Source organism: Oceanobacillus sp. MO10714A, from assembly GCF_037072045.1.
Lineage (GTDB): Bacteria > Bacillota > Bacilli > Bacillales > Amphibacillaceae > Oceanobacillus > Oceanobacillus indicireducens.
Map to the genome: position 1 here is coordinate 230687 of NZ_JAXHDC010000002.1, position 48356 is coordinate 279042.

The window sequence follows — 48356 nt, forward strand, 5'->3', positions numbered from 1 at the left end:
TATAACCGAGTATTTGGTTATTATATTGAAGTTACGAAAGCGAATTTACATCTTTTACCAGAAGGACGATATGAACGAAAGCAAACGTTAACGAATGCCGAACGGTTCATCACGCCAGAACTAAAAGAAAAAGAGACAATTATTCTTGAAGCAGAAGATAAAAGTATCGAACTGGAGCATGATTTATTCGTTGAAATTAGAGATAAAATGAAAAATCATATTCCACTCTTCCAAGAACTTGCTGAGCATATCAGTCAGATTGATGTGCTTCAGTCCTTTGCTACAGTCAGTGAGGCAAATAATTACACAAGACCGCGCTTTGTGAGAGAGAATTTATCGATTAAAAATGGCCGCCACCCAGTTGTTGAGCAAGTAATGACAGAGGGGACATTTGTGCCGAATGACGTTCAACTGGATAACGAAAATAGTATTCTATTAATTACCGGTCCGAACATGTCAGGTAAGAGCACGTATATGCGGCAACTCGCTCTAACGGTAATTATGGCTCAAATCGGATGTTTTGTACCGTGTGAGGAAGCTGATTTGCTCCTATTCGATCAGATTTTTACGCGGATTGGTGCTGCTGATGATCTTGTTTCTGGTCAAAGTACATTTATGGTGGAGATGCTTGAAGCAAATCATGCTTTGGCAAAAGCGACCGATCGCAGTTTAATCCTACTGGATGAAATAGGCAGAGGAACGAGTACATATGATGGCATGGCACTTGCCCAAGCGATTGTAGAGTACATTCATCATAATATAGAAGCAAAAACATTGTTTTCCACACATTATCATGAATTAACTGCGATGGAAGAGACCCTTCCACGGTTGAAGAATATTCATGTCCGCGCGGAAGAATATGAGGGCAATGTTGTATTTCTTCACCAGATTAAGGAAGGTTCGGCAGACCAAAGTTACGGAATTCAAGTTGCCAAGCTCGCTGGACTTCCAGATGCATTAATTGAACGGGCGACGGCGATTCTTACAGAATTGGAAGAGGGTGCTGAACATGAACCGGTCACAGAAAGAATGGAAGCTGGTCAACTCTCCTTCTTTATTGAAGAAAATTCACCTGAGAAAGAAAATAAGCTCACAAAAAAAGAGCAGCAAGTAATCGATGACTTAGGACAGTTAAACTTATTTGAAATGACGCCAATGGAAGCAATGAATGCATTATATCAACTCCAAAAAAAGCTAAAATAACGGACGGCTTGAAGTTAGAAAGGATGTTTCTATGAAAATAAAACAGATGCCTACCGAACTGGCGAATAAAATTGCAGCAGGAGAAGTTGTCGAACGTCCTGCATCTGTTGTGAAGGAGTTGGTGGAAAATAGTATTGATGCGGGTAGTACCTCGATAAAAATAGAACTTGATGAAGCAGGAATTACCCGAATTAAAGTGACGGACAATGGGGATGGAATGACCGCGGCTGATAGCGAGCGGGCATTTCTCGCCCACGCGACAAGCAAGATCAGTAATGAGACAGACTTATTCCATGTCCGTACCCTCGGATTCCGTGGCGAGGCGCTTGCAAGTATTGCTGCTGTCAGCAAACTAACTCTCAAAACATCTACAGGAGAAGAAGCTGGTACTATTTTATCCATTGAAGGCGGTGAGATTGTAGAAAGAAATAAAAGTGATGCGAGAAAGGGTACAGAGATAACTGTCGAGCAACTATTTTACAATACTCCAGCCCGATTGAAATATATGAAAAGCCTTCATACGGAATTAGGCCATATTACTGATTTATTAAACCGACTCGCTCTATCTTATCCGGAAATTCGCTTTGAGGCGATTCATAATGGAAGAACGTTATTTAAAACTTCTGGAAGCGGTGATTTGTTGCAAGTCATTGCTCAAGTGTATGGCATGTCGGTAGCGCGCAAGATGCTTCCAGTTCACCATGAATCGCTTGATTATGAAATTACAGGGTATATCGCCCGGCCGGAAGTGACTCGTGCTTCACGTAATTTCATATCGACGATTATCAATGGCCGTTATATTAAGAATTATCCATTGGCTAAAGCAGTTATGGATGGGTATCATACAATGCTTACCATTGGAAAGTATCCACTCGTCGTTCTGAAAATAAACATGGATCCAATTTTAGTGGACGTGAACGTTCATCCAACGAAACTGGAGGTACGGTTTAGTAAGGATAAAGAACTTTATGAATCTGTGAAAGAAACAATCCGAACAGCACTTAGACAAGAGACTTTAATACCGGAAATCGAATATAAACAACCGAAAGAAAAACAGCAATCAATCCAAGAACAATTCACCTTTTCGGCACCTATGGAAGAGGAAGTGAACAAGCAATCGGTTAGAGAAGAAACCATTATTAAAGAACCGACAAGAGAAATACAGCCACCGGTCATGAAAGAGTCGATTCAGCAACAGGATGAAACGATCCCGGTGCCAGATCCTGAACCAGAATATTTAGAACCGGTACAGGAAGAGGCAGTAGAGGCACCTAAAGAAGACCGGATTCCATTGATTTATCCGATTGGTCAGCTGCATGGCACGTACATTCTCGCACAGAATGAAGAAGGCTTTTATATGATTGACCAGCATGCTGCCCAGGAGCGAATCAAATATGAGTTTTTTAGGGATAAACTTGGGAAACCGAGTACGGACTCCCAACAACTGCTCCTCCCTTTAACTTTTGAATTTTCGAACCAAGAGGCATTGTTTATCGAAGCATATAAAGAGGACTTGGAAAAGGTCGGGCTCTTTTTTGAACCGTTTGGGGAGAAAACGTATATCATTCGTTCCTGTCCGAGTTGGTTTCCAAAGGGATTTGAGGAAGAAGTCGTTCGTGATATTATCGAGCAGATTATGAAAGATGATAAAATTAATATCGCGCATATCCGTGAGGAAGCGGCAATTATGATGGCCTGTAAACGATCGATTAAAGCAAATCACCATCTGACGATAGATGATATGTTCCAACTAATTGAAGACTTGAGATCGACAACAGATCCGTTTACTTGTCCTCATGGACGACCGATCATTATCCATTTTTCCAGCTATGAGCTTGAGAAGATGTTTAAGCGGAGCATGTAAAGGTATAAACTCACTTCGCAGCCTAAAAACATTCAGCTATCCCTTGCTATAATTAGTACTTAGGCTTATGGACACGACTCTAAAAGTTTGTTCCATTTCCCAATGATGCCTTTTTAAAAGTAACCGAAAGACACTACGGATTACCTTCACTCGGCACAAGTGTCTTGATCATTCTCATTTTTAGCGTCCTAGTTCTACCTGCCGTTCAGTTGCCCGGCGGACCTCCAGGTGGAAGATGCATTTACGCTAAATAAAAGGGATCACCTAAAAAAATTCTTCAAAGACAGCGAGCTGTTGATGAGGCTGATTTACTTTCCTGTTTTGAGGTGTGAAAGTTTTAGGGTATAACAAACACCTGAATGGAGTAAACTAGTAAGAAAAAATACATGAGGTGAAAAGCTTTGGATAACCAGTCGTTAATAAACTTTTTGAACCAATTACTATCCAATCACTTTATTCTGTATGTGAAGCTCCATCGTTACCATTGGTACGTTAAAGGGAAGAATTTTTTCCAGCTCCATGAACATTTTGAAGGGCTCTACAATCGTTCAGCAGACCAGCTTGATGAAGTTGCTGAACGAATCATTATGATCGGTGGCCAGCCGCTCGCGACCATGAGTATGTATTTGAAGCAAGGCACGCTTGAAGAAGCGAACGCGGATGATACAGAGGCGGAAATGATTACCCAATTAATTCATGATTTTGAGAAAATCGCTAATGAAATAAGAGAGACCGGTCTTGTATTAACAGCAGAATTCGCGGATGAACCGACGAATGATTTGCTTATTGAACAATTGGCATCATTCGAGAAAGAACTATGGATGCTCAGGAGCTATCAGGAAGAGAAATAACAATCTATAATAATCTAGGGGTAATACGATGAAAAAAACAGTCATAGCCGTTGTTGGTCCAACAGCTGTTGGGAAAACAGCTCTCAGTATTTATCTTGCCAAACAACTGCAAGGTGAAATCATCAGCGGTGACTCGATGCAAGTGTACAAAGGGATGGATATCGGTACGGCTAAAATCCGTAAAGAAGAAATGGCAGGAATCCCTCATCATCTGCTTGATATGTTAGAGCCGACGGAAGAATATTCGGCAGCAGCATACAAAGCTGATGTGGAAAACAGAATCGAAGAAATTACCGCAAGAGGCCGCCTGCCTATAATTGTGGGCGGTAGCGGCCTATACATACAGGCTGCTTTATTTGATTATAATTTCCCTGACATCCCTCGGGATGAATTCAGGACTAAAAAGTTAGAAAATGAAGCAAGAGAAGAAGGGATTAACCAGATTTACCGCCGTCTTGAGGAGGTCGATCCCGATCAGGCAAGAAAAATTCACCCAAACAACCATCGTCGCGTTATTCGTGCGCTGGAAATATATGAAACTACCGGGAAAACCAAAACGGAATGGGAAAGTGAGCAAAAAAAAGAACCGAAGTACAATACATTGTTTATCGGGCTTGAAATGGAAAGAGCAACACTTTATGAACAAATTAATGCCCGCGTGGATATGATGATGGAAGAAGGCCTGCTTGAAGAAGTTACGGCTCTCTATCATGCGGGTTACACAAATACCAAGGCAATGAAAGCGATTGGCTATAAAGAATTTATCCCGTATTTAGAAGGTAAAGAGGATCTCGATGAAGCAATCGAGAAATTGAAACAAAATTCAAGACGCTATGCAAAAAGGCAATTTACCTGGTTTAAAAACCAATTGCCAGTAGAGTGGTTTTCAATCCATCCGGAAGAAAAAGAGGAAAAGTTTACAATGATTTTGCAAAAGATAGCAGGAATATTGAAAATGAAGTAGAATTAAGATTATATAGATAGAAAAAGGGAGGAAGTACCATGGCACAAAATGTCAACATTCAAGAACATTATTTAAATCAATTAAGAAAGAATCACACTTCGGTTACTGTCTTTCTGACAAATGGATTTCAATTACGAGGGATTATCAAAGCGTTTGATAATTTTACGATTTTACTGGAAACCGACGGAAAGCAGCAACTAATTTTCAAACACGCAATTTCAACTTTTGCGCCAGTGAAAAATGTTAACTTAGAAAATGAGTAATAACGACGGATGCTATTATTGGCATCCGTTTTCTAATGAAACTTCTATCCTCCCACTTGCTGAATGAGTTTTACTTTATAGCATTCCTGTAAAAAGGAAGTTCGATTAAGTACTCTCATGTATGGGGCGACATCGAACCCGCGCACTTAGCCTGGATGGACACTACTGTCTTTGAATTTGGGCGTTTGTCACCCTTTTATGATTATTTACGTATACTGGGATGACGAAGGAGTGAGTATATGGAAACGGAAATGAGAGCGAGCCGGAATGGCCGGATCAATATTGTTTTGCAAGATACTCTATCCCAGACTGAAAGAAAGCGTTCAGCCGGTTTTAATAATCAGTTCAAACAAATAGAGGAAGCTTTTAACTCGTTTGTTGGCGTTAAACAAATTAAAACAACGATAAAACAAATTTATGCGACCGTACTTATTAACGAAAAAAGAAAGGAAGCAGGGCTTTCTTCTAACCAGCAAGTATTGCATATGTTATTTAAGGGCAATCCCGGTACAGGAAAAACAACACTTGCACGCAGACTTGCTAAATTATATGTTGACCTTGGAATCCTTTCGAAGGGACATTTTATTGAAGCGGAACGGGCCGATCTTGTTGGGGAATATATTGGACAGACGGCGCAAAAAACAAGAGCGCTAATTGAAAAAGCAATGGGGGGCATTCTCTTTATCGATGAAGCCTATTCACTTGCCCGCGGTGGAGAAAAGGACTTTGGTAAAGAGGCGATTGATACACTTGTAAAACATATGGAAGACGGTCACAAGGATTTCATTCTTATACTCGCAGGTTATCCCTCTGAAATGGGCCGATTTCTTTCGACCAATCCAGGACTGGAATCGCGGTTTCCGTTTATTCTTGATTTTCCCGATTATAAATTGGAAGAATTAATGGAAATAGCACATCAAATGGTTCGATTAAGGGAATATCAATTAACAATGGAAGCGGACAGAAAGCTAAGGGATTATTTATATCATCAATTAGCAACGAAAGGAAGACATTTCGCCAATGCCCGTTCGGTACGGAACTTGATGGAAAAGGCGATTCGGTTACAGGCATACCGACTCGTCCAGACGGAAAATTACCAACCGGAAAGGCTAATGGAAATTACCGCAGCAGATATTAAATTTGAAAATGAGTAAAAGAGAGGTAACTTATGGCAGAAAAGATTTTAGTTATCGCAGTAAGAAAGCCAGAACAATTACAGGAACGGTTTCAATCGTCACTCGATGAAATAATCTCATTGAGTAATACAGCCGGCGGGAAAGTGGAGGGGGTTTTCACGCAAAATCGCAACCACATCCATCCGGCAACCTACCTCGGTGAAGGGAAATTGAGGGAGATTAAAGATGAGGTTGAAGCAAAGGAAATCGACCTTGTTATTTCCAACGATGAATTGTCTAGCGGCCAATTAAGGAATTTAAATAATTATCTAGGAGTCCGGATTATTGATCGGAGCCAGCTGATCTTAGATATCTTTGCGCAGCGGGCTCAAACGAAAGAAGGTAAGCTGCAAGTGGAGCTTGCCCAATTGGAATATTTATTACCAAGATTACGAGGTCAGGGAATTGAATTATCCCGTCTCGGCGGTGGAATTGGGACAAGAGGTCCGGGAGAAACGCAATTAGAAACAGACCGCCGTCATATCCGGCGCAGAATCGGTGATATTAAAAATCGCCTAAAACTTGTTGTCAACCAGCGTGAGCAATACCGGAAACGCAGAAGGAATAATGCGATTTTCCAGATTGCCATTGTCGGGTATACAAATGCTGGAAAATCAACTTTATTTAATCAATTAACGGATAGTAATACACTTCAGGAAGATAAGCTTTTTGCGACACTGGATCCATTAACGAGGAGGGTCGTACTCCCCTCTGGATTTCAAGCGATAATGACCGATACGGTTGGTTTCCTTCAGGATCTTCCGACATCTCTTATTGCAGCATTCCGTTCAACATTAGAGGAAGTTGCAGAAGCTGATTTTCTTTTACATGTTATCGATGTATCCCATGTGGATTACGAACAACATATTGAAACAGTGGAAGAACTTTTACAGGAATTGGATGCAGATCAATTGCCGATGTTATATATTTATAATAAGAAAGACCTTCTAGAGGAAGATTTCATTGCTCACGAACGCCCGTATTCTCTTGTTTCTGCGTACGAAGAAGAAGATATGCAGCTCATCTTAAGGAAAATAGAAGAGATGTTAAAAGAGGTATGGGTGCCGTTCCATGTCGCGCTGGAAGCAAATGAAGGCAGACTGATGGTCCAATTGGAGCAAGAAGCAATCCTTACAGATAAGTCCTATAATGAAGCGGATAATCGCTATCATATTAAAGGATACATTCGAGAAAATCATGCATTATTAAACAGATTAAAGGAGTAATGAACAAATATGCTTTTGGACTTAATCAACCAGACAGAACAAGATATTAAAACATTGAAAGAACAAGTAAATACCGTAGTGGAGAAAAATCAGCAACGTGTGCTCGATGCTTTTATTGAAAATCGGGTAAGTGACAGCCATTTTAACTCTACAACTGGTTATGGGTATGATGATATGGGCAGGGACGCGCTTGAAGCGGTATATCGTGATGTATTCGGGACAGAAGATGCGCTCGTCCGTCCCCAACTCGTTTCCGGTACACATGCCATCTCGACCGCCTTATTTGGTGTGCTTCGATCAGGAGATGAACTCCTATATATAACAGGAAAGCCGTACGATACGCTCGAAGAAGTAGTTGGTAAAAGAGGAAATTCTCCAGGTTCATTAAAAGAGTATGCAATCGGTTATGGAGAAGTTGATTTGCAGGAGGACGGGGCTGTTGATTTTGCTGCCGTCAGTCAAAGAATCCGAGCAAATACGAAAGTAATCGGCATTCAGCGTTCAAAAGGTTATGATGACCGACCTTCTTTCACAGTGGCAGAAATTAAAGAAATGGTCGATTTTGTAAAAGAAATAAAAGATGACGTTATCGTATTTGTTGATAATTGTTACGGTGAATTTGTGGAAGAGCTGGAACCAACTCATGTAGGTGTTAATCTGATGGCAGGGTCCCTCATTAAAAATCCAGGCGGAGGAATTGTTCGCTCTGGTGGCTATATTGTGGGAGACGAACTTTTGGTCGAACAATGTGCCAACCGTTTAACTGCACCTGGACTAGGGAAAGAAAGCGGAGCGACATTAAACATGCTGCAAGAACTGTTTCAAGGATTTTTCCTCGCTCCTCATGTAGTTGGCGAAGCATTAAAGGGCGCAATATTTACATCACGATTCCTTGAATTGGCCGGGTTTACAACGACACCAGCTTACCAGAGCAAACGGACCGATTTAATCCAATCCGTCACATTCGATACAGCGGAGCAAATGATTGCATTTTGCCAGGCAATCCAAGAGAATTCCCCTGTAAATGCTTATGTGACACCATTTCCAAGTGAAATGCCAGGCTATGAAGATGAAGTCATTATGGCAGGGGGAACATTCATCCAAGGATCAAGCATTGAATTATCCGCAGATGGACCAATCCGTGCTCCGTACACGGCTTACGTTCAAGGGGGGCTTACGTATTCCCACGTAAAACTTGCTTTAACCCGGGCAGTCACAGCACTTGAGAAAAAAGGTTTTCTCCTCGTTGAATAGGGTATAGTAATATTTGGGTGGAGATTAACATCCAAACTAATAGTTGGAGGAGATTTAGTTGGGAACCGAAATTACAAAGGAAACGATCAAAGAAAAGATTAAAGAGGAAAATGTCCGCTTTATTAGACTGCAATTTACCGATATTCTTGGAACAATTAAAAATGTGGAGATACCACTCAGTCAATTGGATAAAGCGTTAAACAATAAGATGATGTTTGATGGTTCTTCAATCGAAGGGTTCGTGCGTATTGAGGAATCAGACATGTATTTATATCCGGACTTAGATTCCTTTGTTGTATTTCCTTGGACATCTGATAAAGGAAAAGTAGCCCGTTTCATCTGTGATATTTACAATGCGGATGGAACACCATTTTCGGGATGTCCCCGTTATATTTTAAAAAGAAATTTGAAACGGATGGAAGAGCTCGGATTTGATACATTTAATATCGGTACCGAACCGGAATTCTTTTTATTCAAGCTGAATGAAAAAGGTGAACCAATTCTTGAGTTGAATGATCACGGTGGTTATTTCGATCTTGCCCCGACAGATCTTGGGGAAAACTGCAGGCGGGATATTGTTCTGGAACTGGAAGAAATGGGCTTTAAAATTGAAGCATCGCACCATGAGGGTGCACCAGGACAACATGAAATTGACTTTGAATACTCGGATGCTGTTCGTCACGCGGACGATATCCAAACGTTTAAGCTTGTCGTTAAAACGGTCGCAAGAAGACATAATCTGCACGCGACATTTATGCCGAAACCACTATTTGGTGTAGACGGCTCAGGGATGCATGTCAACATGTCCCTGTTTAAAGACGGTGAAAATATGTTTTTTGATGAAGCAAGTGAACGCCAATTGACGGATATAGCTAGCCAATTTATCGCTGGGCTTCTGGAACATGCAACTAACTTCACTGCAGTGACAAACCCAATTGTAAACTCATATAAACGGCTCGTACCAGGTTACCAAGCACCTTGTTATGTAGCTTGGTCCAGTTCGAACCGGAGTCCGTTATTACGGATACCAAGTTCAAGAGGTGTGAGTACACGTGTTGAAGTAAGAAGTGTGGATCCGGCATCAAATCCATATTTGGCACTTTCTGTCTTGCTTGCTTCAGGCCTAGACGGGATCGAACATAAATTACAACCACCACAAGCAGTTGACCAGAACATTTATGCAATGACGAAAAAAGAAAGAATAGAAAATGGAGTGAAAGATTTACCAGCCACATTGAAAGAAGCGCTTGATGAGATGGAAAAAGACCCTGTCATTATTCAGGCACTAGGAAAACATCTCTATCAAAATTATGTGGAAGCAAAAGAATATGAGTGGCAAATGTTTAATAATACAGTTCATCCTTGGGAGCGCGAACAATATTTAACATCCTATTAATCTTGTAAACAAAACATCTGATCTTTGCACCGAATGCGAAGATCAGATGTTTTTTAATGAATATCTCTGTATAATCCGATTACTTTACCTAAAATACTAACCTTTTCATAAAATAATGGTTCCATTGTAGCGTTTTCTGGTTGCAAGCGAATCATTTTTTCTTCTTTAAAGAAACGCTTCACCGTTGCCTCGTCATCATCTGTCATCGCTACAACGATATCTCCATTATTAGCCGTGTTCTGCTGTTTTACAATGACCATGTCACCTTCAAGAATACCAGCTTCAATCATACTTTCACCTTCAATGACAAGGACAAATAAATTATCATCCGGGCTCGCATGTGAACTCGGCACAGGGACATACTCCTCGATATTTTCAACAGCGGTAATGGGTATTCCAGCAGTAACCTTACCGATTACTGGAGCATAACGAGCTGTATTTTTCGGAATATTCCCTTCACCGTCTTGATCTAATATTTCAATGGCCCTTGGCTTAGTCGGGTCACGACGGATAAACCCTTTTGCTTCTAATCTTTCCAAGTGTCCATGAACGGTTGAACTCGATGCAAGTCCGACAGCCACAGCGATTTCTCGAACGGATGGTGGATAACCTTTTGCATGAACTTCTTTTTTTATAAAATCTAAAATCATCTGTTGTCTTTTAGAAACTTTTGTCATCTATTTATCACCTCTTACATAGGATTTATTATTACTAGTTTACCATCGTAAGAAAGATTATGCAAACGTTCGTTCGAAAAAACTGTTGACAGGACCACTTGTTCGTGCGATAATACGTTCTAGAACAAAAGTTCTAAAAAAGTGGAGGGATTTAACTATGTTCAATAGATTATTTGCGAAGTATTCAAAAGAAGATATATTCTTTACTGTCGGTTTCATCTTAACTTTGGTATTCTTATATTTCTCTCTCATTGCCAATGCTTAATCACCCAAGAAGGAGAAATCGAATCGTGAAAGCAGTCATCTATTGTAGAGTAAGCACAGATAAAAAAGAACAGGAATCATCACTCGCTAGGCAAAAAGAAGAATTGTATGAACTAGCGACCCGACAAGGATTGGATGTCGTTACATGTATTGAAGAGCAGGTGAGTGGTTATGAGATTAATAGGGACGGTATCTTTGAAATGCTTGAACATTTTTCAAATGAGGAAGCGGAATGCCTATTAATTCAAGATGAAACGAGACTAGGTAGAGGGAATACGAAAATAGCCCTGTTTCATCAATTACAAAAGTTAAATATTTCTATATACACAGCGATTCATGATGGAGAGCTGGAATTATCAGAATCAGATTCTATGGTTTTACAGATTGTCGGTATTGTCGAGGAATACCAAAGGAAAATTCATAATTTGAAAATTAAACGTGGAATGCAACGGGCAGTAAAAGATGGATATAATCCGAGAAATAATTTAAAAAATATCGGAAAAGCACCGGGGAGAGAAAGATTGGAAGTGCCGCTTGAGGAAATTGTACGTCTTCGCGATAAAAAACTTACTTTCGGGGAAATCACAAGCACATTAAATGGCTTGGGGTATAATATTTCAAAAGCAACCGTCCACCGTCGTTATCAAGAGTATGAACAAAATAGCGACCTGCAAAATGAAAACCTTAAATGAGACAAGTTGTATTGCTTGTCTTTTTTTGTTTTATGCTTTATAAATAAATGTGAAAAACAATAATAATACTACAAATAATTACGGTTATTATTGTGCAAAGTAGGGTATTATTACATGTTAGATACAACCTGCATTAATCCTTCATGGAAACTGTAAGAGGAGGTACATATATGTTATCAAAAGAAAAACTTGCGCGGATTAACGAGCTAGCAAAAAAAGCAAAAAAATCCTCCCTAACCGATGAGGAAAAATCCGAGCAAAAACAACTCCGCGAAGAATATTTACAAAACATCCGCGGTTCATTTACAAACCAACTGAAAACCCTTAAAGTTATTGATCCAGCAGGTAATGACGTCACCCCACTAAAGGTGAAAGATATGCAAAAAAGAAATGAAAAGCACTAATTTGTTTGGGCATTCGACTTAATTCGCTTGTGAAGTTTGCACATTCATTATAGAATAGAAAATAGATACATATTATTGTGGAACTTTGAAAGGAGATAATTATGTCTAATATTGAACAACTATCGATCAATACGATCCGCACACTTTCAATTGATGCGATTGAGAAAGCCAATTCTGGCCACCCGGGTCTACCGATGGGTGCTGCACCTATGGCTTACACGCTATGGACTGATTTTATGAATCATAACCCAAAAAACTCAAAATGGTTTAATCGTGACCGTTTTGTTTTATCTGCAGGACACGGTTCTATGCTGTTATACAGCCTATTACATCTTTCGGGCTATGATGTTACAATTGATGATCTTAAAAACTTCCGTCAATGGAATTCCCGGACACCTGGACACCCGGAGGTTCTCGATACAGACGGTGTAGAAGCAACTACTGGACCACTTGGACAAGGTATTGCAATGTCTGTTGGAATGGCAATGGCAGAAGCACATCTTGCGGCAAGATTTAATAAAGAAGATGCATCCATCATCGATCATTACACATATGCACTGGTGAGTGACGGTGACTTGATGGAAGGTATTTCCCATGAAGCAGCTTCTTTAGCGGGCCACCTTGGCTTAGGTAAGCTAATTGCTCTATATGATTCGAATGATATTTCTCTAGATGGTGAACTTGATCGTTCCTTCTCAGAGGATACAGAAAGTCGTTTCAAAGCATACGGTTGGCAAGTAATTCGTGTGGAAGATGGTAATGATGTAGATGCTCTCCGTGCAGCCATTAAGGAAGCGCAAGCAAACACTGATCAACCAACATTAATCGAAGTAAAAACAATTATCGGATACGGATCACCAAACAAATCAAACTCAGCAGCATCCCACGGAGCGCCATTAGGTAAAGATGAAGTAACACTTACAAAAGAATATTACAAATGGGCTCACGAAGAATTCAACGTACCAGAAGAAGTGTACGCTGATTTCAAAGAGAAAATTCAAGATAATGGCAAGAAAGCAGAAGATGCTTGGAATGACCAATTCGCTACGTATAAAGAAAAATATCCGGAAGAAGCAGAACAATTGGAGCAAGCTATCAAAGGTGAACTCCTAGTTAATTGGGAAGAAGCGATTCCTGTATTTGAAGAAGGAAGCTCTCTTGCAACTCGTGCATCCTCTGGTGAAGTGTTAAACGCAATCGCTAAAGCAGTACCTACTTTCTTCGGTGGTAGTGCAGACTTGGCAGGTTCGAACAAAACAATGATGAACGATGAAGGTGACTTCACAAAAGCAGATTATGCAGGGCGCAACATCTGGTTTGGTGTTCGTGAACACGCAATGGGTGCTGCCTTAAACGGTATGGCACTTCATGGCGGTTTGAAAGTTTATGGCGGAACGTTCTTTGTGTTCAGTGACTACTTACGCCCATCCATTCGTCTAGCTTCGATCATGAAGACACCGGTAACATATGTGTTCACGCATGACTCGATTGCGGTAGGGGAAGATGGTCCGACTCACGAACCGGTTGAACATCTTGCTGCATTACGTGCAATGCCTGGCCTTTCCTTAATCCGTCCAGCAGATGCGAATGAAACTGCTGCAGCATGGAGACTTGCTTTAGAATCTAAAGATGAGCCGACAGCACTTGTTCTTACTAGACAGAACCTACCGACCCTTCCTGGTACAGACCAGAAAGCTTATGAAGGCGTGAAGAAGGGTGCATACATTGTAAGTCCAGCTGAGAAAGAAACAGCGGATGCTTTACTGCTAGCAACTGGTTCTGAAGTACAACTCGCTGTAGAAGCACAAAAAGCGCTGAAAGAAAAAGGAATTGACGTCTCCGTAGTAAGCATGCCATCATGGGATCGCTTTAACAAACAAGACGAAGCATATAAGAATAGTGTACTACCTAAGAATGTTACGAAGCGTCTAGGTATCGAAATGGGTGCATCCTTCGGGTGGGACCGCTACATAGGTACAGAAGGTGACATTCTTGCGATCGATCGCTTTGGTGCATCAGCCCCAGGAGATAAAGTTGTAGCAGAGTTTGGATTCACTGTTGAAAATGTCGTACAACTAACTGAAAAACTTGTTAATAACTAAGATTAGCTAGATTTTCAAAAGAAGAGCAGGCCTCTAAAACGCGAATGTTTTAGAGGCCAATTTTTTAATCGACAAAACTAGTGGGAATTTATAACAGAATATGACAGTAATCGTATCGCGGAATACGTATAATGGAATGAAAAAGGAGTGCTTTCCATGTATACGTATTCTATTTTTTCTGTTAAATCCGAGATAGCCGTACATTATTTCTATAAGACAAGTGTTCTTTTCCGTTTTTTCAAAGAGTTTAAAGAATGCCCAAGGCTTACCTATTTGCAGTTACAATATAATTATGTCATTGAACCACTCCAATTATCACTTGTGGCAGCTTACCTGCGCAGCTTAACCGATGACGTAAACATAGAAAAGAAGGATAAATACATACAGATTTTTTGGGAAGGAAAAAGTTTGACGATCTATGAGGATGGTCATCATATTGAACTAACTTGTTCATCCATTCAAGAAGCAGAGGAATTCTTCTTTCCAATCCTTCGTAATTCACCAGGATTTTATTTTGTCATAAACAATCGTTTGAATGACTATGGCTGGTTATCAGTTAAAAATAACAAATTGATCAATAATCAAATATTTTTTTCCTACCCATAATTATATTTTTTATCTATTGCAAGGTTGAATAGATGTTTATAACCAGATGAACCTCTTTAGTATAAAAGCCGTCTGAAATCGATAAATTAAAATGGATTTCAGACGGTAAATTTTCACGTAAGATTAGAGTTTTCAATGGTTTTCAACGAACAACTGCACGTGTACTTACTCTTTCTCTCCAAACTTCTCGAGAACACGGTATAAATCAGGCGCAGATCGCTCGAGCCGCGTTGGCTTGAAGTCTTGATTAACCCACATATGTTTTGTGATACCTGAAGTAATGAGTTCACCTGTAGGTTCAATAACGATTTGATTATGTGTTGTGTTGAAATTCTCTTCTGATATTTTCCGGGCCTCATAAGCAAATGTGAGTTTGATAGGTGAATAGTCAGTGATTTTTGTGTAAATCGCAATACAGTCATCGAATGTCGCCGATTGTTTATAATCGCATTCGACCCCAAGAACCGGGAGTAAGAAGCCCCTTTCTTCCACATGACTGTAGGCCACACCGTAGTGGCGCATACATTCGGTCCGAGCCATTTCAAACCAGTTGATATAGTTGCCGTGATGGACAACGCCCATTCGGTCTGTGTCTTTATAGGGTACACGATAATTTGTTTGATGCCACTTTGCTGTCAATATAAAAATCTCCTTTCTTTTTTTGATTGATTTTCCACTTTATCTTTTGATTCGCTCTTCAGCGATGTCTTGCAAACGGAACTTTTGCACTTTACCGGTACTCGTCATTGGCCAGTCTGAGGATTCTATAAACCAAACATGACGTGGAACTTTAAATTTGGCTAAGCGCTCGGCACACCAATCGGTGACGTCTTTTCGTTTTAAGGTTTCACCTTCTTTTAATTCAATGAAGGCCGCTCCGATTTCAGTTGTGATTTTATCACTGACACCGACGACCTGTACTGCTTCGACGGCTGGATGATAAGAAATCGCAATCTCTACCTCTCTTGGTGAGACAAGTTCTCCGGACACTTTAAACATTTCCTTACTTCTGCCGAGCATTTGGATATAGCCATTTTCATCAATTCTGCCGACATCGCCTGTTCTGAGCCAACCATCCTTATCAATGACTTTAGCTGTTTCTTCAGGCTTTTTATAATAACCATGCGTAACGGTAGCACCTCTAACAGCAAGCTCACCGATTTCGCCGTCTGGTAAGTCCTCACCTGTGTCGCGGTCAATCGTTTTATATTGAACACTGCTCCCATTAAACTCAGGTAAACCGCTCGCGCCATTCAGTTTAGGACGACCGACTCGGGTGGAGATGCGTTCTAAAGGATCGCCTATTTCTGTAGTTACGCCGGATGAAACCACTTCAGTTTGTCCATAACCTGTGATCATTTCAGTGACACCAAGAACGTCAAGCGCTTTTTGCCAAACTGATACGGGTGCCGCGGCCGCTCCACACCACATGGCGAACAAATTCGATAAATCGAATTCCCCGACCCTCGGATGATTTAAAACTGGCATCAACGTGGAAGGGACGCAGAGATAATCATTTGCTTGGTACTTCTCCATCAACTCTAGGGATTTAAGCGGGGAAGCCCCTAGTGCGGAAACGACTGAACCTCCGACAAAAGACATGGCACCAATCGCTTCAATAATCGCAAAACAATGATAAAACGGGAGCGGTGCAAATGTCACTCTTCCTTCCTCTATCGCCCGACTTAAGACCGTACCATACGAGCATCTGAGCAGCATATCATCCGTTAACATAACCCCTTTAGGACTGCCGGTAGAACCTGATGTATACATAATAATTGCTACTTCATCTGGGTAGCGGGACAGCTCCCAGCGTGCGTCTAGCTCTGAATCGGAAATCTTCTTTGCTCCGTTTAAAAAGTCTTCCCGGGACAGGAACTGTTCATCAATAGGTTCTGCACCCACTTTTTCAAAACTAATGACTTTCTCAAGGACGCTGTTTTCTTGAAACGTTGGTGTTGACATGAGCTCTTTAACAGCTTTTCCATGCAGTTTATCTTTGACTTTTTCCTGTAAAACTAAGTATTTGGCGTCTGATTGGGTCAAAATATATTCAACTTCCCCTTTGGTCAGCATTGAATTTATTGGAATAAATACCGCTCCGACCATCGACGCAGCAATCATGAGGGAGGGGAAGGATGCATCATTATCCATTAAAATAGCGATATGATCGCGGCGTTTGACACCAAGCTGCATAAAGCCTTTCGCATACTTGATTGCTCGTTCCCAAATATCACCGTAACGATGCTCTTCACCGTTAATATATAGAAAAGGTTTCTCAGCATAAGCTTCTGTCGCTTTTTCAAAATGTCTGGCTAACGTATCACGGGGCCAGACGGGAAAACGATTTTCTAATTTGTTTCTTCTTTCTTCAACACTTGCTAATAAAGCCTTAGACAATGACAATCTCCTCTCAATCAATGATGTATTTATTTCATTTTTTTAAAAACAAGGACGGCATTATGTCCGCCAAAACCAAATCCATTCGATAAAGCAATTTCAATATGTCCCTTGACGGCTTTGTTCGGTACATAATCTAAATCACACTCTGGATCAGGTTGATGTAAATTCATCGTTGGCGGAAAAATATTTTCGTTCATACTTTTTACTGTAATAATACTTTCTACGCCACCCGCCGCTCCGAACAAGTGGCCCGTCATTGACTTGGTAGAACTAACTTTCAACCTATAAGCATGTTCTCCAAAAACTTCTTTAATAGCAGTTGTTTCGGATACATCACCAACTGGCGTGCTCGTTCCGTGAGCATTGATGTAATCGACGTCTTCCGGTAAAATACCTGCCCGCTCAATGGCTAGCTGCATTGCCTTCTGTGCCCCGTGGGGTGCGGGATCGGTAATATGATAGGCATCGGTCGTGCTCCCATAACCGATAATTTCACCGAGAATATTAGCGCCACGCTGCTTTGCGTGTTCATATTCTTCAAGCAGCAGTACACCGGCGCCTTCAGACATGACAAAGCCGTCCCGATTGCTGTTAAATGGCTGAGAGGCTTGTTCCGGCGCATCATTTTTTGTGGACATCGCACGCATTTTTGAAAAACCTGCAAAGTAAAACGGATGGATGGTCGCCTCAGCACCGCCTGCAAGCATGACATCGGAATAGCCATGAGCAATGTTATGATAAGCTTCTCCAATCGCATGATTGCTCGTTGCACACGCAGAAGCGGAGGAGAAACTCGGTCCACGAAAACCTGTTTTTATAGCGGTTAAGCCGTTCGCCATATTAGAAATGGAGCCAGGCAGCATAAAGGGAGAGACCCGATTAGATCCTTTTTCAAGCATGGTTTTATAATTATCAAGCAAGGTTGTCAGCCCGCCGGCACCTGAACCAATATAAACGCCTGCCCGGTCTTTGTTTAACTTTTTCAAGTTTATTCCGGATTCTTCAAGCGCCTGGGTAGCGGCCGCATACGCATATTGAGTGAATAAATCATAACGTCGTGCTTCTTTTGGTTCAAGATATGTTTCACTTTGAAAATCCTCGATATAGCCGGCGATTTTTGTCTTGATATCTCGGAATTTTTCAGAATCCAATCGTTTAATCCCTGATTGACCTTGTTTTATATTTTTCCAAAGTGTGTCTGTGTCATTACCAAGTGGAGAAATCACACCTGTACCAGTAATGACTACCCGCCGTTTCATGATGATAACCTCCTTTAAAGCGCAAGTATACTTATTGTACAATGTATTTTACTTTCAGGCATGTTTTTTGAATTGGTATAGTCCAAATCCCCAGAGTATCCAAGCTGGTCATACAATTGAAAAAATTAAAAGAGGATGCGAATCAATGGTTTTAATTCCCACTTGAAATGGAATGAAAGTTCGCATACAATTAAATCGGAATGAGAACAATAGTTCTGATTGAAGGCTAGCAAAAAAGGGTTATTTTAGAGCTTAATCATCCAAATAAAAGATTATTATCTTTTTTATTTGGATGATTACAGTGGTAAAGCTACCGAGCAATATATACGTGTCTGTAGGAATGACAGTCACATCTTGGTTTACCGTTACAACTGCAAAAAGGACCGAACGTCGAAACTTGAATATCTTTTCGTTTGGCCTGGGAAGGAGATAGTGTAATGAAGGATAGAGGAAATATCAAATGGACATCAATCATGCTACCGGAGCACGCAAATTTATTAAAAGAAATGTGGGCTCGTGATGAATGGAATGAGAAACCGATCTTAGATGAACAGCTCGTAATGGAAATTAATTTAAAGCTACAACTAGCATTACATAATGAATTAACTGTTGAAGTGGAGTATTTCAAAAATCATGATTATCACAAAGTTAGAGATAAGTTATTGGCTGTTGATCCGCTCAATAATTATTTAAGATTAGAGGGTATGGAATTGCCGTTGGATGCAATTGTAGGCGTTTGGATTGATTGACAAGAGGCTGGGACATAACTATTCTAATATGAATTAAATCCGAACAAAACTGCTAACTAGCTCTGGGAATATACGGAGACTCCAGCAGGAGGAAAGGCATCGGTGAGACCCCGCAGGGCGGCAGCCCGAGGAGGCTCACCAGCCGCCTGCGGAAAGCGTAGTATATTCCCGGAGCGGTTGTTGATGCTCTTTCTTATCATTTGTTCGGATTTATAACCATACTAAGAAGTTATGTCTCAGCCTCATGTTTTTTATTTGTCCCATATTTTTAAAGTCTACCCACAAAATATCGGTCCCAATCTAGCCCCAAAAGTAGTCTCAAATTGGCTCATTAACTTGCATTATCTTGCTTTTCTATTTTTTATTTTTCTTGTTATTCTATTTAATGTTGTTGTGTTAGGGTTTCAATAGATTGATTCCATTGTTTACAAAATCGATTGTATTCTTACCCATAATTATATATACTTGTTGAAGAGAGTAACGAAGGAGGAAGGCAGACATGAGCACAATTTGGGTAGTATTAATTGCTATTGCAGCTTTAATAGCAGGTGTTGCTCTTGGGTTTTTTATTGCAAGAAAATATATGATGAACTACTTGAAAAAGAATCCGCCAATTAATGAGCAAATGCTTCGTACATTAATGATGCAAATGGGTCAAAAGCCATCACAAAAGAAAATTAATCAAATGATGCGCGCAATGAATAACCAGGTAGATAAGTAATAAAACATCATCACACGAATTCAAAACCACTTTTTCTGTTAACTTTAAACAGAAAAGAGTGGTTTTTATGTTTTTATCTATACTATTAATATAGAATAGTTTACAGAAAGGAAATGCCAAATGATAAACGACGAAAATAGTTTTCAAATACTACCTGAAAGTTTCTACAGGCGGCCAACGCTCACGCTTGCAAAAGAACTACTCGGTAAAATCCTTGTCCATGAAACAGAGGAAGGAATAAGTTCCGGAGTGATTGTGGAAACAGAGGCTTATCTCGGTGCTGTAGACCGGGCTGCACATAGTTATGGATACAGGCGAACGAAGCGAACGGAGATTATGTATCATCAGGCGGGGCTAATTTATACCTACCGAATGCATACGCATTGTCTACTTAATATCGTGAGTGGAGAAGTCGGTGAGCCGGAAGCAGTCCTAATCCGCGCTGTAGAACCATACACTGGAATAGACTTGATGAAGCAAAAACGTCCGGTCAATAAAATGCAGAATTTGACAAGCGGGCCTGGAAAGCTGACGAAAGCGCTCGGAATAACGATGCAAGCGTATGGCGAGCGAATATACAAACAACCGTTATATATCGCTGAAGGTATCACGGTTGATGACATTCTGACAGGACCGCGTATAGGAATACCGAATACAGGAGAAGCTCGTGACTTTCCCTACCGTTTTTGGGTTGCTGGTAACTCATTTGTTTCAAGATAAGCGGATGTTTGAAGTGCGAATCAAACGACAAGGTCTCTCAATTCTTATATACTAGGAGTTGGAATACGATGTAAGTGTTGTCTTTTTGTCAAAAACAAGGCCGCTACTCCCAAGACGTTTCTGGTAAAATAGGGGAACATAACAAAAATATAGGGGAGATTATATGTCAGAAATCAATATATTTCTAGCCTTTGGTGCTGGGTTTCTTTCTTTTGTTTCACCCTGTGTCCTACCTGTATATCCTGTATTTTTATCCTATATTACAGGTATGAGCATTAATGAAATTAAAGATGATAATAAAAAAATGAACCGACAAGCATTACTCCATACGATTTTCTTCCTGATCGGTTTTTCGAGTATTTTTATTGCGATTGGTTTCTCTACCTCCGCAATTTCAGCATTTTTATTGACTTATCAAGATATCATTAGACAAGTCGGTGCAATCTTAATTATTTTCTTTGGGTTGGTTATTGTCGGTGTTTTAAACTTTAAATTTCTAATGAAAAACAGACAGATTCAATTTAAAAGCCGTCCAACCGGATACATCGGTACACTATTAATCGGGATTGCGTTTTCCCTCGGCTGGACACCTTGTACGGGACCGATCTTAATGGTTGTGTTCTCCCTTGCAGCATCCAATCCAGAGCTCGGAATGATTATGATGATCGCTTATATTTTAGGATTTGCGATTCCATTCCTCGTTATGGCATTCTTTATCGGAAGGATGAATTGGATCAGGAAACACAGCATGAAAATTGTTAAAATCGGTGGCTATGTGATGGTCTTCTTCGGAGTTGCCCTGTTCTTTGATTGGATGACCGATGTGACGGCACTGCTTGCCAACTGGTTTGGTTTTTACGGTTTTTAATGCAACTATTGATGATATAATGGGGAGTAAGAATTTTTGAGAGAGTGATAAAAACATGTTTTGGGGTATTGCAAGTACGATTGGAGCCACAATGATGGCTGTCATCATGATTTTTGTTCGTTTGAAAATGGGGAAGAAGCCTGCATCCGTGAAGAAGATTATCCTACCGCCGCTATTTATGAGTACTGGCGCTCTCATGTATATCTTTCCCATATTCCAGATTAGCTGGTTCCAAGTTATCGAATCCTTTGCACTTGGAATGGTGTTCTCTATTATTCTAATTAAGTATTCGAAGTTTAAGATTCACGATGGCGAAATTTACCTCAATCCGTCAAAAGCGTTTCCGTTTATATTATTTGGACTTCTCGTCGTCCGCTTAGCATTGAAGGTATTAATCAGTGGATACATTTCACTTGGAGAGACCGGCGGAATCTTCTTCATGCTCGCATTCGGCATGATCCTTACATGGCGGATTGCTATGTTATATCAGTACCTGCAACTTAGAAAGTCAATAGCAGAGCAAAAGCACCTTGCATAGAAGCGAGGTGCTTTTTGTCTTATTTCTTATAGCTCTCTTGCCAGTTTGTGCGATAGTCATTTTTGGAGAGTTGGAATAAATGTTCATACGGTTCCACTGGGATTCCTTTCTCCTTAAGTTTTTTACGCAAGAATTTATGGTCACGTTTTGGTGTAGCAATGATATAACCTTCAATTAATGTATCTTGCGTAATCACTTCTTCCTTTTTCTTTAAGGCGACTTCACCAATTTTACTTGCAATCGTTTGGCGGGCGACATCACGGAATAGCTCGGGAACAGGGGAGACGAGTTCGTCTAGTAAAGCTTTCTCCTCATCCCTCCACATCTCTTTAGTCAAATCGACATAATGCTCTTGCCAGTCCAGAACAGATTTCCCGTCTTCCTTAGGCAAGCTTTTCAGGAACTTACGGAACATGAAGAACCCGCCAATTCCCATAAGCGAAATTAGGAGAAAACCCCATAATACAAGAATAATACTCAATAATATTCACCTATTTCTTTACTTTATGACAAAATTATTAATAATGGGATTATAAACAATTGAATAATTTATTTTTAGAATATTTTATAGTAAGATAGAAATATACTTAACATCATTATAAGAAGAAACTGTTCAAGTAACAAGTATAACAGTCGATAGATTCATCACATTTCAATCTATCAGAATAAAAATGATAGCGAATCATATAGATAATATTACATATAAATATATTATGTTTTAATTTAGGGGGAAGGGTTTTATTGTTTCATTAAAAAGAAAGGGGACAATTGAATGAAGATAGGAGAGATTTATTCATTAGAATTCGAGCAGCAGCTATTATTTTCCAATTTTCCCAAATTGCCAATAAACATACTGGAGTGGATGGGGAATCACTTAAATGATGCATTTATTGTCTGGGATGATAAAGATCGAATCTGTTTTGTTAGTCAGTCCGTGAAAAACTTACTGGGTTATAGGCAGGAAGAGCTTATCGGAAACCCATGGTATGAGCGAATTCAACCACTCGAACCAAAGAGAGTCGAGCAGTACTTAGACATGGAAAAAGAAGAAGGCATGCATGTTGAACTTCTTCATAAAAATAAACAAGCTGTCTATGTGGAAGTGTGCTTAGCTCGGATTCAAGATAAATCAACGAAAAGGAAATATGTGGCTGGTTTGCTGAAAGATTTGAGGGCCTATAAAGAAGCAAAAGAAATGATTGTCCAAGCGGAAAGAATGTCAGTCGTAGGTCAACTCGCCGCGAGCATTGCTCATGAGATCAGGAATCCATTAACATCCATAAAGGGATTTCTACAGTTACTTAAAGCAGGAGTAAACCATAAGGATGAATATTATAGAATTATGGAAGATGAAATTGAAAAAATTGAATCCATAACATCTGAACTTCTGTTTATGTCGAAGCCTTCTTCAAACAAAAAGAAAAATGAGCACCTCCATCATCTTATCAATGATGTAGTCGTATTGCTGCAATCCCAGGCAAAGTTTAAAAACGTCACAATTAAATATGATGAAGCAATCTCCGGGGTTATTTATTGTGATCCATCCCAGATTAAACAAGTACTGATCAATTTAGTGAAGAATGGAATTGAGGCGATGGATGAACCTGGGGATATTAGTATTTATGTCGATACAACGGATGAGCATATTATTATTAATGTAGAAGACGAAGGTATTGGAATTCCTCAGGAATCAATGGATCAGTTAGGGGTAGCTTTTTTTACAACAAAAGAAAATGGTACTGGTTTAGGATTAAATATCACAAGGGAAATAATGGAACAACACAACGGATCCCTCAAATTTTTCAAAAATAAGACAAAGGGCAGTACTTTCCAACTAATCTTCCCGAAGGTGAACCATTAAGAATGGACAATCTAATGTAGACCGTCCATTCTTTTTAATGGTGACTACGACTATTGGATATACGAGTACAAACGTTCTTCGGTAGGACGGGGGACGCAGCACAAGGCGCCCGTGAAACGAATCGCGAAACTTACCGTAAAGGAAATTCTGTCATTTGTATATAAGTAAAACTTATCAACTAACATAATTATTTAATATATAGGTTAATTGGCGAATGATTTGTTTTATCGCTTACAATCCGATAGTATATAGGTAAAGGTTTATTATTCTTTCTTTTTTAATGAGTGATGGGATGATAATGTACCAGTTTGTTAAAAACAAAGATTGGTAGCAACTAAGAAAGGGGTAGTATTGAATGTCAAAGAATGCTTTTAAAGCGAGAAAGCAATTTGAATTAAACGACAAGACCTACAATTACTATGATTTGAAAACTCTAGAAGAACAAGGGCTGGGCGATATTAAACGTCTGCCATTCTCTGTACGTGTTCTTTTAGAGTCCGTACTCCGTCAACATGACGACCATCAAATTAAAGACGAACATGTTGAGGCGCTTGCGAAATGGGGGAAGAAAGACGCGAAGGGTGTAGATGTGCCATTTAAACCTTCTCGTGTTATCTTGCAAGACTTTACCGGTGTTCCGGCAGTAGTTGACCTTGCTTCCTTAAGAAAAGCTATGGTGGATATGGGTGGCGAACCAGACAAGATTAATCCTGAAGTACCAGTTGATTTAGTTATTGACCACTCCGTCCAAGTGGATCAATACGGTACGCCAAATGCCCTGCAAGCGAACATGGACATTGAATTTGAAAGAAACGCTGAACGCTATGAATTCTTGAACTGGGCCCAAAAAGCATTTGACAACTATCGTGCAGTTCCTCCAGCAACTGGTATTGTTCACCAAGTTAACCTGGAATACATTGCAAATGTTGTGCACGCCCTTGAAAATGAAGAGAAAGAGTACGAGGCGTTCCCAGATACTCTCGTGGGAACAGACTCCCATACAACAATGATTAACGGGCTTGGCGTACTCGGTTGGGGTGTTGGTGGTATTGAGGCTGAGGCTGGAATGCTCGGTCAACCATCTTATTTCCCAGCACCAGAAGTAATCGGTGTTAAATTTGTTGGAAGTTTCCCGAACGGAACTACTGCAACAGACCTTGCACTGAAAGTTACTCAAGTGCTGCGTGAGAAAAACGTAGTAGGTAAGTTTGTAGAATACTTCGGTCCGGGCCTGAAAGACATGCCGCTAGCTGACCGCGCAACAATTTCTAACATGGCGCCTGAGTATGGTGCAACTTGTGGTTTCTTCCCTGTAGACGAAGAGACATTAAGCTACTTACACTTGACAGGGCGCAGTCAAGAACTAATTGACCTTGTTGAGAAATATAGTAAAGAAAACTGTCTATGGTACGACCCGGAAGATGGCGATCCAGAATATACAGACGTTGTCATCATCGATTTGTCTGAACTAGAGCCGAATTTATCTGGTCCTAAGCGTCCGCAAGATTTGATTTCTTTATCTAATATGCAAAAAGAATTCAGGAAGGCGATTACAGCTCCTGAAGGCAACCAAGGATTTGGAAAAGATAAATCCGAATTCGATAAAGAAGTAAAGGTTACTCATAAAAACGGTAATGAATCTGTTATGAAGACAGGATCCCTTGCAATCGCTGCAATTACATCTTGTACAAACACATCTAACCCGTATGTTATGTTAGGTGCAGGTTTAGTTGCGAAAAATGCAGTAGAAAAAGGGCTGAAAGTACCTGAACATGTCAAAACATCTTTAGCTCCAGGTTCTAAAGTTGTAACCCGTTATCTAGAAGATGCTGGATTACAAAAGTTCTTGGATGTACTTGGCTTTAACCTTGTTGGTTACGGTTGTACAACATGTATCGGTAACTCTGGACCTTTATTAGAAGAAATCGAAAAAGCAATTGTTGATTCCGATTTAATCGCTTCTTCCGTATTATCCGGTAACCGGAACTTTGAAGGAAGAATCCACCCGCTAGTTAAAGCGAACTATTTAGCATCACCACCACTTGTTGTGGCATATGCGCTAGCAGGTACTGTGGATATTAATCTGCAAGAAGATCCACTTGGAACAGATCGAGATGGAAATCCAGTTTACATGAATGATATCTGGCCGACAGCACAAGAAATTAAAGAAGAAGTCGCGAAAGTTGTTACACCGGAAATCTTCCGTAAAGAATATGAGAGCGTTTTTGACTCCAACGAAAAATGGAACGCAATTGATACTACAGACGAACCATTATTCGAGTGGGATGAGGACTCTACTTATATTCAAAACCCGCCATTCTTTGAAGGATTAGCGAAAGAGGCAGGTACTGTTCAGAAACTAAGTAACTTACGTGCAATTGGTTACTTTGGTGATTCGGTTACAACAGACCATATTTCACCTGCGGGAGCAATTGCAAAAGATATGCCTGCTGGTCAATTCCTACAGGAAAAAGGTGTATCGCCTAGAAACTTCAACTCTTACGGTTCCCGTCGTGGTAACCACGAGATCATGATGCGTGGTACATTTGCAAATATCCGTATCCGTAACAAATTGGCTCCAGGTACCGAAGGCGGCTACACAACATACTGGCCAACTGAAGAAGTAATGCCAATTTACGATGCAGCGATGAAATATAAAGAAGACAACACTGGATTAGTTGTTATCGGTGGTAAAGACTATGGAATGGGATCTTCCCGTGACTGGGCTGCTAAAGGTACGAACCTTTTAGGAATTAAGACAGTTATCGTGGAAAGCTATGAACGTATCCACCGTTCTAACCTAGTTATGATGGGAGTATTACCACTTCAATTTGCAAAAGGCGACAGTGCTGAGAAGCTTGGCTTAACAGGAAAAGAAACGTTCCACGTCGATATTGATGAAAATGTTCAGCCAAACAGCCCGGTAAAAGTCACTGCAGTAGCAGAAGACGGTAAAATTACCGAGTTCACAGCAATTGCCCGCTTTGACAGCCCGGTAGAAATCGACTACTATCGTCACGGCGGAATTCTGCAAATGGTTCTACGTGAAAAATTAGCTTAAACTTATTAGGTGAAAATTGAGTAGGTGACTAACCATTAATTGGTTAGTCGACCTTCTCACATACCTTATGTACAACTTCTGCTGACTTCTCATGATAAATCTTTTTCAATCAAGTAACCTCTGTGAAACCTTCCCGGGTAAGCTATAACCTTCCTCTCATTTAACTTTTGTATCTACTGTGTGGTACTCGTGCAGTATCGGACTTTGTTTTGTCATGCAAACTCGTCCATTCCAAGCAAGCCTTACATACAATTTATGTTCGCCAGTTTGGGGTTTTGCTTCCTGCTTCCTTCAGATTCTGAACCACTCCTAACACCCTTGCCTTCAACTAACAGTTCCTTGTATGGACTTTCATCACCAAGCTATAGCCCATGCAGGTTGCACATAATAGAAAGCCGCTAAGTGTTCATACAGCCGCTTTTTTGACTAATTTACGAACAATGACTCGGATAACTTTACTTCTATCCTTATACAAATTACTATTAATATAAGGTTTATGAATATCGGGGGAGATGTTGTGAAAAAAGTAATATTTGGAATTAGTTTTCTTGTTATTTTAGTTGGAATTATGATTGGAAATATAGCCACCGATAAAAAAGAAGAAGAAGCGGGGCCGAATTTATATGATGTGACGGGTGATACATCGGTTTCAGGCGGGATGATTGCACCTGTTGAAAGTGTTGGTATTCAACCAGGAGAAGCTGCACCCGATTTTTCACTGGAAACATTGGACGGCGAAGTAGTTAGCCTATCCGAATTAAAAGGAGGGAAAGTAATCCTCAATTTCTGGGCAACCTGGTGTCCGCCATGCCGGGAAGAAATGCCTGAAATACAGAAATTTTACGACGCCCATCAGGATGATATTAAAATAATCGCTGTTAACTTTAATGAAAAAGATGAGAAAGTAATTGACTTCCTTGATGAGTTTGGCTATACATTTCCGAGCCCCTTAGACCGTGAGGGATCAGTTGGTAAGGAGTATGGCGTACTTACATTGCCAACGACCTATTTTATCAACTCAGATGGCGTTATCCAGGAACCGCGTCATGTAGGGCCAATGGATTATGAGTTTATGGAAGAAATGCTTGATACCTTAAATTAATTGCATATTTTCACTTGCTTCTGCAAAACATACAACTACTACAGTTGAAAGGAGAAGTTGTATGTCACCAGATAAAAACAAGCCCAAACCGGACGACCGAAGTGATAACGTGGAAAAAATGCAGGATATGATCCAGGATACGTTGGAGAATATGGAAGAAGCCGAGGAAACAATGGAATTCTCCGACGAAATAGGAAAAGAGCAAATTTTAGCTAAAAACAAACGTCGTAAAGAAGCTATTGAAGGCTTTCGTGAAGAAATTAAAGATGAAGCACAAAATCAAAATAAATAATTAAGAATAAAAAGCGCCCTTACAGGCCTGATGCGCGATTGTCTTTGCAACATCTGTGACTGCGGCTACTTGGACTTTGCTAGGCGCAGGAGCGGTTTTGCTGCCGTAGAAAAGTAAGGAAAACAAGACCTCAACCATCCAAATTTGGGGTCTTGTTTTTTTGCAGACAGCCGCAAACGTGATACGATAATCATATACATAGTAGTGAAGAACCGGCTAAATAACGGAGGTATTTGTTTTGAAGAAGGTAAGAACAGCAATAGAAGTACGTTATCAAGAAACGGATCAGATGGGCGTCGTTTACCATGCCAATTATTTAATCTGGTTTGAAATTGGCAGAACGAAATTAATCGAAGCGTTAGGACTATCTTATCCGGAAATGGAAAAGCATGGTGTTGTATCACCAGTTATTGATGCAGAGCTTTCTTTTATCAAACCGGTCCGTTACGGTGAAGCTGTACATATTGATACATGGTTAGCTGAATATGATGGGATTCGATCTGCATATGGGTATGAAGTGATCGGGGAAGACGGTGAGGTCGCTGTAAAGGGCTTGACGAGACACGTTATAGTTAGTAAAGAAACATTTCGTCCTTTATCGCTAAGGAGGAAATTCCCAGAATGGCACGAAATTTATAGCGGAGAAGTTGAAGGAGAATAACGATGGCTTTTGGAATTAATCGTGAAGAGCTGCAGCATTGGAAGTTACAAGTTCGCAATGGGCAAATCGCGTTCCTTACACATTACTGGATTGATGAACGTTTTCCGGAATGTGATACGGTAACGAAAGTGGGCTGTGGCGATATTGAAAAATTAAAAACCTGGGGAAGAAGCCATGGACTTGAAGACCATTGGATTGATTATAAAGACAAGTACCCCCATTATGATTTATTTGGAGAGTATCAACGGAAAATTCTTTTTAAAGAAGCGGTTTGGGAACAGATTAAACGGTTTAATATATAAAGTGAAACTTCATTCAGTGGGGAATTCCACCCTTCACATATTGGGTTATCCTCCTGTTCAGAGGTGGGGATATTACAGACCGTTAACGTGATAAAACGAAACTCCATGCAGAAAGAAATCTACGGACGGATTGAACATGATAAAGGAACACCAGACAATTGGGTCAATCTCCAATTATCTGGTGTTCTTGTGTTTCTCTTTCTTTTCAGGTACATAATCAACCCCACCGGGATGGAGTGGATGACATTTACTAATCCGTTTCACACTGAGATACAAACCTTTCAAAGCTCCAAACCGTTTAAAAGCTTCTAGGCTGTAACTCGAACATGTTGGATAAAACCTACAGGAAGCAGGTGTATATGGGCTAATGGCAAGTTGATAGAAGCGGACGAGTCCAATAAAGATATATTTCATGTTACTCACTACTTTTCGCAGATTTGTCGAAACTGACAGAAGCGATCGCGTCATGTAGGTGAATAGACTCTTCATTTCGGCAGCTCACTTTAAACTTGGAGACAAAATCCATTTCATAAAGATCTGCCGCCACAAGCCGCACGATATCTTCTACAAACCGCGGATTTTCATATGCGGTTTCGGTGACAACTTTTTCATCTGGCCGTTTAAGAACGGGGTAAAGCCTGCTTGATGCATTACTTTCAGCCGCTTCTAATAAATGGGATTTCCAATCGATAGCACCTTCAGTGAAATCACTTGTGAATTCAATCTCCATAGTAATATTGCCCCTTTGATTATGGGCACTATATTCACTAATTTCCTTCGAACAAGGACAAAGTGTAGCTACTTTACCACGAAGACTTGCACACATTGTATAACCAGATAATTTGTCATACGTAACTGCCATTGTGATATCAGCATGGTTCAATCCACTTAGTTCTGTATGTGGCGCGTTTCTTTCAAAAAACCACGGAAAACTTATTTCGATTGTAGCATCTTGTTGCTCCAGGCGTTCGCTTAACTCTTTGGTAAATGCCTTAAGAGAGGTAAAGCTTACAACAAATCCTTCACTATAGTAGTTGTTCAGCTGTTCCGTAAAGCGACTCATGTTCGTTCCCTTGCTCGTTTGGGGCAGGGAAGAGCTAAAACTGAACGTTCCAATTGTTGTTTGGGTTGTAGGTTTCATGTCGCTTTTAATAGTAATGGGATGTTTGACGTTTGTAATTCCAACCGAATCAAGTTCAAAGAGAAAATCTTTTTTTTCGTTTTGAATATCGTGCATATTTTCCTTCTCAGTCGGTTTTGTTTTTTCTATCGGTTCAACGGATCCGAATAATCTATGTCTTATCTCTTTATGAGGAAGTTGTTTTAAAGTACTATTTTTTGTTTGAGACATAATCGAGCCTACTTTCTATTATTGATTAAATTTCAGTATACCGAAACGCCTAATCTTATTCAATTTAAACGGATTACCTTCATTTATCCGCTATTTGTAAACATACTGCACAATCATAATGAAAATCAATGCAGTAAATTTTATTCTCTTGAAAGAAAAGATTCGTTTTCTTATCCTAAAAAGAAGTACTCCTTGATAAGAGCACTTCTTATTTTACATCCATGTGATTTTTGGTTCGGTACCGTTTTTAATTCGCTTCAAGTTCTCCTTATGACGGTAGATAACAAACAGAGTAAGAAACGAAATAATGGCGATTAAGACAATGTCCTTATAAAACAACGAAATAATAATCGTAACCACTCCAGTTATGATAGAAGATAGTGAAACATATTTGGATAAATATAAGGAGAGTAAAAAAGTAGTAACCATGATTACGAATAATAGCGGGAAACTCCCCAATATAATTCCAGATGATGTCGCCACTGCTTTTCCACCTTTAAACTTGGCAAAAATCGGATACGTATGTCCAATAACCGCAAACAAGCCAATAAGAAGAGGATGTACGGATGCATCGAACAGAATTGGAATAACCGTTGCTACTGTTCCTTTTAAAATATCAGATAAAGTAACAATGATTCCTGCTTTCATTCCAAGCACTCGGAATGCATTGGTAGCTCCAAGGTTTCCGCTGCCATGTTCGCGAATATCTTTATTGAACCCAATTTTCCCTACTAATAATGCAGAGGGAATCGATCCTAATAAATAGGCAATAATTGCAAATAATACATATTCCATCATTCATCCTACTTTCATCAACAATTTGAACACATGTTATAAATATTTTATCATGGATTTCGTTTAAAAAGTACTGTTAGCTGGAATTTATTACTTATCCCAGCGGGAATATGTATCATCGCGGAAGACGGTATGGTTGACTATTCAGCTTATTCTCCTTATGATGTGACTAGAATGACTCGAAGTATCAATCCCTAGAGAAAGGATGAGAGACATGAGCTGGGAAAATCCATCAAAAGAAAAATTACAAGAGATTTTAAGCGAAGCAAAGACAATTGCAGTTGTTGGACTTTCGAAAAATGAAGAAAAGACAGCCTATCAAATATCGAAAATTATGCAAGAACAAGGCTATCGTATTATCCCCGTCAATCCATCTGTAGACGAGGTCCTCGGGGAAAAGGCTTATCCAACACTGAGAGATGTACCGGAAAAAATTGATATTATCAACGTTTTCCGCCGTCCCGAACATTTGCCGGATGTTGCAAAAGATGCAGCTGAAACAGATTGCAAGGTATTTTGGGCACAACAAGGCATCATCAATGAAGAAGCTTATCATTACTTGAAAGAAAGAGACTTTACTGTCATTATGGACCTCTGCATTAAAGTAGTCCATTCCGTATTAGTTAAATAGACAGAGCAACAGGGTGAATAGATTCATCCTGTTCTTTTTTTCCCATGGATTTTACAATAGATTTGATGTTTCTCACTCAACTTTCACATTTGAAAATATGAAAGCAAAAACATATTTCACAATTAAATTGCTAATCACTTCTATTCAGCGTAAGTGCAACTTTCATCTGGAGGTCCGCAGTCCAGACACCTCTCGCTTTCCGCAGGCGGCTGGTGAGCCTCCTCGGGCTACCGCCCTGCGGGGTCTCACCTAGGCCTATCCTCCTGCAGGAGTCTCGAGGTGTCTGGACTGCTCCGAGGAAAGTCTTGATTTAGTACACTATTCAATATTACGGAAATGCAATATTTATCATGGATTTCATGATAGAATAACTTCTGTTCATAATAATTATCCATACTAGTTCAGTTGCCCGGAGGACGGTGACTCCTGCGGGAAGGCGGAGACGATGAGACCCCGCAGGAAGTGCCTTTCTTCCAAAGCAGACTACGTTCGGAATGTCCTGTGGCAACGTCTGCATTAGCACGTACTGTGCGTCGAGGCTCAGCGCAGATCCCTAGGATACGCATTCGTCCTCCGGGCAACTGAACCACGATTAGAGAGCCAGCCTAGTGAACGAGCAAAATACTTACGCCGAATAGAAGTGATAAGTAATTTCTTGTCGTTGATTTTAGGAGGGAACTGTTGAGACATCGGGACAAGTTTTTGAAGCGCGTGAATAACGATAATAAATTCCCGATATTACTAATTACATTAAAGGATTACTAATGATTTCGGACTGCGCAAGTTAAGTATTTTAGGATTAAGAAAGCAATGAAAATCATGCTTACAGTATATTTTTTTCTATTTTTAGGTTAAGATAGTTTAGTGAAAGCTTATGATTGCAATGTTTATATTTACTTCTACAAACATTTGTTCTATTATAATATAGGAAAAGAAAATGTTTAGCAGGGAATAAAGCAGTGAATGATTTCAGGTGGAAAGGGGAAAATCAGAAATTGGCTAATCAAGCAAATCGATATAGCGATGATTCCATCCAAGTATTAGAAGGACTAGATGCGGTCAGAAAAAGACCTGGTATGTATATTGGAAGTACCGATGAAAGAGGACTTCATCATCTCGTCTTTGAAATCGTGGATAATGCGGTAGATGAAGCGTTGTCCGGCTATGGAAATGAAATCAAAGTGACGATACATAAAGATAATAGTATTTCCGTTTCGGATAAAGGGAGGGGTATTCCAACCGGAATGCATGCAACAGGTGTCCCGACAGTAGAAGTCATCTTTACCGTTCTCCATGCAGGTGGTAAGTTTGGGCAAGGTGGCTATAAGACGAGTGGCGGACTTCATGGTGTTGGGGCTTCTGTCGTGAATGCTCTTTCCGAATGGATGGAGATCACCGTTTTTCGAGATGGCTATACCTACTTTCAACGGTTTGAAAATGGCGGAAATCCGGTTGGCACTCTTGAAAAAGGAAAACCAACGAGGAGAACAGGTACGATCATTCACTTTAAACCGGATGAATCCATTTTTACATCAATAGTTTATGACTATGAAACAATCTCTGAAAGACTTCGTGAATCAGCATTTCTATTAAAAAATCTGCAAATTGAACTAGAAGATGAACGTTCAGAAACGAAGGATGTTTTCCAATATCCCGATGGATTGAAGTCGTTTGTCGATTATTTGAATGAAGAGAAAGATGTTCTCCATTCTGTTGCCTTCTTTGAAGGGGAAAGTAATGGGATTCAAGTAGAATTTGCTTTCCAATTTAATGATGGGTACGCTGAAAGCATGCTTTCTTTTGTGAATCATGTACGTACAAAAGACGGAGGAACCCATGAATTCGGTGCAAGAAGTGCAATTACGAGGACAATCAATGAATATGCAAGAAGAACTTCAATTTTAAAAGAAAAGGATAAAAACCTGGAAGGAACGGATGTAAGAGAAGGTTTAACTGCGATTGTTTCTGTCCGGATACCGGAAAATTTGCTGCAGTTTGAAGGACAGACGAAATCGAAGCTCGGTACTCCTGAAGCCCGTTCAGCAGTTGATGCTGTTATATCGGAACAGCTTGCATATTTCCTCGAAGAAAATGCGGAGACTTCAAAACTTCTGGTTAATAAATCCATTAAAGCGAAAGAAGCGAGAGAAGCTGCCCGAAAAGCGCGGGAAGAGGCCCGGACAGGGAAGAGACGTAAAAGAAAAGATGCACTTCTAAGTGGAAAGTTAACTCCTGCCCAGTCTAGGAACCCTCAGAAAAATGAATTATACCTCGTGGAAGGAGACTCTGCGGGTGGGTCAGCTAAGCAAGGAAGAGATCGTAAATTCCAAGCTGTCCTGCCGTTGAGAGGTAAAGTAATCAATACGGAAAAGGCTAAGCTGGAAGACGTTTTTAAAAACGAGGAAATCGCAACGATCGTTCATACTATTGGAGCTGGAGTCGGTGGCGACTTTGACTTGGAAGATGTTCAGTATGATAAAATCATTATTATGACCGATGCGGATACTGACGGGGCGCATATTCAAGTACTCCTACTGACGTTTTTCTATCGGTATATGAGGAATTTAATTGAAGCTGGTAAAGTATTTATTGCTTTGCCGCCACTATTTAAGGTTTCAAAAGGGAAAGGTAAAAATGAACAAGTCGTTTACGCTTGGGAAGAAGAAGAAATGAAGGATGCAATAGATACGTTTAAAAACGGTTATATCGTTCAGCGCTATAAAGGTCTCGGTGAGATGAACGCGGATCAATTATGGGAAACGACGATGAACCCGGAAACAAGAACTTTAATTCGGGTGACGATTGAAGATATTGCCCGTGCCGAAAGAAGAATCACAACCCTAATGGGGGACAAAGTGGAACCACGTCGAAATTGGATTGAGTCGAACGTGAGATTTGGCTTGGATGAAGAAACAAATATTATTGAAAATGAAAAAATAAGAAAAGAATAATGTGTATAGTGGTTTTTCTTTTAATAGGAAGCAATGTCTCTATGAATCCAAGAGGGGGATATTAACGGATGCAACAAGAAAAATTTCTAGATCTATCCCTTGAAGAAGTGATTGGCGATCGCTTCGGAAGGTATAGTAAATATATCATTCAAGACCGGGCTCTCCCAGATGCTCGGGATGGATTGAAGCCAGTACAAAGAAGAATATTATATGCGATGCATATGGAGAAGAATACCTTTGATAAAGGATTCCGGAAAGCTGCAAAAACAGTCGGAACTGTTATCGGTAACTACCATCCTCACGGAGATACCTCCGTTTATGAGGCGATGGTCCGTTTAAGTCAGGACTGGAAGCTGCAAGAGGAATTAATTGAAATGCATGGGAATAACGGGAGTATTGACGGAGACCCGCCAGCAGCGATGCGTTATACAGAAGCAAGACTATCCCAAACCGCTTCCGAGCTGCTTCGGGATATTGATAAGGAAACAGTGGATTTCATTTATAACTTTGATGAAACAACTCTTGAACCGGTTGTTCTACCTGCGAAATTCCCTAACCTGTTAGTGAATGGGTCAACAGGTATTTCTGCTGGTTATGCGACGGACATTCCACCCCATAATTTGGAAGAAGTCATTGATGCTGTTATCATGCGGATGGACAAGCCTCAAGCTACTGTTGAACAGTTGATGAAGGTAATGCAAGGTCCCGACTTCCCGACAGGCGGTATCATTCAAGGTGTAGACGGTATTAAAAAAGCTTATGAAACTGGACGCGGAAGAATTATTGTACGTGGAAAGACGGAGATAGAAGCAATCCGTGGTGGCAGAGAGCAAATCGTTATTGAAGAAATCCCTTATGAAGTGAATAAAGCGGCAATGGTGAAGAAAATTGATGAACTAAGAATTGACCGGAAAATAGAAGGCATTGCCGAGGTCCGAGATGAATCAGATCGAACCGGCTTGCGTGTAGTTGTTGAGTTAAGAAAAGACGCTGATGCTACCGGAATATTGAATTACTTATATAAAAATACGGATCTGCAAGTTTCTTATAACTTCAACATGGTGGCAATTGAAGATAAGACACCGAAATTAATGTCCTTACAGCAAATACTGGACGCATTTATTAACCATCAAAAAGAAGTTGTTACAAGGCAAGTCACATTTGACTTAAATAATGCGAAAAATAGAGCTCATATTATCGAGGGGCTAATTAGAGCGCTCTCCATCCTGGATGAAGTAATCACAATGATTCGTTCATCTAAAGATAAAGGGGATGCGAAGAAGAATTTAATGAAAGCATTCGACTTCACCGAAGCTCAGGCTGAAGCAATCGTTAATTTGCAGCTATATCGTCTAACGAATACGGATATTACCCAGTTAGAAAATGAAGCAAAGGAATTGGAACGGAACATTCAATCCTATGAAGCAATTCTAGCTAGTGAAGCAACGTTAATGAAGACGATTAAAAAAGATTTAAGGGAAATCAAGAAAAAGTTCAAATCACCACGCTTGACAGTAGTGGAAGAAAAAATAGAAGAGTTGAAAATAAATATCGAGGTCCTCATTCCTAGTGAAGATGTAGTTGTATCTGTTACGAAGGATGGCTACTTAAAACGAACGAGTTTACGTTCTTATGGTGCCTCGAATAATGATGATTTGACAATGAAAGAGCTGGATTATCTAATCGGTCTCTATGAGCTGAATACAACCGATCATCTTCTTTTATTTACGACTAAAGGTAGGTTTATTTATTTCCCTGTCCATGAACTCCCCGATATTCGCTGGAGGGATCTAGGGGCACATATTTCACACTTTACAAGTCTTGCAGAAGACGAGCGGCTGGTGCGAGTTATTCCAGTCCAAGCGTTTTCGGATAAGAAATATTTAGTCTTCTTTACTAGAAATGGAATGATTAAACGAACCGCGCTTGACAAATATGAAACCCAGCGACAAGGTCGGGCGATGATTGCAATTAATTTAAGGAAAGACGATGAGTTGATTGACGTCCACGAAACAAACGGTTATTCTGATATTTTCCTTGCGTCAAATACGGGATATGGTCTATGGTATCATGAATCTGAGGTAAATCCGACAGGTCAGCGAACAGCCGGTGTAAAAGCGATGAATTTAAGAGACGAAGAATTCATTGTAAGTGGTCAAATATTTGAAGACTTGGCAGACCCATCCTTAGTCCTTGTTACGCAACGGGGCGCTGTGAAACGCATGGGACTTACGGAGTTCGAAAAAACAACGAGAGCGAAACGTGGTCTCCATATGTTAAGAGAATTGAAGAGTAAGCCACATCGCGTCGTAGGTTTCTTTACAGCTAATGAAAATGATAGTATTAGCATTCAAACGGCCAATGGAGTTACCCATTCGATCTATCCACTTGAATTATCCATGAGTGATCGCGTCAGCAACGGCTCCTTTGTCATCGACACTGATCATGACGGCGAGGTAACTGAAGCTTGGAAAGAAATCACCTACGAAAAACCTTTCGAAGCTGAGGATGAAAAAGAATAAAATAATAACGACAAAGCCTAGAGAATTCTCTAGGCTTTTTAAGAACCCAACGTTTATACTTTATCAATTTTAAATTATATGATAAAGTATTGATAACGCTTCCATTGGAGGGAGGATGAATTCAACGGATCTAAGAGAACGGATTATCGAAGCATCATTAAGTTTATTTGAACAACACGGATTCCACGGCGTCACTGTAAACCAAATCGTAGACGCTGCAGGCATATCAAAGGGAGGGTTTTACCACCATTTCACTTCGAAGGATGAACTATTGTTTGTTATCCATGATATCTTCATCACCTATGTCTTGGAACGAGCCATCAAAGCAAATGAACAGAATGTGCCACCCAAGGATAGATTAAGACTAATCATCAAAGACTTTGTAAATGTATTCGACATTTATAAAGCTCATTTAACCGTCTTTTATCAAGAAAGCATTTATTTAAAAGCGGAACATGAAGAAATCGTCAAAAAGAAACGGAATAAATTTAAAACAATTATTCAAAATGTAATCGAAGAAGGGATTGCTGTTGGAAATTTCCGTAGAGATTTATCCGTTGATATTACAACGATGGCTATTCTCGGTATGGTGAACTGGACATATAAATGGTACCAGCGAAATGGAGAAAAGCGCATTGATGAAATAGCCGATATCTACACAGACTTGATTCTTCATGCTGTCACTCGGAATGGGCATATAGGAGATGGGACTTCCTAGAGGAGTATTTTTTTACCAGGATACCGACCAACCAGTCGGTCTTGATTTTCATAAGTTAAACAAGGGGGAATAGGCGGATGAACTTTGAATTAACAAAGGAACAAGAGATGATTAGGAAAATGGTGAGAGATTTTGCGGAAGAAGTAATTCGACCACGGGCGATTGAAATTGACACGAAGGCGGAATTCCCAGAAGATATATTTAAGCAGATTGGTGAATTAGGGTTACTTGGACTTCCATTTCCGGAAGAGTATGGTGGTTCTGGCGGAGATACGGTTTCTTATGCTCTTGCAGTGGAGGAAATTGGCCGGGTATGCGGCAGTACGGGGCTTAGTTATGCTGCAGCAGTCTCACTAGGTGCAAGTCCGCTTTATTATTTTGGCACAGATGAGCAGAAAGAGAAATTTTTAAAACCTTTAGCGGAAGGAAAGGCGCTCGGCTCCTTTGGACTTACGGAACCGAATGCGGGATCGGATGCAGGTGGTACAATGACGACCGCCGTGCTGGAAGGTGACAACTATGTTATTAATGGGGAAAAATGCTTTATAACGAATGCAAGCTTTGCAAAGCTTTTAATCGTTACTGCGGTGACTGGCAAGGATGAGAATGGGAAGAAACTTATTTCCTCGATTATTGTGCCAACAGACACTGCCGGCGTTACAATTACGAGCAATTACGATAAGATGGGTGTCAGAGGTTCGGATACCGCTGAAATTGTCCTTGATCATGTCATCGTCCCGAAAGAGAATGTCCTTGGTGAAGTAAACAAAGGATTCAAGCAATTCCTCTCAACGCTGGATGGAGGAAGAATATCGATTGGCGCACTAGGTGTCGGGATAGCCCAAGGTTCTTTAGATAAAGCACTCGAGTATGCAAAGGAAAGAAAGCAGTTTGGCCAATCCCTATCTAAATTTCAAGCGATTCAATTTAAGCTGGCAGATATGGCGATGGAAGTTGAACTAGCGAGAACGATGGTTCATAAAGCTGCTTGGCTTAAAGATCAAGATAAGCCATTTGGTAAGGAGGCAGCTTTTGCGAAATTATATGCTTCAGAAACTGCAGTTCGCACGGCTGATCAGGCAATCCAAATTCATGGCGGATATGGCTATATGAGGGAATATGAAGTAGAGCGCTATCTACGTGATGCTAAACTTTTAGAAATCGGTGAAGGTACTTCCGAAGTTCAACGTCTTGTTATTGCAAGATATCTAGGATGCTAGGATAACCGTTGAGATCAGTAATCTAATAGAGGGGGCAGCCAATGATTAAGAGAATACTAATTGCAAATCGAGGGGAGATTGCATCTCGGATTATTCGGACCTGTAAACGTCTTGGTATTACATCCATTGCTGTTTATTCAGAGGCGGATAAAGAAGCACCGTTCGTAAAAGCGGCAGACGAAGCTTATTTGTTAGGAGCTTCTCAAGTTAATGAAAGTTATATGAATATGGATAAGATTTTCGATGTTGCTAAAAAGGTCGCAGCCGATGCTATTCACCCGGCTTATGGTTTTTTTAGTGAGAATGCCGTATTTAGACAACGATGTGAAAAAGAAGGGATTCGTTTTATCGGTCCTAAAAGTGAAGTTATTCAACAAATGGGGGATAAAATAAATGCCCGGAATGCAATGATTGCGGCAAACGTACCTGTTGTACCAGGAACAGAAAAGGCAATTACCGATGTAGAACAAGCGGTAGAGTTTGCCAAGGAAATTGGTTATCCAATTATGCTGAAAGCTGCTGCAGGCGGCGGTGGAATCGGGATGCAAGTCGTCCGGGAAGAGGAAGAACTTAGAAAAGTATTTACAAGTAATTCCGAACGTGCATTGAATTTTTTTGGTAACGGTTCCATGTTTTTAGAAAGAAAAATAGAAAATGCGCACCATATTGAAATACAAATTCTTGCAGATGAGTATGGAAATGCTGTCCACTTATTTGACCGGGAATGCTCGATTCAGCGGCGTAATCAGAAGGTGATTGAAGAAGCTCCATCACCATTTATTTCAGAGAAAACGCGAAAAAAGATGGGAGAAACTGGCGTCCAGGCAGCGAAAGCAATTTCTTATACGAATGCGGGAACGATTGAATTTCTTGTGGATGAAGAAGAGAACTATTACTTTTTGGAAATGAATACAAGGATTCAAGTCGAGCACCCTGTAACAGAGGAAATAACAGGCATCGACATGATTGAAATGCAGATCCGGATTGCAAATGGAGAAGAGCTTCCGTTTAAACAAGAGGAAATTAAACGGAATGGACACGCAATAGAAACAAGAATTTATGCGGAAGACCCGGTACGATTTTTCCCTTCCCCAGGTACCATAACAAGCGTGAATTTACCTGAGGGAAAAGGAATCCGCCATGATATTGCTTTTACCGAAAATTATCAAGTAACCCCTTTTTACGATCCAATGATTGGTAAATTGATTGTAAAGGGAGAGACACGGAAAGAAGCTGTTGAGCGTTTGGAACAGGCATTGGCAAATTATCGGATTGATGGGATCAAAACGAATCTGCCAATGCTAGAGAAATCTGTAGCGATTCCTCAATTTAAACAAGGAAATACAACGACTAATTTTGTGGATAATTATTATATCCCATTAATCCAAAAATCGTAGGGAGGAACAATTATGGAAAAAATAGTTGCAAGTATGGCAGGTAATGTATGGAAAATTGTTAAGAACGAAGGGGATGTTGTTAGCTCTGGAGAGGATGTCGTTATCTTGGAATCAATGAAGATGGAGATCCCGATTCCAGCTGAAGCTGATGGCGTAATCAAAGAATTGAAAGTCGCTGAAGGGGACTTTGTTAATGAAGGAGACGAAATTGCAATTATCGAATAATCAGGGAGAAAAGGGGGCAACGGGATGATTGAAGTTCATATAGAAAATCATGTATCAACCATTACTTTAAATCGACCTGAGGCAGCGAATGCAATGTCCACCGAGTTGTTAAATGAACTAAATCAAGTACTCGATTCAGTTGATGCAAATGAGGAAAGCTTTTGTACGGTTATTACTGGCAAGGGAGAGAAAGCTTTTTGTGCGGGGGCCGATCTTAAAGAACGGAAAACGATGACTGATCGGGAAGTCGTTCAGGCAGTTCGCTATATCGGTAAAACAGTGAACCGAGTTGAAAGCATGCGCATGCCGGTAATTGCAGCACTCAATGGTGTCGCATTTGGTGGTGGTCTTGAGCTGGCTCTTGCTTGTGACCTGCGCATAGCTGCAGAACATGTGAAGCTTGGGCTTACAGAGACATCATTAGCAATTATTCCAGGAGCGGGCGGGACACAGCGATTGCCGCGCTTAATTGGGTCCGGCAAGGCAAAGCGTCTCATCTATACCGCTCAATCAATTACTGCTCATGAAGCGGAAAAGCTCGGTATTTTAGATGAGGTGGTTTCGAGCTCGGAATTAATAAACGAGTCTAGGGAAATTGCGGAAAGAATTACTGCCAATGGTCCAGTAGCTTTGGAACAGGCAAAGCTTGCAATTAATCGTGGGGCGGAAACGGATCTCGTAACAGGACTTGAAATCGAGCATCTTGCTTATCAGAAAACGATACCGACTCAGGACCGGAAAGAAGGCTTGCAAGCATTCAGTGAAAAGCGGAAACCGATTTATAAAGGGGAATAATAGTTGGGGGGAGGACTAGAACATGTCATTTATTGAGGAACTAGAACAACGGGTAGAAACGATTAAACAAGGTGGGAAAGAAAAATATCACCTAGCAAACACAGAAAAGGGGAAATTGTTTGTACGGAAACGTTTAGAGCTTTTATTTGATGAAGATTTAGATATAGAAGATGCTTTTTTCGCCAACTGTATGGCCGGAGATTTACCTTCTGATGGAGTAGTTACAGGGATTGGCAAAATCAATGGTCAAAATGTTTGTGTGATGGCCAATGATTCGACTGTTAAGGCTGGATCATGGGGGAAACGGACCGTTGAGAAAATACTTCGGATTCAAGAAACAGCACTTAACTTGGAAATTCCGATTATTTACCTTGTTGATTCCGCCGGTGCAAGAATCACCGACCAAATCGAGATGTTCCCTGGTAGAAGAGGGGCGGGCAGGATATTCCATAACCAAATAAAACTATCTGGAAGGGTGCCACAGCTTTGTTTATTATTCGGCCCATCTGCAGCAGGAGGAGCATATATTCCAGCTTTTTGTGACGTTGTAGTAATGGTCGAAGGTAATGCATCGATGTATCTTGGCTCGCCGAGAATGGCGGAGAAGGTAATCGGTGAAAAAGTGTCTTTAGAGGAAATGGGTGGTGCAAGAATGCATTGTACCGTTTCCGGTGTCGGTGACGTCCTTGTGAAAACGGAAGAAGAAGCAATAGCTTATGCAAGAAAATATCTTGGCTATTTCCCGCCGAACTTTAGGAATAAGCCTCCTGAGTCAGCTCAGAAAGCCGTGAAAGCGTCGGATAAGACGATAACAGAAATTGTTCCGGAAAATCAGAATGCGGCTTTTAATATGATTGAATTAATTGAACAGGTAATCGATGAAGACAGTTTAGTTGAAGTAAAGAAAGAATTTGCGAAAGAATTGATTACCGGCTTAGCGCGGATTAATGGCCGAAGTGTAGGGATTATTGCGAATCAGCCTCGTGTAAAAGGGGGTGTCCTTTTCACAGATTCCGCGGATAAAGCTGCGAAATTCATCCAGCTTTGTAATGCATTTAATATTCCACTTCTTTTCTTGACAGATGTTCCAGGTTTTATGATTGGTACAAAAGTTGAAAGAGAAGGGATTATCCGTCATGGTGCAAAAATGCTCGCGAGTATGAGTGAAGCTACGGTACCTAAAATTTCTGTTATCGTGAGGAAAGCATATGGTGCAGGTCTATACGCGATGGCAGGGCCAGCTTTTGAACCAGACTCGGTACTTGCATTCCCAAATGCCCAAATTGCTGTCATGGGCCCTGAGGCAGCAGTGAATGCGGTACACGCAAAAAGAATCGCTGAGTTGCCTGAGGAAGAAAGAAATGCGTTTATTAAAGATAAGCAGGACGCCTATAAGGATGAAATTGATATTTATCGTTTAGCATCAGAAATGGTTGTTGATGATATCATTCATCCGGACCGCTTACGGGAAGAGCTTATTAAACGATACGAAATCTATGAAGATAAGAATCTTACCTTCACAGAAAGAAAGCACGGTGTTTATCCAGTCTAATTTTATAGCATTAGAAGAGCCTTGACTGCAAAACAGTTAAGGCTCTCTTTTCTGTGTATTTAAAAAATGGGACAAATGCTCTGACCCCAGTTTTCAATTTACGATAACTTTATTATGTTAACTAAGGGGGAGCGGTAGAAATATAGGTGATTTTTACGTATAATAGATTAAAATCGTTATTTTAAGAGGGGCAGGAGAAAGTATTCATGGTGCAGGTTAATACAGGAACAGAGTTGAACGAAGAACAGCTTGCAGCTCTTTATCAACTGATGCAGGCAAATAATGATGAGGAAAATGCAAAGAAAATATTGGAGTTGTATCAAAAGTTACATGATAAGGAGCTCGTCGTCAGTTTCTCAGGACATTTTTCAGCGGGGAAGTCATCCATGATTAATGCACTGCTTGGAAAGGATATTTTGCCAAAAAGTCCGATTCCAACGAGTGCAAATATTGTTAAGTTAACATCTGGAGAGGGCTGGGCAAGAGTCTTCTTTACCAAAGGGGATCCTATTGAGTATCAGGAACCTTACGATCTTGATATGATTAAGGCCTATTCAACAGATAAAGATGAAATTAAGCGAATCGAAATCAGTACGAAAGAAGTAATTATACCACATAAAGCAGCGCTAATGGATACACCGGGGATTGATGCTGCGGATGATGCTGACCGCTTAATGACGGAGAGTGCACTTCACTTAGTAGATGTCCTGTTTTATGTCGTGGACTATAATCATGTCCAATCTGAAGTTAATTTGTATTTTCTTCAATCACTACAAGAAAATCAAATCCCATTTTATTTAATAATTAATCAGATTGATAAACATAATGAAAAGGAATTATCATTTGCCAGTTTCAAAGAAAGTATCAGGCAAACCTTTACAGCTTGGAATATTCAACCTGTCGAAGTTTTTTATACATCACTTTATGATCCTTCGCTATCAATCAATGAATTCAACAAGGTAAAAAATACATTGTTTTCCATCCTAGAAAATGAAGGAGACACGCATTTCAATATTCAAGCCTCAGTCAAACAGGTTATGGAGAAGCATAAATCCTTCCTGGAACAGCAGTATGATGAACTAAAGAGCGAAATAGAAATGGATGAAGATGTAGAACAACAGTTGGCTCATATGGAAACTGCTGAGGAACTAATGAGAAATCTTGCGAAAGAGCCAGAAGAATTGGAAGAGACGTTTCAATCGGAATTAAAGCAAACATTGCAAAATGCGTATTTAATGCCGAAAGAAGTACGTGATCTTGCTGAAAGTTATCTTGAAGCCGAGCAACCAAGTTTTAAAGTAGGCTTGTTTGGATCCAAGAAGAAAACCGAGGAAGAAAGGGCCAACCGCAGAGAAGAATTTGAGCAATTAATCCAAGAAACAATTCGCTCATCAATTCAATGGAAGCTGAGGGATAAATATGTTCAGCTCCTGAAGGACTATGCACTGACTGATCAAGCGTTAATCGAAGAAGTGAATAATTTCTCAATCAATTATGATCACTCTGATTTTGAAAAGTTATTAAAGCATGGCGCTCAAGTGAACGGGGAGTATGTATTAAATTATACAAATGACGTCGCAAGCGATATTAAAGCTAAATTCAGGCGGCGCTCCTTAGAGCTTCTTGAAGTGATCCAGCAAGCACTAGCGGATAAGCATGCTGAAACATTGGCAAAACAAGAAACATCTTCAGAAAGTCTTGAAGAAGTACGGAAGGTTATCGATAAATACAATAAAATTCAAGCTGAATTGGAAAGCAAGATCAGCGTAATAGATGAAGTATTCGCCTTCCCGCGTGTCGATGAAAGAGAATGGGAACAAACGCTGACTGAAGTAAAGCGGAAAGAAGATAAATTTGTTATCGCCGAGCAGTCTATTTATGAAAAAAATCAGGAAGAAACTAAGACAGAGATAAAAGCAGTAGTGGAAGCAGAAGCACAACCTACGAATCTGTCAGCTGAAGAAATGCTGAAACGGATTGAGCAGACAATCACGCTTACGGAGAAAATCCCAGGTTTTACTGATTTAATAACAGATCTTAAAAGGAAGCAAGATAGGCTTAAAAATCGAACATTTACGATTGCTCTATTTGGTGCATTCAGTGCTGGTAAGTCATCTTTTTCCAACGCATTGATTGGAGAAAATGTGTTACCTGTTTCACCGAACCCAACGACGGCAACTGTCAACCGCATCCATCCAATAACAGAAGAATACCCGCACGGTACGGTCGTTGTGACAATGAAGCAGGAAGCGAAATTATATGAGGAATTAACCGATATGACGGATAAATTCTCTCCAAAGGGGGATACCCTCGATCGGTTGCTTACATGGATTGATAAGAAGAATATTGCTGAAGATGCCCGTTTAAATAAGATGTACCAAGCTTATATTCGCGCCATGATGAAAGGCTATATTGCCAATAAAGAATATATCGGGAAAAAGCGGACAATCCCCTTTGATGAATTTGGCGCCTATGTCGCAGATGAGACGATGGCTTGTTTCGTTGAAGCAATCGATGTCTATTATGATAGCCCCATTACAAGACAAGGTATTAGTTTAGTAGACACTCCTGGTGCGGATTCGGTGAATGCCCGGCACACGAATGTAGCATTCAATTATATTAAACATGCGGACGCTATCCTTTATGTAACGTATTATAATCATGCGTTATCACGCGCCGACCGAGATTTTCTTTTACAACTCGGCCGGGTAAAAGAAGCATTTCAATTGGATAAAATGTTTTTCATTGTTAATGCTGCCGATCTTGCGGAAAGTAAAGAGGAATTACAGCTCGTCACGACTTATGTCACAGACGAATTAACAAAACTTGGGATTCGGAATGCCAGATTATTTCCAGTATCTAGTAAACAGTCGCTTAGTGAGAAGGTAAAACAACTTCCATTAAACGGGCAAATGGAAGCATTTGAAAGCCAATTTTATTCCTTTATTCATCATGACTTAGCTTCATTAACAATTGATAGTGCCTTATGGGATATGAGGCGAGCGTATGAAACAATGGAACACTATATTTCCTCTATCACACTTGATGAAGCAGATAAAGAGCAGCAAAAAGAGCGGATAAAACAAGACCAGACACAAGCCGCTACATATGTTCGCACATATGAAACGGATGTCTATATGCAGCAGCTCGAGCAACGGATTGAGAAGCAGCTCTACTATGTTATAGAGCGACTTAGTATTCGTTATCACGATATGTTTAAGGAAATGTTCAATCCAACAACAATTACTGAAAATGGCAGAAAAGCTACTTCCGAGTTGAGGAATGCGCTAGAGAACTTAATCGAATATATTCAATTTGAACTTAATCAAGAACTTCAAGCCGTATCTTTAAGGATGGAACGCCATACATTACGATTGGCAAATGAGGTATACCAGGCAATGCATAAAAGAAATAAGGAGATTAATTCACTATTTGCTTTACCGGACCAGTTTGATTATGAATTATATACACCGGATTATGAGGAGAAAATGCCAGCTATACAAATGAAACTCTTCCAGCCTATTATTGGAAAATATAAAGGAACAAAAGCATTTTTCGTACAAAATGAAAAAGAAACAATGAAAGAAGAACTGTATCAAATGCTTTTACCATCAATTGAAAAGTTTATCCAAGCAAATCAAGAGAGGATGGTTTCAGGTTACAAAGAGCAGTGGCAAGAACTAATCAAGGTGATGAAAGAGTCAACCATCCAACGACTGGAGCAACAAGTTTCTAATTACTTCACGATATTAGCAGCACCAGCAGAACTTCCAAGATTAGGTGAAACACTAGAACAGTTGGAAAAACTCATAATGGAAGAAAAGGTAGGAGTAGATATATAAATGGAAAAGAATAAGATTTTATTAGTAGACGGAATGGCATTGTTATTTAGAGGATTTTTCGCTACTGCCTTCCGAGGAAACTTTATGAAAACAAGTGAAGGAATACCAACAAATGGAATTTATCAATTTTTACGGTATTTCCTTGATGCAGTTGACATGTATGAACCGAGCCACGTAATTTGTTGCTGGGACATGGGGAGCAAAACGTTCCGTAATGAAATTTATCCAGATTATAAAGCAAACCGTGGAGCACCCCCGGAAGAGCTTGTACCACAATTTGACTTAATTAAAGAAGTCGTCGAAGCTTTCAATATTCCAAATGTCGGTCTAGAAAATTATGAGGCAGATGACTGTATTGGTACGCTTGCTCGTCTATTTCAAGCAGATCACGAGGTTATTGTTCTAACAGGAGATCAGGATATGCTTCAGCTAGTTGATGAGAATATACACGTCTCAATCATGAGAAAAGGACAAGGGAACTATGAATTGTTTACAAGAGAAAACTTCTTTGAGAAAAAAGGGATATATCCACACCAAGTCGTTGATATGAAAGCATTAATGGGAGATAGCGCAGATAATTACCCAGGTGTAAAAGGAATAGGGGAAAAAACGGCGCTTCGATTAATTAAAGAGTATCAATCCATTGAAGGACTTCTAGCTAATACGGATCAATTAACAAAAGGGATCCGTACCAAATTAGAAACCGATCTTGAGATGCTTCACATTTCAAGGGAACTTGCTGAAATTAAATGTGATGTACCCGTCTCTTGTGAGCTGGAAACGGCACAGAAAAGATTTGATCGAACAAAGATTGAACCGAAACTGGAATCGCTCGAATTTAAAAATTTAGACCGGATGCTCGCAATAAGTGCCAAATAG

The 48356-nt window shown here is 40.2% G+C and carries 43 protein-coding genes (1 of these 43 cut by a window edge); 35 read left to right on the forward strand and 8 right to left on the reverse strand.

Annotation, left to right across the window (positions count from 1 at the left end):
* The 9 genes from mutS to glnA form a co-directional block, all read left to right on the forward strand.
* A protein-coding gene (mutS, locus tag SPD53_RS03590; protein ID WP_336251666.1) for a DNA mismatch repair protein MutS crosses the window boundary here: on the forward strand, positions 1–1203 show its final stretch. It extends 1374 nt beyond the left edge of the window; only the last 1203 of its 2577 coding nucleotides appear in the window; its start codon lies beyond the left edge, outside the window; its stop codon occupies positions 1201–1203.
* A gap of 31 nt (positions 1204–1234) precedes the next feature.
* Positions 1235–3067, forward strand: a complete 1833-nt coding sequence (mutL, locus tag SPD53_RS03595) for a DNA mismatch repair endonuclease MutL (RefSeq protein WP_188858494.1) — start codon at positions 1235–1237, stop codon at positions 3065–3067.
* A 428-nt stretch (positions 3068–3495) separates the two neighbouring features.
* Positions 3496–3918: a Dps family protein gene (locus SPD53_RS03600; protein WP_336251667.1), complete on the forward strand. Its 423-nt coding sequence runs from the start codon at positions 3496–3498 to the stop codon at positions 3916–3918.
* A gap of 28 nt (positions 3919–3946) precedes the next feature.
* Positions 3947–4882 carry a tRNA (adenosine(37)-N6)-dimethylallyltransferase MiaA gene (gene miaA, locus SPD53_RS03605; protein ID WP_336251668.1) on the forward strand — a complete coding sequence of 312 codons (936 nt, stop codon included), beginning with the start codon at positions 3947–3949 and terminating at the stop codon, positions 4880–4882.
* Positions 4883–4920: 38 nt separating this feature from the next.
* Positions 4921–5145 carry an RNA chaperone Hfq gene (gene hfq, locus SPD53_RS03610; RefSeq protein WP_156856460.1) on the forward strand — a complete coding sequence of 75 codons (225 nt, stop codon included), beginning with the start codon at positions 4921–4923 and terminating at the stop codon, positions 5143–5145.
* A gap of 239 nt (positions 5146–5384) precedes the next feature.
* Positions 5385–6299 (forward strand): AAA family ATPase, encoded by a 915-nt coding sequence (locus SPD53_RS03615; protein ID WP_156856461.1) that lies wholly within the window; start codon positions 5385–5387, stop codon positions 6297–6299.
* A gap of 14 nt (positions 6300–6313) precedes the next feature.
* Positions 6314–7546: a GTPase HflX gene (gene hflX / locus SPD53_RS03620; protein ID WP_156856462.1), complete on the forward strand. Its 1233-nt coding sequence runs from the start codon at positions 6314–6316 to the stop codon at positions 7544–7546.
* A 9-nt stretch (positions 7547–7555) separates the two neighbouring features.
* Complete coding sequence (locus SPD53_RS03625; protein ID WP_336251669.1) at positions 7556–8800, forward strand: methionine gamma-lyase family protein; 1245 nt, start codon at positions 7556–7558, stop codon at positions 8798–8800.
* 58 nt (positions 8801–8858) lie between these two features.
* Positions 8859–10196 (forward strand): type I glutamate--ammonia ligase, encoded by a 1338-nt coding sequence (glnA, locus tag SPD53_RS03630; protein WP_156856464.1) that lies wholly within the window; start codon positions 8859–8861, stop codon positions 10194–10196.
* Positions 10197–10249: 53 nt separating this feature from the next.
* Here the strand turns inward: glnA and lexA are convergent, their stop codons facing one another.
* A complete protein-coding gene (gene lexA, locus SPD53_RS03635; protein ID WP_156856465.1) occupies positions 10250–10873 on the reverse strand; it encodes a transcriptional repressor LexA in 624 nt (207 codons plus the stop codon).
* A gap of 290 nt (positions 10874–11163) precedes the next feature.
* On the opposite strand from lexA, the gene SPD53_RS03640 reads away from it, so the two are divergent.
* The 4 genes from SPD53_RS03640 (at position 11164) to sirA (ending at position 14941) form a co-directional block, all read left to right on the forward strand.
* Positions 11164–11829 (forward strand): YneB family resolvase-like protein, encoded by a 666-nt coding sequence (locus SPD53_RS03640; RefSeq protein WP_156856466.1) that lies wholly within the window; start codon positions 11164–11166, stop codon positions 11827–11829.
* Between the two features lie 170 nt (positions 11830–11999).
* Complete coding sequence (locus SPD53_RS03645) at positions 12000–12233, forward strand: DUF896 domain-containing protein (protein ID WP_156856467.1); 234 nt, start codon at positions 12000–12002, stop codon at positions 12231–12233.
* Between the two features lie 101 nt (positions 12234–12334).
* Positions 12335–14335 carry a transketolase gene (tkt, locus tag SPD53_RS03650; protein WP_442946159.1) on the forward strand — a complete coding sequence of 667 codons (2001 nt, stop codon included), beginning with the start codon at positions 12335–12337 and terminating at the stop codon, positions 14333–14335.
* Positions 14336–14491: 156 nt separating this feature from the next.
* A complete protein-coding gene (sirA, locus tag SPD53_RS03655) occupies positions 14492–14941 on the forward strand; it encodes a sporulation inhibitor of replication protein SirA (protein ID WP_156856469.1) in 450 nt (149 codons plus the stop codon).
* Positions 14942–15106: 165 nt separating this feature from the next.
* Here the strand turns inward: sirA and SPD53_RS03660 are convergent, their stop codons facing one another.
* From SPD53_RS03660 to fabF, 3 genes are read right to left on the reverse strand one after another with little or no spacing between them, the layout of a single operon-like run.
* The gene (locus tag SPD53_RS03660) at positions 15107–15580 is read right to left on the reverse strand and encodes an acyl-CoA thioesterase (RefSeq protein WP_336251670.1); all 474 of its coding nucleotides are present in this window, start codon (positions 15578–15580) and stop codon (positions 15107–15109) included.
* 39 nt (positions 15581–15619) lie between these two features.
* Positions 15620–17341: a class I adenylate-forming enzyme family protein gene (locus SPD53_RS03665; protein WP_156856471.1), complete on the reverse strand. Its 1722-nt coding sequence runs from the start codon at positions 17339–17341 to the stop codon at positions 15620–15622.
* A 29-nt stretch (positions 17342–17370) separates the two neighbouring features.
* Entirely contained in the window at positions 17371–18603 is a 1233-nt protein-coding gene (gene fabF, locus SPD53_RS03670) for a beta-ketoacyl-ACP synthase II (RefSeq protein ID WP_336251671.1), read from the reverse strand.
* 437 nt (positions 18604–19040) lie between these two features.
* Here fabF and SPD53_RS03675 point away from each other — a divergent pair, with 437 nt between their 5' ends.
* From SPD53_RS03675 to SPD53_RS03695, 5 genes are all read left to right on the forward strand, one after another.
* Positions 19041–19352 (forward strand): YolD-like family protein, encoded by a 312-nt coding sequence (locus SPD53_RS03675; protein ID WP_156856473.1) that lies wholly within the window; start codon positions 19041–19043, stop codon positions 19350–19352.
* A 499-nt stretch (positions 19353–19851) separates the two neighbouring features.
* Positions 19852–20073 carry a YneF family protein gene (locus SPD53_RS03680; protein ID WP_156856475.1) on the forward strand — a complete coding sequence of 74 codons (222 nt, stop codon included), beginning with the start codon at positions 19852–19854 and terminating at the stop codon, positions 20071–20073.
* A 120-nt stretch (positions 20074–20193) separates the two neighbouring features.
* Positions 20194–20793, forward strand: a complete 600-nt coding sequence (locus SPD53_RS03685; protein ID WP_156856476.1) for a DNA-3-methyladenine glycosylase — start codon at positions 20194–20196, stop codon at positions 20791–20793.
* A gap of 163 nt (positions 20794–20956) precedes the next feature.
* Entirely contained in the window at positions 20957–21661 is a 705-nt protein-coding gene (locus SPD53_RS03690; RefSeq protein ID WP_156856477.1) for a cytochrome c biogenesis CcdA family protein, read from the forward strand.
* A 55-nt stretch (positions 21662–21716) separates the two neighbouring features.
* On the forward strand, positions 21717–22199 hold the full coding sequence (locus SPD53_RS03695; RefSeq protein WP_156856478.1) for a CcdC family protein: 483 nt from the start codon (positions 21717–21719) through the stop codon (positions 22197–22199).
* A gap of 19 nt (positions 22200–22218) precedes the next feature.
* On the opposite strand, the gene SPD53_RS03700 is transcribed toward SPD53_RS03695, so the two are convergent.
* Positions 22219–22680, reverse strand: a complete 462-nt coding sequence (locus SPD53_RS03700; RefSeq protein WP_156856479.1) for a DUF2621 family protein — start codon at positions 22678–22680, stop codon at positions 22219–22221.
* Positions 22681–22971: 291 nt separating this feature from the next.
* On the opposite strand from SPD53_RS03700, the gene SPD53_RS03705 reads away from it, so the two are divergent.
* The 6 genes from SPD53_RS03705 to SPD53_RS03730 all read left to right on the forward strand — a co-directional run bounded on the left by SPD53_RS03705 (position 22972) and on the right by SPD53_RS03730 (position 29478).
* Positions 22972–24060: an ATP-binding protein gene (locus tag SPD53_RS03705; protein WP_156856480.1), complete on the forward strand. Its 1089-nt coding sequence runs from the start codon at positions 22972–22974 to the stop codon at positions 24058–24060.
* A 355-nt stretch (positions 24061–24415) separates the two neighbouring features.
* Positions 24416–27121 (forward strand): aconitate hydratase AcnA, encoded by a 2706-nt coding sequence (acnA, locus tag SPD53_RS03710; protein WP_188857470.1) that lies wholly within the window; start codon positions 24416–24418, stop codon positions 27119–27121.
* A 517-nt stretch (positions 27122–27638) separates the two neighbouring features.
* Positions 27639–28223: a TlpA family protein disulfide reductase gene (locus SPD53_RS03715; RefSeq protein WP_336251672.1), complete on the forward strand. Its 585-nt coding sequence runs from the start codon at positions 27639–27641 to the stop codon at positions 28221–28223.
* Between the two features lie 61 nt (positions 28224–28284).
* Positions 28285–28515, forward strand: coding sequence for a small acid-soluble spore protein Tlp (gene tlp, locus SPD53_RS03720; RefSeq protein WP_188857468.1), 231 nt, complete (start codon positions 28285–28287; stop codon positions 28513–28515).
* Positions 28516–28753: 238 nt separating this feature from the next.
* Positions 28754–29176, forward strand: coding sequence for an acyl-CoA thioesterase (locus tag SPD53_RS03725; RefSeq protein WP_188857467.1), 423 nt, complete (start codon positions 28754–28756; stop codon positions 29174–29176).
* A 2-nt stretch (positions 29177–29178) separates the two neighbouring features.
* Positions 29179–29478 carry a hypothetical protein gene (locus SPD53_RS03730; RefSeq protein ID WP_156856516.1) on the forward strand — a complete coding sequence of 100 codons (300 nt, stop codon included), beginning with the start codon at positions 29179–29181 and terminating at the stop codon, positions 29476–29478.
* Positions 29479–29652: 174 nt separating this feature from the next.
* Here the strand turns inward: SPD53_RS03730 and yidD are convergent, their stop codons facing one another.
* The 3 genes from yidD to plsY form a co-directional block, all read right to left on the reverse strand.
* Entirely contained in the window at positions 29653–29892 is a 240-nt protein-coding gene (yidD, locus tag SPD53_RS03735) for a membrane protein insertion efficiency factor YidD (protein WP_229782685.1), read from the reverse strand.
* Between the two features lies 1 nt (position 29893).
* Positions 29894–30829, reverse strand: a complete 936-nt coding sequence (folE2, locus tag SPD53_RS03740) for a GTP cyclohydrolase FolE2 (RefSeq protein ID WP_156856485.1) — start codon at positions 30827–30829, stop codon at positions 29894–29896.
* 213 nt (positions 30830–31042) lie between these two features.
* Complete coding sequence (gene plsY / locus SPD53_RS03745; protein ID WP_156856517.1) at positions 31043–31624, reverse strand: glycerol-3-phosphate 1-O-acyltransferase PlsY; 582 nt, start codon at positions 31622–31624, stop codon at positions 31043–31045.
* Positions 31625–31838: 214 nt separating this feature from the next.
* Between plsY and SPD53_RS03750 the strand changes: the two genes are divergently transcribed.
* From SPD53_RS03750 to SPD53_RS03800, 11 genes are all read left to right on the forward strand, one after another.
* A complete protein-coding gene (locus SPD53_RS03750; RefSeq protein ID WP_156856486.1) occupies positions 31839–32255 on the forward strand; it encodes a CoA-binding protein in 417 nt (138 codons plus the stop codon).
* A 995-nt stretch (positions 32256–33250) separates the two neighbouring features.
* On the forward strand, positions 33251–35206 hold the full coding sequence (gene parE, locus SPD53_RS03755; protein ID WP_156856487.1) for a DNA topoisomerase IV subunit B: 1956 nt from the start codon (positions 33251–33253) through the stop codon (positions 35204–35206).
* Positions 35207–35274: 68 nt separating this feature from the next.
* Positions 35275–37728 (forward strand): DNA topoisomerase IV subunit A, encoded by a 2454-nt coding sequence (gene parC / locus SPD53_RS03760; protein WP_336251673.1) that lies wholly within the window; start codon positions 35275–35277, stop codon positions 37726–37728.
* A 115-nt stretch (positions 37729–37843) separates the two neighbouring features.
* Complete coding sequence (locus SPD53_RS03765) at positions 37844–38446, forward strand: TetR/AcrR family transcriptional regulator (RefSeq protein ID WP_336251674.1); 603 nt, start codon at positions 37844–37846, stop codon at positions 38444–38446.
* A 77-nt stretch (positions 38447–38523) separates the two neighbouring features.
* Positions 38524–39666, forward strand: coding sequence for an acyl-CoA dehydrogenase family protein (locus SPD53_RS03770; protein WP_188857454.1), 1143 nt, complete (start codon positions 38524–38526; stop codon positions 39664–39666).
* Between the two features lie 41 nt (positions 39667–39707).
* Positions 39708–41063: an acetyl-CoA carboxylase biotin carboxylase subunit gene (locus SPD53_RS03775; protein WP_336251675.1), complete on the forward strand. Its 1356-nt coding sequence runs from the start codon at positions 39708–39710 to the stop codon at positions 41061–41063.
* Positions 41064–41075: 12 nt separating this feature from the next.
* Positions 41076–41288, forward strand: coding sequence for an acetyl-CoA carboxylase biotin carboxyl carrier protein subunit (locus SPD53_RS03780; RefSeq protein WP_188857442.1), 213 nt, complete (start codon positions 41076–41078; stop codon positions 41286–41288).
* Positions 41289–41312: 24 nt separating this feature from the next.
* Entirely contained in the window at positions 41313–42083 is a 771-nt protein-coding gene (locus SPD53_RS03785; RefSeq protein ID WP_336251676.1) for an enoyl-CoA hydratase, read from the forward strand.
* Between the two features lie 22 nt (positions 42084–42105).
* Entirely contained in the window at positions 42106–43635 is a 1530-nt protein-coding gene (locus SPD53_RS03790) for an acyl-CoA carboxylase subunit beta (protein WP_336251677.1), read from the forward strand.
* 206 nt (positions 43636–43841) lie between these two features.
* Entirely contained in the window at positions 43842–47477 is a 3636-nt protein-coding gene (locus SPD53_RS03795) for a dynamin family protein (RefSeq protein WP_336251678.1), read from the forward strand.
* Positions 47478–48356 carry a 5'-3' exonuclease gene (locus SPD53_RS03800; protein ID WP_156856496.1) on the forward strand — a complete coding sequence of 293 codons (879 nt, stop codon included), beginning with the start codon at positions 47478–47480 and terminating at the stop codon, positions 48354–48356. It abuts the gene before it with no gap.

Excerpts from the sequence above, each read along its gene's own strand:
- mutL (WP_188858494.1), top strand. The coding sequence starts at position 1,235 with ATGAAAATAAAACAGATGCCTACCGAACTGGCGAATAAAATTGCAGCA.
- miaA (WP_336251668.1), top strand. The coding sequence starts at position 3,947 with ATGAAAAAAACAGTCATAGCCGTTGTTGGTCCAACAGCTGTTGGGAAA.
- hfq (WP_156856460.1), top strand. The coding sequence starts at position 4,921 with ATGGCACAAAATGTCAACATTCAAGAACATTATTTAAATCAATTAAGA.
- SPD53_RS03615 (WP_156856461.1), top strand. The coding sequence starts at position 5,385 with ATGGAAACGGAAATGAGAGCGAGCCGGAATGGCCGGATCAATATTGTT.
- hflX (WP_156856462.1), top strand. The coding sequence starts at position 6,314 with ATGGCAGAAAAGATTTTAGTTATCGCAGTAAGAAAGCCAGAACAATTA.
- SPD53_RS03625 (WP_336251669.1), top strand. The coding sequence starts at position 7,556 with ATGCTTTTGGACTTAATCAACCAGACAGAACAAGATATTAAAACATTG.
- lexA (WP_156856465.1), bottom strand. The coding sequence starts at position 10,873 with ATGACAAAAGTTTCTAAAAGACAACAGATGATTTTAGATTTTATAAAA.
- SPD53_RS03645 (WP_156856467.1), top strand. The coding sequence starts at position 12,000 with ATGTTATCAAAAGAAAAACTTGCGCGGATTAACGAGCTAGCAAAAAAA.
- tkt (WP_442946159.1), top strand. The coding sequence starts at position 12,335 with ATGTCTAATATTGAACAACTATCGATCAATACGATCCGCACACTTTCA.
- sirA (WP_156856469.1), top strand. The coding sequence starts at position 14,492 with ATGTATACGTATTCTATTTTTTCTGTTAAATCCGAGATAGCCGTACAT.
- fabF (WP_336251671.1), bottom strand. The coding sequence starts at position 18,603 with ATGAAACGGCGGGTAGTCATTACTGGTACAGGTGTGATTTCTCCACTT.
- SPD53_RS03675 (WP_156856473.1), top strand. The coding sequence starts at position 19,041 with ATGAAGGATAGAGGAAATATCAAATGGACATCAATCATGCTACCGGAG.
- SPD53_RS03680 (WP_156856475.1), top strand. The coding sequence starts at position 19,852 with ATGAGCACAATTTGGGTAGTATTAATTGCTATTGCAGCTTTAATAGCA.
- SPD53_RS03685 (WP_156856476.1), top strand. The coding sequence starts at position 20,194 with ATGATAAACGACGAAAATAGTTTTCAAATACTACCTGAAAGTTTCTAC.
- SPD53_RS03690 (WP_156856477.1), top strand. The coding sequence starts at position 20,957 with ATGTCAGAAATCAATATATTTCTAGCCTTTGGTGCTGGGTTTCTTTCT.
- SPD53_RS03695 (WP_156856478.1), top strand. The coding sequence starts at position 21,717 with ATGTTTTGGGGTATTGCAAGTACGATTGGAGCCACAATGATGGCTGTC.
- SPD53_RS03705 (WP_156856480.1), top strand. The coding sequence starts at position 22,972 with ATGAAGATAGGAGAGATTTATTCATTAGAATTCGAGCAGCAGCTATTA.
- acnA (WP_188857470.1), top strand. The coding sequence starts at position 24,416 with ATGTCAAAGAATGCTTTTAAAGCGAGAAAGCAATTTGAATTAAACGAC.
- tlp (WP_188857468.1), top strand. The coding sequence starts at position 28,285 with ATGTCACCAGATAAAAACAAGCCCAAACCGGACGACCGAAGTGATAAC.
- SPD53_RS03730 (WP_156856516.1), top strand. The coding sequence starts at position 29,179 with ATGGCTTTTGGAATTAATCGTGAAGAGCTGCAGCATTGGAAGTTACAA.
- yidD (WP_229782685.1), bottom strand. The coding sequence starts at position 29,892 with ATGAAATATATCTTTATTGGACTCGTCCGCTTCTATCAACTTGCCATT.
- folE2 (WP_156856485.1), bottom strand. The coding sequence starts at position 30,829 with ATGTCTCAAACAAAAAATAGTACTTTAAAACAACTTCCTCATAAAGAG.
- plsY (WP_156856517.1), bottom strand. The coding sequence starts at position 31,624 with ATGGAATATGTATTATTTGCAATTATTGCCTATTTATTAGGATCGATT.
- SPD53_RS03750 (WP_156856486.1), top strand. The coding sequence starts at position 31,839 with ATGAGCTGGGAAAATCCATCAAAAGAAAAATTACAAGAGATTTTAAGC.
- parC (WP_336251673.1), top strand. The coding sequence starts at position 35,275 with ATGCAACAAGAAAAATTTCTAGATCTATCCCTTGAAGAAGTGATTGGC.
- SPD53_RS03765 (WP_336251674.1), top strand. The coding sequence starts at position 37,844 with ATGAATTCAACGGATCTAAGAGAACGGATTATCGAAGCATCATTAAGT.
- SPD53_RS03770 (WP_188857454.1), top strand. The coding sequence starts at position 38,524 with ATGAACTTTGAATTAACAAAGGAACAAGAGATGATTAGGAAAATGGTG.
- SPD53_RS03775 (WP_336251675.1), top strand. The coding sequence starts at position 39,708 with ATGATTAAGAGAATACTAATTGCAAATCGAGGGGAGATTGCATCTCGG.
- SPD53_RS03780 (WP_188857442.1), top strand. The coding sequence starts at position 41,076 with ATGGAAAAAATAGTTGCAAGTATGGCAGGTAATGTATGGAAAATTGTT.
- SPD53_RS03785 (WP_336251676.1), top strand. The coding sequence starts at position 41,313 with ATGATTGAAGTTCATATAGAAAATCATGTATCAACCATTACTTTAAAT.
- SPD53_RS03790 (WP_336251677.1), top strand. The coding sequence starts at position 42,106 with ATGTCATTTATTGAGGAACTAGAACAACGGGTAGAAACGATTAAACAA.
- SPD53_RS03795 (WP_336251678.1), top strand. The coding sequence starts at position 43,842 with ATGGTGCAGGTTAATACAGGAACAGAGTTGAACGAAGAACAGCTTGCA.
- SPD53_RS03800 (WP_156856496.1), top strand. The coding sequence starts at position 47,478 with ATGGAAAAGAATAAGATTTTATTAGTAGACGGAATGGCATTGTTATTT.